The sequence below is a fragment of the Salinisphaera sp. PC39 genome, from assembly GCF_040361335.1.
Lineage (GTDB): Bacteria > Pseudomonadota > Gammaproteobacteria > Nevskiales > Salinisphaeraceae > APNM01.
Genome location: NZ_APNM01000001.1, coordinates 56023 through 113135, shown reverse-complemented (window position 1 = coordinate 113135; position 57113 = coordinate 56023). Strand labels below are relative to the sequence as shown.

Annotated in this window: 51 protein-coding genes (2 of these 51 only partly in view); 18 read left to right on the top strand and 33 right to left on the bottom strand. The window is 70.2% G+C overall.

All coding sequences use genetic code 11. The annotated features are described in order from the left end of the window. Window positions 1–93, bottom strand: partial view of a dodecin family protein gene (locus PC39_RS00525; RefSeq protein WP_353251402.1) — the 5' end (the start) only. The gene continues 117 nt to the left of window position 1, outside the view; only the first 93 of its 210 coding nucleotides appear in the window; the start codon lies at window positions 91–93; its stop codon lies beyond the left edge, outside the window. A 129-nt stretch (window positions 94–222) separates the two neighbouring features. Here PC39_RS00525 and PC39_RS00520 point away from each other — a divergent pair, with 129 nt between their 5' ends. Together PC39_RS00520 and PC39_RS00515 are read left to right on the top strand one after the other, a co-directional pair. Then, window positions 223–1173: a fumarylacetoacetate hydrolase family protein gene (locus PC39_RS00520; protein ID WP_353251401.1), complete on the top strand. Its 951-nt coding sequence runs from the start codon at window positions 223–225 to the stop codon at window positions 1171–1173. Then, a complete protein-coding gene (locus PC39_RS00515; protein ID WP_353251400.1) occupies window positions 1170–2003 on the top strand; it encodes an SDR family oxidoreductase in 834 nt (277 codons plus the stop codon). The genes PC39_RS00520 and PC39_RS00515 overlap by 4 nt, the downstream gene beginning before the upstream one ends. Before the next feature lie 3 nt (window positions 2004–2006). Here the strand turns inward: PC39_RS00515 and PC39_RS00510 are convergent, their stop codons facing one another. Further along, window positions 2007–3206 (bottom strand): phosphoglycerate kinase, encoded by a 1200-nt coding sequence (locus PC39_RS00510; protein ID WP_353251399.1) that lies wholly within the window; start codon window positions 3204–3206, stop codon window positions 2007–2009. A 152-nt stretch (window positions 3207–3358) separates the two neighbouring features. Here PC39_RS00510 and ligD point away from each other — a divergent pair, with 152 nt between their 5' ends. After that, a complete protein-coding gene (ligD, locus tag PC39_RS00505) occupies window positions 3359–4255 on the top strand; it encodes a non-homologous end-joining DNA ligase (RefSeq protein ID WP_353251398.1) in 897 nt (298 codons plus the stop codon). A gap of 40 nt (window positions 4256–4295) precedes the next feature. Here the strand turns inward: ligD and PC39_RS00500 are convergent, their stop codons facing one another. Genes PC39_RS00500 through PC39_RS00475 form a run of 6 tightly spaced genes read right to left on the bottom strand, consistent with a single transcriptional unit; the run spans window position 4296 to window position 9335 of the window. Next, on the bottom strand, window positions 4296–5528 hold the full coding sequence (locus PC39_RS00500) for a tetratricopeptide repeat protein (protein ID WP_353251397.1): 1233 nt from the start codon (window positions 5526–5528) through the stop codon (window positions 4296–4298). A gap of 44 nt (window positions 5529–5572) precedes the next feature. Beyond that, window positions 5573–6211 (bottom strand): energy transducer TonB, encoded by a 639-nt coding sequence (locus PC39_RS00495; RefSeq protein ID WP_353251396.1) that lies wholly within the window; start codon window positions 6209–6211, stop codon window positions 5573–5575. A 7-nt stretch (window positions 6212–6218) separates the two neighbouring features. Further along, window positions 6219–6629, bottom strand: coding sequence for an ExbD/TolR family protein (locus PC39_RS00490; RefSeq protein ID WP_353251395.1), 411 nt, complete (start codon window positions 6627–6629; stop codon window positions 6219–6221). 3 nt (window positions 6630–6632) lie between these two features. After that, window positions 6633–7136 carry a MotA/TolQ/ExbB proton channel family protein gene (locus PC39_RS00485; RefSeq protein ID WP_353251756.1) on the bottom strand — a complete coding sequence of 168 codons (504 nt, stop codon included), beginning with the start codon at window positions 7134–7136 and terminating at the stop codon, window positions 6633–6635. Window positions 7137–7149: 13 nt separating this feature from the next. Continuing rightward, window positions 7150–8547 (bottom strand): MotA/TolQ/ExbB proton channel family protein, encoded by a 1398-nt coding sequence (locus PC39_RS00480; RefSeq protein WP_353251394.1) that lies wholly within the window; start codon window positions 8545–8547, stop codon window positions 7150–7152. Continuing rightward, on the bottom strand, window positions 8547–9335 hold the full coding sequence (locus PC39_RS00475; protein WP_353251393.1) for a DUF3450 domain-containing protein: 789 nt from the start codon (window positions 9333–9335) through the stop codon (window positions 8547–8549). The genes PC39_RS00480 and PC39_RS00475 overlap by 1 nt, the downstream gene beginning before the upstream one ends. A gap of 442 nt (window positions 9336–9777) precedes the next feature. Between PC39_RS00475 and PC39_RS00470 the strand changes: the two genes are divergently transcribed. Next, the gene (locus tag PC39_RS00470; protein WP_353251392.1) at window positions 9778–12783 is read left to right on the top strand and encodes a TonB-dependent receptor; all 3006 of its coding nucleotides are present in this window, start codon (window positions 9778–9780) and stop codon (window positions 12781–12783) included. 85 nt (window positions 12784–12868) lie between these two features. Then, window positions 12869–14653: a beta-helix domain-containing protein gene (locus PC39_RS00465; RefSeq protein ID WP_353251391.1), complete on the top strand. Its 1785-nt coding sequence runs from the start codon at window positions 12869–12871 to the stop codon at window positions 14651–14653. A 77-nt stretch (window positions 14654–14730) separates the two neighbouring features. Here PC39_RS00465 and PC39_RS00460 read toward each other — a convergent pair whose 3' ends face one another. The 3 genes from PC39_RS00460 to PC39_RS00450 form a co-directional block, all read right to left on the bottom strand. Beyond that, a complete protein-coding gene (locus PC39_RS00460) occupies window positions 14731–15504 on the bottom strand; it encodes a metallophosphoesterase (protein WP_353251390.1) in 774 nt (257 codons plus the stop codon). A gap of 13 nt (window positions 15505–15517) precedes the next feature. Further along, a complete protein-coding gene (locus PC39_RS00455) occupies window positions 15518–16087 on the bottom strand; it encodes a DNA-3-methyladenine glycosylase I (RefSeq protein ID WP_353251389.1) in 570 nt (189 codons plus the stop codon). Between the two features lie 310 nt (window positions 16088–16397). Next, window positions 16398–18575: a malate synthase G gene (locus tag PC39_RS00450; protein ID WP_353251388.1), complete on the bottom strand. Its 2178-nt coding sequence runs from the start codon at window positions 18573–18575 to the stop codon at window positions 16398–16400. A 239-nt stretch (window positions 18576–18814) separates the two neighbouring features. On the opposite strand from PC39_RS00450, the gene PC39_RS00445 reads away from it, so the two are divergent. From PC39_RS00445 to PC39_RS00420, 6 genes are read left to right on the top strand one after another with little or no spacing between them, the layout of a single operon-like run. Beyond that, a complete protein-coding gene (locus PC39_RS00445) occupies window positions 18815–19228 on the top strand; it encodes a type IV pilin protein (protein ID WP_353251387.1) in 414 nt (137 codons plus the stop codon). Then, window positions 19225–19719, top strand: coding sequence for a GspH/FimT family pseudopilin (locus PC39_RS00440; RefSeq protein WP_353251386.1), 495 nt, complete (start codon window positions 19225–19227; stop codon window positions 19717–19719). The genes PC39_RS00445 and PC39_RS00440 overlap by 4 nt, the downstream gene beginning before the upstream one ends. After that, complete coding sequence (gene pilV / locus PC39_RS00435; protein WP_353251385.1) at window positions 19716–20297, top strand: type IV pilus modification protein PilV; 582 nt, start codon at window positions 19716–19718, stop codon at window positions 20295–20297. Before PC39_RS00440 ends, pilV begins: the two co-directional genes overlap by 4 nt. A 1-nt stretch (window position 20298) precedes the next feature. After that, complete coding sequence (locus PC39_RS00430) at window positions 20299–21348, top strand: PilW family protein (RefSeq protein ID WP_353251384.1); 1050 nt, start codon at window positions 20299–20301, stop codon at window positions 21346–21348. Beyond that, the gene (locus PC39_RS00425; RefSeq protein WP_353251383.1) at window positions 21345–21779 is read left to right on the top strand and encodes a pilus assembly PilX family protein; all 435 of its coding nucleotides are present in this window, start codon (window positions 21345–21347) and stop codon (window positions 21777–21779) included. Before PC39_RS00430 ends, PC39_RS00425 begins: the two co-directional genes overlap by 4 nt. Window positions 21780–21798: 19 nt before the next feature. Continuing rightward, complete coding sequence (locus tag PC39_RS00420; protein WP_353251382.1) at window positions 21799–24912, top strand: pilus assembly protein; 3114 nt, start codon at window positions 21799–21801, stop codon at window positions 24910–24912. Between the two features lie 115 nt (window positions 24913–25027). On the opposite strand, the gene PC39_RS00415 is transcribed toward PC39_RS00420, so the two are convergent. Together PC39_RS00415 and PC39_RS00410 are read right to left on the bottom strand one after the other, a co-directional pair. Further along, complete coding sequence (locus PC39_RS00415) at window positions 25028–26488, bottom strand: RimK family ATP-grasp domain-containing protein (protein WP_353251381.1); 1461 nt, start codon at window positions 26486–26488, stop codon at window positions 25028–25030. Between the two features lie 2 nt (window positions 26489–26490). Further along, window positions 26491–26934 (bottom strand): GNAT family N-acetyltransferase, encoded by a 444-nt coding sequence (locus tag PC39_RS00410; RefSeq protein ID WP_353251380.1) that lies wholly within the window; start codon window positions 26932–26934, stop codon window positions 26491–26493. 131 nt (window positions 26935–27065) lie between these two features. Between PC39_RS00410 and PC39_RS00405 the strand changes: the two genes are divergently transcribed. Next, complete coding sequence (locus PC39_RS00405; RefSeq protein WP_353251379.1) at window positions 27066–27905, top strand: uroporphyrinogen-III synthase; 840 nt, start codon at window positions 27066–27068, stop codon at window positions 27903–27905. Here the strand turns inward: PC39_RS00405 and nhaA are convergent. Next, window positions 27902–29080, bottom strand: coding sequence for a Na+/H+ antiporter NhaA (nhaA, locus tag PC39_RS00400; RefSeq protein WP_353251378.1), 1179 nt, complete (start codon window positions 29078–29080; stop codon window positions 27902–27904). The two genes, PC39_RS00405 and nhaA, sit on opposite strands and share 4 nt — an antisense overlap. A gap of 167 nt (window positions 29081–29247) precedes the next feature. Between nhaA and nhaR the strand changes: the two genes are divergently transcribed. After that, on the top strand, window positions 29248–30132 hold the full coding sequence (gene nhaR, locus PC39_RS00395; protein ID WP_353251377.1) for a transcriptional activator NhaR: 885 nt from the start codon (window positions 29248–29250) through the stop codon (window positions 30130–30132). 7 nt (window positions 30133–30139) lie between these two features. Here the strand turns inward: nhaR and lipP1 are convergent, their stop codons facing one another. The 10 genes from lipP1 to PC39_RS00345 all read right to left on the bottom strand — a co-directional run bounded on the left by lipP1 (window position 30140) and on the right by PC39_RS00345 (window position 45490). Continuing rightward, window positions 30140–31069, bottom strand: coding sequence for a LipP1 family hormone-sensitive lipase (gene lipP1 / locus PC39_RS00390; protein WP_353251376.1), 930 nt, complete (start codon window positions 31067–31069; stop codon window positions 30140–30142). A gap of 91 nt (window positions 31070–31160) precedes the next feature. Then, window positions 31161–33947: a molybdopterin-dependent oxidoreductase gene (locus PC39_RS00385; protein WP_353251375.1), complete on the bottom strand. Its 2787-nt coding sequence runs from the start codon at window positions 33945–33947 to the stop codon at window positions 31161–31163. A gap of 131 nt (window positions 33948–34078) precedes the next feature. Continuing rightward, window positions 34079–34420 carry a nitrite reductase small subunit NirD gene (gene nirD / locus PC39_RS00380; protein ID WP_353251374.1) on the bottom strand — a complete coding sequence of 114 codons (342 nt, stop codon included), beginning with the start codon at window positions 34418–34420 and terminating at the stop codon, window positions 34079–34081. A gap of 210 nt (window positions 34421–34630) precedes the next feature. Beyond that, window positions 34631–37093, bottom strand: coding sequence for a nitrite reductase large subunit NirB (gene nirB / locus PC39_RS00375; RefSeq protein ID WP_353251373.1), 2463 nt, complete (start codon window positions 37091–37093; stop codon window positions 34631–34633). Between the two features lie 197 nt (window positions 37094–37290). After that, a complete protein-coding gene (locus PC39_RS00370) occupies window positions 37291–38661 on the bottom strand; it encodes an MFS transporter (RefSeq protein WP_353251372.1) in 1371 nt (456 codons plus the stop codon). Between the two features lie 18 nt (window positions 38662–38679). Then, on the bottom strand, window positions 38680–40104 hold the full coding sequence (locus PC39_RS00365) for a CmpA/NrtA family ABC transporter substrate-binding protein (RefSeq protein WP_353251371.1): 1425 nt from the start codon (window positions 40102–40104) through the stop codon (window positions 38680–38682). Window positions 40105–40131: 27 nt separating this feature from the next. Further along, window positions 40132–41355, bottom strand: coding sequence for an alginate export family protein (locus PC39_RS00360; protein ID WP_353251370.1), 1224 nt, complete (start codon window positions 41353–41355; stop codon window positions 40132–40134). 291 nt (window positions 41356–41646) lie between these two features. Beyond that, the gene (locus PC39_RS00355; protein ID WP_353251369.1) at window positions 41647–42219 is read right to left on the bottom strand and encodes an ANTAR domain-containing response regulator; all 573 of its coding nucleotides are present in this window, start codon (window positions 42217–42219) and stop codon (window positions 41647–41649) included. 79 nt (window positions 42220–42298) lie between these two features. Beyond that, window positions 42299–44572 carry an efflux RND transporter permease subunit gene (locus PC39_RS00350; protein ID WP_353251368.1) on the bottom strand — a complete coding sequence of 758 codons (2274 nt, stop codon included), beginning with the start codon at window positions 44570–44572 and terminating at the stop codon, window positions 42299–42301. Between the two features lie 135 nt (window positions 44573–44707). Beyond that, the gene (locus tag PC39_RS00345) at window positions 44708–45490 is read right to left on the bottom strand and encodes an outer membrane lipoprotein-sorting protein (RefSeq protein ID WP_353251367.1); all 783 of its coding nucleotides are present in this window, start codon (window positions 45488–45490) and stop codon (window positions 44708–44710) included. A gap of 52 nt (window positions 45491–45542) precedes the next feature. Between PC39_RS00345 and PC39_RS00340 the strand changes: the two genes are divergently transcribed. Further along, complete coding sequence (locus PC39_RS00340) at window positions 45543–45971, top strand: hypothetical protein (protein WP_353251366.1); 429 nt, start codon at window positions 45543–45545, stop codon at window positions 45969–45971. Window positions 45972–45980: 9 nt separating this feature from the next. Here PC39_RS00340 and PC39_RS00335 read toward each other — a convergent pair whose 3' ends face one another. Next, window positions 45981–46283: an MTH1187 family thiamine-binding protein gene (locus PC39_RS00335; RefSeq protein ID WP_353251365.1), complete on the bottom strand. Its 303-nt coding sequence runs from the start codon at window positions 46281–46283 to the stop codon at window positions 45981–45983. A gap of 153 nt (window positions 46284–46436) precedes the next feature. Between PC39_RS00335 and PC39_RS00330 the strand changes: the two genes are divergently transcribed. After that, the gene (locus PC39_RS00330; protein WP_353251364.1) at window positions 46437–47135 is read left to right on the top strand and encodes a nucleotide-binding protein; all 699 of its coding nucleotides are present in this window, start codon (window positions 46437–46439) and stop codon (window positions 47133–47135) included. Between the two features lie 90 nt (window positions 47136–47225). Then, complete coding sequence (locus PC39_RS00325; protein ID WP_353251363.1) at window positions 47226–47855, top strand: DUF4412 domain-containing protein; 630 nt, start codon at window positions 47226–47228, stop codon at window positions 47853–47855. Between the two features lie 7 nt (window positions 47856–47862). Here PC39_RS00325 and PC39_RS00320 read toward each other — a convergent pair whose 3' ends face one another. Genes PC39_RS00320 through PC39_RS00290 form a run of 7 tightly spaced genes read right to left on the bottom strand, consistent with a single transcriptional unit; the run spans window position 47863 to window position 54566 of the window. Further along, window positions 47863–48717, bottom strand: coding sequence for an NAD-dependent epimerase/dehydratase family protein (locus PC39_RS00320; protein WP_353251362.1), 855 nt, complete (start codon window positions 48715–48717; stop codon window positions 47863–47865). A 7-nt stretch (window positions 48718–48724) separates the two neighbouring features. Further along, complete coding sequence (locus tag PC39_RS00315) at window positions 48725–49921, bottom strand: heme biosynthesis HemY N-terminal domain-containing protein (RefSeq protein ID WP_353251361.1); 1197 nt, start codon at window positions 49919–49921, stop codon at window positions 48725–48727. Next, window positions 49922–51079 (bottom strand): uroporphyrinogen-III C-methyltransferase, encoded by a 1158-nt coding sequence (locus tag PC39_RS00310; RefSeq protein WP_353251360.1) that lies wholly within the window; start codon window positions 51077–51079, stop codon window positions 49922–49924. 7 nt (window positions 51080–51086) lie between these two features. Beyond that, entirely contained in the window at window positions 51087–51866 is a 780-nt protein-coding gene (locus PC39_RS00305; RefSeq protein WP_353251359.1) for a uroporphyrinogen-III synthase, read from the bottom strand. Next, window positions 51863–52786: a hydroxymethylbilane synthase gene (gene hemC, locus PC39_RS00300; RefSeq protein ID WP_353251358.1), complete on the bottom strand. Its 924-nt coding sequence runs from the start codon at window positions 52784–52786 to the stop codon at window positions 51863–51865. The genes PC39_RS00305 and hemC overlap by 4 nt, the downstream gene beginning before the upstream one ends. Continuing rightward, window positions 52783–53523, bottom strand: a complete 741-nt coding sequence (locus PC39_RS00295; RefSeq protein ID WP_353251357.1) for a LytR/AlgR family response regulator transcription factor — start codon at window positions 53521–53523, stop codon at window positions 52783–52785. The genes hemC and PC39_RS00295 overlap by 4 nt, the downstream gene beginning before the upstream one ends. Then, entirely contained in the window at window positions 53520–54566 is a 1047-nt protein-coding gene (locus PC39_RS00290) for a sensor histidine kinase (RefSeq protein ID WP_353251356.1), read from the bottom strand. The genes PC39_RS00295 and PC39_RS00290 overlap by 4 nt, the downstream gene beginning before the upstream one ends. Before the next feature lie 117 nt (window positions 54567–54683). Between PC39_RS00290 and argH the strand changes: the two genes are divergently transcribed. After that, window positions 54684–56093, top strand: coding sequence for an argininosuccinate lyase (gene argH / locus PC39_RS00285; RefSeq protein ID WP_353251355.1), 1410 nt, complete (start codon window positions 54684–54686; stop codon window positions 56091–56093). A 96-nt stretch (window positions 56094–56189) separates the two neighbouring features. Then, a complete protein-coding gene (locus PC39_RS00280; RefSeq protein ID WP_353251354.1) occupies window positions 56190–56702 on the top strand; it encodes a DUF1269 domain-containing protein in 513 nt (170 codons plus the stop codon). A 97-nt stretch (window positions 56703–56799) separates the two neighbouring features. Here the strand turns inward: PC39_RS00280 and PC39_RS00275 are convergent, their stop codons facing one another. After that, window positions 56800–57113, bottom strand: the 3' end of a protein-coding gene (locus PC39_RS00275; protein WP_353251353.1) for an NAD(P)-dependent oxidoreductase. 553 nt of this gene lie beyond the right edge of the window; the window shows 314 of its 867 coding nt (coding positions 554–867); its start codon lies beyond the right edge, outside the window — the gene reads right to left on this strand; the stop codon is at window positions 56800–56802.

Sequence of the window (57113 nt, the reverse complement as noted above, 5' to 3'; positions counted from 1 at the left end):
GCCGGCCTTCTCCACGGCGGCCTTGGCGGCCTTCTCCCAGGAATCCGGGCTGGTGCCCACGAGTTCGATGACCTTGTAGACGCTCTCGCTCATCGTTGTCTCCTCGTTGTCACCCACGCCTCCCCACGGTCGGATACCTGGGCTGTTCGGTCAAACGGCGCGCGGCACTCGGTCGCGGGATTGCGTAAGCTGTGGCGCGACAGCCGCCGAGCAGGAACCGACATGCCCGTGAACCTTGTCCGCTTCGAGCACCGGGGAACGACCCGCTGGGGCAGGCACACCGACGACGGCATCGTGCCGCTGTCCGGGACCTTCGCCGGCACGCGCGAGCTGGTGACCGCGGTCCCGCCGGACGCGATCGAGGCCGGATCGGACGGCATCGTGCCCCTCGCCGAGGCCCGCCTGCTGTCGCCGGTGACCCGCGACCGGCAGGTGATCTGCCAGGGCAAGAACTACGCCGCGCACGCCCTGGAATCCGGCATGCGCCCGGAGGACAAGGGCTACAACATGATCTTCCGCAAGGCCTCCAGCGCGATCGTGGCGGCCGACAGCGACCTGGTGCGGCCGGCGCACGTGCGCCTGCTGGACTACGAGATTGAGCTGGGCCTGGTGCTCAAGCGCGATATCGACGGCCCGGTACGCGTGGACGAGACCAACCTGCACGAGTTCGTGGCGGGCGTGACCATCGTCAACGACTATTCGGCGCGCGACGTGCAGTTACCGCAGATGCAGTTCTACAAGGGCAAGAGCTTCCGGACCTTCGCCCCGGTCGGCCCCTACCTGTGCCTGCTCGCCCCGCACGAGATGCACTACCTGCGCAACCTGGAACTCACGCTGGCGGTCAACGGCGAAGTACGCCAGCGCGGCCGCACGGACCAGATGATCCACACACCCGCCGCCACCCTGACCGAGCTGTCCGGGGTCCAGGACCTGCGCGCCGGCGACCTGATCGCCACCGGCACGCCCGCGGGCTGCGCCATGCGCCTGCCCACCGGTTGGCGCCAGAAGCTGGCCCTGCTGCTGCCGGAAGCCAAACGCTGGGAGTTGTTCCGGCGCAGCCAGGCCGACCGGCCCTACCTGCGGCCGGGGGACGTGGTAACGTCGCGGATCGCCAGCCGCGACGGCGTCGTGGACCTGGGCGAGCAACGCAACCGAGTCGTGGAGGGGACATGAGCATCGTCGTCATCACCGGCTGTTCCACCGGCATCGGCCACGCTTTGGCGGCCGCCTTCGCCGCGCACGGCGACACCGTCGTGGCCACGGCCCGCAACCCGGACACCCTGGCGGACCTCGCCGAGGCGGGCTGCGACACCCTGGCCCTGGACGTCACCGACGAGGTCGCCGTGGAACAGTGCCTGCGCGAGATCGGGGCGCACCACGGACGCATCGACATCCTCGTGAACAACGCCGGCCTGGCCACCATGGGCCCGGTCGCGGAGATCCCCGCCGAGCAGGTGCGCCGCCAGTTCGAGACCAACGTGGTCGCGCCGCTGACCGTGACGCAGAAGGCCCTGCCGCTGCTGCGGCGTGCCGGACACCCGATGGTGGTGAACATGGGCAGCGTCTCCGGCATCCTGACCACGCCCTTCGCCGGCCCCTACTGCGCCAGCAAGGCCGCGCTCCACAAGCTCTCCGACGCCCTGCGTCTGGAGCTGGCCCCGTTCGGCGTGCGGGTGGTCACGGTCCAGCCCGGCGGCGTCAGTTCCAAGCTCGGGGACAACGCCGCCGCCCAGATCGACGGCTGGCTGACCGAGGACTCGGCCTACGCGCCGCTGCGCAAGGCCATCTACGGCCGCGCCCGGGCCCAGCAGAAGGGTGCGATGCCGGCGGCGGACTTCGCCCGCGAACTGGTCGCGGCGCTGCACCGCCCGCGTCCGAGAAACGTCATCCGCCTGGGCACCGGCAGCCGCCTGCTGCCGTTCCTGCAACGCTGGGTGCCGATCCCGCGGCGCGACCGCATGCTCAAGCGCCGCTTCGGGCTGCTGGACTGGAAGCCGGACTGAACCTCAGGCCGCGGGCGGGGACCGCAGCAACGGCTGCAGGCCCGGCAGGCGCTCGCCGCCCAGCCACTTGAGGAAGGCGCCGCCGCCCAACGACAGATAGCCGAAGCCGTCGGCCAAGCCGGCCGCGCGCAACGCCGCCATGGTCTCGCCGCCGCCGGCCACGCTGCGCAGCCCCGATTCGCGGCCGAGCCGGACGATCTCCCGCGCCACCGCCTCGGTGGCCTCCGGGAAACCCTTGTCCGCGGCGCCCAGCGGCCCGGCCCAGGCGACCACGGTGGCCTTGGCCAGCTCCTCGACGATACGCGCGACGCTGCGCGGCCCCAGATCCACGATACGGTCGCCCGGCCCCACCTCCGCGACCGGCACGGTGCGGCCAGCCGCGCCCGGCGCGACCTCGTCGGCCACCACGACATCCTCCGGCAGGATCAATTCGCAGCCCTGGTCCCGGGCGTGGTCGCGGATCTCCTGGGCCGTGGCCAGCAGGTCCGGCGCTACCAGCGACCCGCCCACCTCGCGACCGTCCGCCCGCAGGAAGGTGTTGGCGACCCCGCCGGCCACGGCCACGGCGTCGAAGCGCTGGCTGAAATGGGCGATCGCCTTGAGCTTGTCGTCGACCTTGGCGCCGCCCACCAGGGCCAGCGCCGGCCGCGCGGGCTGGGCGAAGGCCGCCTCCAGGGACTCGACCTCGTGCTGCAGCAGGCGCCCGGCCACGGCCGGCAGCCGCTCCGGCACCCCGACCACCGAGGCATGCGCGCGGTGGGCGGAGGAGAACGCATCGTTGACGTAGCAGTCGCCGGACAGCGCCAGCTCCACGGCGAAGTTGGGATCGTTGCCCTCCTCGCCCGGATGGAAACGCAGGTTCTCCAGCAACACCACGCCGTCACGCCCGGCCTCCACCGCCTCGCGGGCGGCGTCGCCGACACAGTCGCGCGCGAAGGTCACCGGCACGTCGCCCAGGATGCGCGACAGGTCCGGCACCACGATCTTCAGCGATAGGTCCGGCCGCGGCTGGCCCTTGGGCCGGCCGAGATGGCTCATCACCACCGGCCGGCCGCCGGCCGCCAGGACTTCGCGGATGGTCGCGGCGGCCTCGCGGATGCGGGTGTCGTCGGCCACCCGCCCGTCGGCCAGCGGCACGTTGAAATCGGTGCGGATCAGGACCCGCTTACCGGCGAGATCGATGTCGTCCAGGGATTTGAGCACCGTCAACTCCTGTCGGGCGGCGGGCCACGACCGCCATGTCCGGAGGCTACAATCTGGCACGGGCGGCCGGATTGACCCAAATCAACCGCGCCGGCGCATCCGCGCCGGCATGATGGCACGGCCACGGCTTCGACCCGCAGGGAGGTGGCACGATGACGGCCCCGGCCTTCCGCGCCAGCCGGCGCGACAAGATCCTGTTCCCCGGCGACGGGCTGACCAAGGGCGACCTGATCGACTATTACGCCCGCATCACCCCGCGCATGCTGCCGCACCTGCGCGACCGCCCGCTCACCCTGCGCCGCTTCCCGGACGGCATCGGCGAGGCAGGCTTCTTCCAGAAGGCCGCGGGCGAGCACTATCCCGACTGGATCCCGCGCGCCACCGTCGCCAAGGAGGGCGGCACCGTCACCCACCCGCTGTGCGCCGACCGCCAATGCCTGCGCTACCTGGCGGACCAGGCCGCCGTCGAGCTGCATGTCTGGCTGGCACGGATTGACCGGCCGCATCATCCCGACCGGCTGATCTTCGACCTGGACCCGCCGGGCGACGATTTCGCGCCGGTGGTGCATGCCGCCCGGACCCTGCGCTCGCACCTCGACGACCTCGGTCTCGCCGCCTTCGTGATGACCACCGGCTCGCGCGGCCTGCACGTCACGCTGCCGCTGGACCGGGGCGCGGATTTCGATACCGTGCGGGCGTTCGCCCACGGGCTGGCGGCGCGCCTGGCGGACGAGTCCCCCGAGGCCTTCACCGTGGCGCAGCGCAAGGCCAAACGCGGCGACCGCGTCTATCTCGACGTGATGCGCAACGCCTACGCCCAGACCGGGGTCGCGCCCTACTCGGTGCGCGCCAAACCCGGCGCCCCCGTGGCCACGCCGCTGGACTGGCACGAGCTGGACGATCCGCGGCTGCACCCGCGCCGCTACCACCTGCGCAACATCTTCCGCCGCCTGGGCCAGCGCGACTGCCCCTGGCGGGACATCGACCGCCACGCGCAGTCGCTGGACGCGGCGATCCGGCGGCTGGGGGCCGCCGGGGAACCAAGATAGGCCCTCGACCCTCGCCCTGCCCCGTGCCGATCCCGGGGGGTCAGCTTTCGCGCGAGGCGCTCCGGCGGCGCTCGGCGTAGCGCGCCCACTTGCCGGCCTCGCTCGCCGTGTCGTCGTGGCGTTGCGCGCGTCCGAAGGCCTGCAGGGCTTCCTCGTAACGCTCCTGGCGCACCCGGGCCATGCCCAGCAACAGATCCGCCTGACCGGGCGACTCCAGGCCGCCACGCTCCAGCGCGGCCTGGGCCGTCTCCGCGGCCGCCGCCCAGTCGCCCTCGCGCATATGGAGCCGGGCCTGGCGCAACTGGTAGCGGCCGTCGTCGGCGTATTCCGCCGCCTTGCCGTAGGCCCGGATCGCCGCGTCGGTCTCGCGGGCCCGGCTCCAGGCCTGGGCCAGCAACGCCCAGTTCTCGCGGTTGGACTCGATGCGCCCGCTTTCCAGTTCGGCGTCCAGCACGCGCGCGGCCTGGTCGGGCACGCCGGCCAGCATGCCCACCCGCACCAGGTTCAGCAGCTCGGACTCGCTCGCCAGCAGATCCTTGCGATAGGCCAGCTTGAGCGTGGCGTGGGCCTTGGTGTGCGCGTCGAGGTTGATGTAGACGTTGGCGAGCTGCGTCCAGTAACGCTTCTCGTCCGGCCAGCGCCGGACCAGGGTCTCCAGCACGTCGGCCGCCTCGGCGTAGCGCCCGCTCTCGAAGCACATCGCGACCAGGAGCTGGTAATGCGACTGCGGCGGTGTGCCCTGCAGCCGGATCGCCTTGCGGATCGCGTCGATGCCCTTGGCATATGCTTCGAGTTGCGAATAGACGCTGGCCAACGCCGCGTAGTCGGCGGCGTCGGCCCGGTCGTTGCCGGCGATCCAGGCCTCCAGCATGTCGCGGGCCTTGGCGTGCTGATCGGTCGCGGCGTACAGGCGGCCCAGCGCGCGCCGCATCTGGCCGGTGGGCGCCGGCGGCATGCTGTCCAGGGCGATCGCCCGTTCGAAGGCGTCGATGGCGGCCGGGTAATCGTTCTCGTCGACGTGCGCATAGGCCATGGTCTGCAGGATCACGGCGCGGTCGTAATCGCGCTCGGTGTCCTGCAGCAGCGCGCGCATGTCGCGCAGGGCCCGGTCGTAGCGGCCCTGTTCCATCAGCTTGTGGGCGGCCTCGACCTTGTTGTAGGTCGAGCGTTGCAGCGTGGGGCCATCCGCGGCCTGCACCACCGACGCCGCCAACAGGCCGGCGACAAGCGATACGCGGCGGACCAGCGTCCGGATGGCTTGCGATCCCGTCATGACTCTGCGACCTCGGCGTTGTCTGCGGTGGGCGATCATGCAACTCAATCCAGCGTGAAACGGATGGTCTGGCGCGCGTTGCGGGCGACACGTTCGCCGTCCCGTTCGCGCGGCCGAAACTTCCAGCGCGACAGGGCCTCCTTGGCGGCGCGATTGAACATGCGCGGCGGCTGGGCATCCACCACGCGGATATCGGACACAGAGCCGTCCGGCCGGACGGTGAATTCCATGGTGACGTGGCCCTCGATCTTGGCGCGCTTGGCGGTGGCCGGGTACTTCGGAGGCACCTGTACCACCGGCACCACCTCGGTATCGATGCCGGCGGCCCGGCCGGCCGAGCCGGCCCCCGCGACATCGCCGAGATAGGGGCCGCCCTCGAAGTCCACGGACGTCTCAATGTCCGGCACGTCCAGTTCGGGCGGCGGCGCCTCCGGCCGGGGCACGTTCTCGGCCACCGAGGGCGCCGGCGGGGGCGGCTCCTCGGGCGGCGGCTCGTCCGGCGGCTGGCGGCGGTCCTTGGTACGCGTCCGGCTCTCGTCGCGGTCGAACCGGATGAAGTTCACCGCCTTCAGGTCCCGCCCCTCGCTGAGACCGGTATCGCTGTTGGAGACCATGAACATCATCAGAAGGAACAGCCCGAGCGCGATGCCGCAGGCGATCAGCAGGGAGCCGAGCAAGCGCATTCGCGGGCTACCTCTGCCGGTCCTCGGCGGCGATCGAGACGTTGTCGGCGCCGGCGGCGCGCGCCTGGTCCATGGCCTTGACCAGGATGCCGGTCTTGGCGTCCTTGTCGGCGAGCACGATCACGTTGCCCTCGGGGTTTTCCGCCAGCAGGCGCTCGACGTTGGCGCGGATCGCGTCCGGCTCCACCCGCTGCTTGTCGATCCAGACCTCGCCGTTGTCGCGGATGCCGATCAGGATGTTGGCGTTCTCCTTGCGCTCGGCGGTCTCCGCCGTCGGCCGCATCACGTCGATGCCCGTCTCCTTGACGAAGGACGTGGTGACGATGAAGAAGATCAACATGATGAACACGATGTCGAGCATCGGGGTCATGTCGATGCCGGACTCCTCGGGATTCTGCTGGGTGTAGCGACTGCGCATGGCCTACTCTTCATCCAGAAACGAAATGCGGTCGGCCGCGATCCGCGCCTGGGCCTGGGCCCGGCGCTCGATGCGGGCGGCGAAGTACAGCCCGGACAGGGCCGCGACCATGCCCGCCATGGTCGGGTAGGTGGCCGCGGACACGCCGCTGGCCATGGCCCGGGGGTTGCCCGTGCCGGTCACCGCGAGCACGTCGAACACCTGGATCATCCCGGTGACCGTGCCCAGCAGCCCCACCAGCGGCAGCACCGCGACCACGGTCTTGAGCAGGCCGACGAAGCGGTTGAGCTGCAGTTCCAGCTCCGCCAGCCAGGCCTCCCGGATGGCGTGCGCGTACCAGGAGTTCTTGTCGCGGCGCTCGTTCCACGCGGCGAGGGTGGCGGCCAGGCGCTGCGGATGCCGGCGCAACTGGTACCAGTAGCGCTCGCAGATCAGGGTCCAGAGCAGGATCGTGAGGGCGAGGATCAGCCACAGGACCTCCCCGCCCTCGTTCATGAAATCCTGCATCCGGGCATAGAGTTCAAGCACGGCCGGCGGCCTCCGCGTGCTCGGCCACGATGCCGCTGCTCTGACGCTCCAGCATCTGGATCAGCTTGCGGCTGCGTCCGCTGAGCACGCTGTGCGCCAGGATCAGCGGCACCGCCACCACCAGACCCAGCACGGTCGTAACCAGGGCCTGGGAGATGCCGCCCGCCATCAGCTTGGGATCGCCGGTGCCGAACAGGGTGATCGCCTGGAAGGTCGCGATCATGCCCACCACCGTGCCCAGCAGCCCCAGCAGCGGCGCCACCGAGGCGAGGATCTTGACCGTGGACAGGCCGCGTTCCAGCGCCGGCGCGTCCTGCATGATCGCCTCGTCCAGCTTCAGCTGCAGGGTCTCGACATCGGCCTCCCTGTTCGCGTGGTAGGCCTTGAGCACGCGTCCCAGCGGGTTGTCGTCACGCGGCTCGTCCGGGCTCTTGCGCTGACGCCGCATACGCCCCTCCGTGCGGGTAAGCACCACGAAGCGCTCGAGCGCGATCAGCAGGCCGATCAGGCCGATGGCCAGCACGATATAGCCCACGACCTTGCCCTGCTGGACGCGCTCCAGCAGGTTCGGCTTCTGGATCAGCAGACCGAGGATGGCGCCGCGCGAGGGATCGATCGGCGCCGCCACGGCCCCGCTGCCGGGCCCGGCCTGCGCCAGGTTCTCCGCCAGCGACTGCCAGCGGCCGCCCGGCTGGCGCGGCAGCACCGAGAGGCGCCCCGTTTCCGGGGTGTATTGCAGGAAACGTTCGCCCGCGCTGGCGTTGAAGGCGCCCACGCGCACCACCTCGGCCGGCTCGCTGTCGCCGTCCGGGAGCACGATCTCGGTGTCGAAGCGGGTGATCTTGCCGGAGGCCACCATCTCGCCGAGCATCGTGGTCCACAGCCGCTCGACCTCGCCGATCGAGGGCAGCTTCTTGCTCTCCGCGAGGGTGTCGAGGAACTCGGCACGGCCGTCGTGCTGAGCGCTGGTCAGGGAGGCACGCACGGTCGAGCGGGCGTCGCCCGCGACCTGGCGCACCACGCCGAAGACCTCGCCGAAGTCGCCGGCGCGTTGCCGCAGCTCGGTGTTCAGCTCGGTCAGGCGCGCCTCGTTGGCGTCGAACCGTGCCTGCAGGTTCTCGCGGCGGGCCTCGGCCTGTGCCAGGCGTTCGCGGGCCTCGTTCAGCATGGCCTCGCGCTCCTCGACCTTGTCGACGAAGCGGGCCTCGCGCCGGCGGTTGCGCTCGGCCTCCGCCTGCTTGGCGGCGCGCACGCTCTCCAGTAACTGGTCGACGCTCTTGGTCTGGGCCTGCGCGGTGCCCGCGGCCATGCCGAGGGCGAGGGCGAGCCCGGCGGCGACCGCCGGGGCCAGCGCGGCGGCCAGCATGCGATGGGGTCGGTTCAGGGGCATCACTTGTCCTCCGGCGCGGTCACGGGCAAACGCAGCAGATCGGGGGGCGCCTGCTCGGAGGCGATGCTCAACCCCTTCTCCACCGCGCTGCGGTAGTCGTCCACGCGCTGCCACTGGCCGGCCTCGGGGCTCCAGCGGCCGGTGGCCCGGCCGTCCAGGGTCTGGTAGAGCAACGCGACGCGGCCGACACGGAGCAGGCGCACGGTGCGCGCCTCGCCGTCGATCTCGAGTTCGTCCCGGTAGGTTTCGATGGTGCGGCCGTACTCCATCTCGGTCTGGTAGGCCGCCATCACCTTGCGGAATTTCTCGGCGGTAGTGACGTCGGCGCGATCCATCATCGCCTTGAGGTCTTGGACCCGCTGCCGGCGTTCCTCGGGCAGGAAGGGCGTGTCGCGTTTCACGAACTCGTCCAGCGTGGCCACCATCTCCTGCATCAGCGGGACGAATTCCTGCTGCGTCGTGTCGATGTTGGCGAGCTGCTCGCCCAGGGAGGCGATCTCCTCGTCCTGCGACGCGACCATCGCCGCGAGCTGCTCGTTGTACCGCTCCAGGCCGGCGGCCCGATCCCTGGCGCTGCGATATTCGGCCAGCATTTGCCTGGCCTCCTCGGAGAGCTCGTCGATACGTTCCTGGGACAGGCGCCCGGCCCGATCGATGTCGCTTTGCGTCTGCCTCGCCTCCGACAGCGAATCCCCCTGCGCCCACGCCGTTCCTGCCGTGCAGAAAAGTAAAAAAAGCGCGGGCAGCGGGCGCAGCGACTTGAAGGGTGTCTTGCGCGGCACTTGCATGCTCCCGTCTCGGATTTGATTGCTCGAGCGCCCCCGGCGCGGGCGGCGGGACCGCTCATGAACCGTCCCGCGCCGACGCCGTGAATGTCTCGATCCACGAACTTTTCGTGTTCCGGCGAGGATGCGGCAGAAAAATGACAGAACGATTACGCCCGCCTTAACCGAATCGACTTATTTCTGACACGGAATTGAAAGAGTCCGGGCCCAGGGTAGGCCGGGTATCCGCATCGTTTGTTGATGCGAGCGAGGCTCGGACGCGCCTGCTCGGGGCGCGCCGTCGGGACCCAGGGAGATGCAAGGAGACGAAATGGCGCGTTCTCGACAATACCACCCTTATAAGTCACTTTTTCTTACAACCGCAATCGCCCTCATCGCCTGCCTGACGGCACTGGCATTCGCCCCGGCGAACGCGCAGACGGGCGGGAACGCCGGCACCGGCGAGGTGATCTTTTTCGTCTTCGACGGCGATATGCCGGTGAAGGGCGCGGCCCTGCGGGTGGACGGCACGGTCGTCAGCCGCACCGGGGACGACGGCGGCCTGGTGACAAACCTCACGGCCGGGCGCCACGACGTGGTCCTGGTCCGGGACGGCAAGGAGATCCTCGATCTCGACCTGCTCACCGCCGAGGGCGAGCGCGTGCAGGTCGTGGTCGGCCTGCGCGAGGGCGACGAGCCCGAGATCAGCATCGAGAGTTCCGGCACCCAGCCCGTCCTGGCGCAGAGCGAGGGCGAGGCCAGCCGTGATCCGGGCCTGCTCGAGGGCACGATCACGGCCGCCGACGGCAAGCCGGTCGCCGACGCCCGGGTCTCGGTGCCGGCGCGCGGGCGCGCCGTGCGCACCGACGAGAACGGCCTGTTCCAGATCGAGCTGCCCCCCGGCAACTACGCGATCGAAGTCAGCCACCCGCGCTATGCCACCCAGACCGTCGAGAACCTGCGGGTGATCCCGGGCAAGAGCGTGGCCGCGAACCTCTCGCTCGGCGCCGGCGGCGTGGAACTGGCCGACTACGTGGTCACCGCCGACTACGTCGAGGGCAGCATCGCCTCCGAGATCAGCCTGCAGCAGGACAGCCCGCAGGTGGTCAGCGTGATCGGCGCCGAGCAGATTTCGCGCACCGGCGACAGCGACGCCGCCGAGGCCCTGCAGCGCGTCTCCGGCCTGGTGATCGAGGATGATAAGTATGTGGTCGTGCGCGGCCAGCCGTTCCGCTACACCCTGACCCAGTTCAACGGCCTGCCGCTGCCCAGCCCGGACCCCATCATCCAGGCGGTGCCGCTGGACCTGTTCCCGGCCGGCCTGCTGGCCAACATCCAGGTCCAGAAAAGCTACGCGGCCGATCAGCCGGGCAACTTCGGCGCCGGTCTGGTGAGTCTCAACACCCGCAGCGTGCCGGACGAGCCGTTCCTGGAATTGCAGGTCAGCACCGGCGGCAACGACTTCAGCACCTTCAAGGACGGCCTGACCTACGACGGCAGCGACGAGGACTACCTCGGCCAGGACAGCGGCGACCGCGAGCTGCCCGGCGAAGTGCCGCCCTCCCGGGATGCCCTGAACAGGCTGTCCCAGGACGAACAGGACGACGTGGGCCGCAGCTTCAACGACCTGTTCATGGTCGAGGAAGAGGAAGACCTGCCGCCGGACATCGGCTTCGAGGCCATCGGCGGCCGCTCCTTCGCCACCGACTTCGGCACCTACGGATTCGTGCTCTCGGGCGCCTACGACCACGAATGGCGGCGCGAGCGCGAGAGGGACATCACCTACGCCACCACCGATCTGCAACCGCGCGCCGAGTTCGTGGAGAACCGCACCGACCGCAACGTGCAGATCAGCAGCCTGCTGGGCCTGAGCGGCACCTGGGACAACCACTCGCTTCAGAGCAACACCTTCTTCATCCGCGACAGCCAGGACCGCACCCAAATCTCCCAGGGCTACGACCTGACCAGCGACGGCCGCGACGAGCGCCGCTACCTGCTGGAATTCCAGCGCCGCGAGATGCTGCTGACGCAGCTCATCGGCGAGCACGACTTCGGCATCGCGCAGTTCGACTGGCGCGCCCAGACCGCCGACGCCGAGCGCGACCGTCCGGACCGGCGGGACTGGAGCTACGAACGGGCCTTCGGCACGGACAACCCGTTCATCTTCTACGCCGACGACGCCCTGGAGCGCCAGTTCAACGAGACCGACGAGGACGCCGACAGCCTGGCGATGGACCTGACGGTGCCCTTCCTGCCGGGCGCCGAGCGTTTCACCACCGAACTCAAGGCCGGCCTCGACTACGACGACCGTGAGCGCGAGTCGGAGACCCGCCGGTTCCAGTTCCAGCCGCTGGGCGGCGCCGACCTGAGCGAACCGATGATCGAGCGGATCATCAACGACCAGACCATCGGCGACACCGTCGACTTCTCGGAGACCACGCTGGGCACCGACGGTTACCGGGGCGAGGCCACCACCGACGGTCTCTACCTGAGCGCGGACGTGCGCTACCGCGAGCTGCTCCAGGTGGTCGCCGGCCTGCGGCGCACCAATGCCGACTACGAGGTCGAAACGGACAACGGCTCGGTGGGCGGCTTCGACGAGACGTTCACCCTGCCGTCGCTCGCGGTCACCGCCTTCGTGACCCCGGACATGCAGGTCCGCGCCGCCTTCGGCGAGACCGTGTCCTACCCGCGCCTGGTGGAGCTGTCGGACACGACCTTCTTCAACCCGGACACGGGCGAGGCCTTCAGCGGCAACCCGGCCCTGGCGCCGACCGAGATCAAGAGCTACGACCTGCGCTGGGAATGGTACCCGTCCTCGATGGAGGCGCTGACCTTCGGCGTCTTCTACAAGGACCTCACCAACACCATCGAGGAGCAGTTCCGGCCCGTCGGCGGCGGTCGTTCGCAGACCACCTTCGTCAACGGCGAGAGCGCCGAGATCGAAGGCATCGAGCTGGGCGGCCGGATGGGCCTGGACCGGCTGTCGGAGCTGGGACTCGCGCCGTCGGGCTGGACCTGGCTGGCGCAGATGTACCTGCAGGGCAACATCGCCTTCACCGATTCGGAGGTCGACATCGGCGGTAACGGCGGCGCGGCCACCAACCAGGTGCGTCCGCTCACCGGCCAGGCCGACGACGTGATCAATCTGCAGCTCGGCTACGACGGCCCCATCCACGACGTCACGCTGGTGGTCAACCGCATCGGCAAGCGCCTGGACCGGGCCGGCACCGAGGGCCTGCCGGACATCTTCCAGGAGCCGTCCACGCTGCTCGACCTGACCTACGCGTGGACCATCCGCGGGGACCTCCCCTTCATCGGCAAGCTGCCGTACGTCGGCGACGGCCAGATCAAGCTCAAGGCCCGCAACCTCCTGGACGAGGAGGAGGAATACCGCCAGGGCGGCCAGCTCCAGCGGCGGATCACCTACGGCCGCAGCTTCAGCGGCTCGCTGAAATGGAACTTCTTCTGATCACCGACCCATGACTCACCTTGCTCACAACCTTTCGCGGCTCGTGAAACCCGGCCGCATCTGGACCTACCGGAGGGAGACCACCATGACTATGCAACGTACGGGGCTACTGGCCCTGATCGCATCGGCACTGTTGATCGTCGCGGGCTGCGGCGGCGACGACGTCGATATCGTCCAGGGCGACACCAACGTGATCGTCGAAGGCGGCACCGGTGGCGACACCGGCGGCGATGGAGGCGACGGCGGCGACGGCGGTAACGGCGGCGATCCGACCCCCGCCACGGGCGACTTCTTCGACCTGGGCGGCTTCCTCCTGAACGAGGACATCCACCCGCTGCTGGACAACATCGACCCCACCGGCGGCGGCTCCCCGGACATCACGCCGGAGACCCCGCTGGCCGATCAGACGACCTGCCCCGCCGGAACGATCGACCCGGACTCGGCCACCATCAACTCGGTGGTACTGTTCGACGACGGCGACTTCTTCGAGGGCGGCGACGCCAATCCGGAGTTCCCGGTCTGCGTGATCGATAGCGACTTCCGGGAAGACGGCGGTCCAACCACGTACACCCTGACCAACGACCACGTCTACCTGCTGCTGAACGCGGCACTGGTGGGCAACGGCGGTGCACTCGACCAGACCGAAGCTGACGCCGAAGATGTGACCCTGAATATCGAGGCCGGCACCCAGATCTACGCCCAGGCCGGCGAGCGCGCCTCGATTCGCGTCACCCGCGGTTCGACCATCAACATCAACGGCACCTCGGACCAGCCGGTGATCATGGCCGCCGTAGACGCGACCAACACCAACATCACCGGCGACCCCACCGACCTGACCGGTCGCGGCGACTGGGGCGGCCTGGTGGTCGATGGCTTCGCCCCCACCAACGGCACCGACGCCGGCAACGGCGGCGACGGCAGCAACGACGTGCCCAACGAGCAGCTCAGCGAGGCGGCCCCCACCGGTCAGACCAACGTCTACTTCGGTGGCGGCAACCCGAACGACAGCAGCGGCTCCATCACTTACATCCTGATCGGCGAGTCCGGCGTCAGCTTCCGGCCCGACGCCGAGCTGCAGGGCCTGACCTTGGAGGGCGTGGGCGACGGCACCACCATCGAGAACGTGCAGATCTTCGGCTCGGACGACGACGGCATCGAGTGGTTCGGCGGCACGGTCGACGTCAGCAACGTCATCATCAACGCCGCCTCGGACGACGGCCTGGATATCGACCTGGGCTACCAGGGCGTCATCAAGAACGCCATCGTCCGCCAGGGCAGCCAGGTCGGCGACCGCACCAGCGAGGCCGACGGCAACGGCGACGGCTTCGACCGCACGCCGGTGACCCGGCCGGTCCTGGCCAACGTGCTGATGCTGGGCGACGGCGACAACGAGTCCATCGGCCTGATGATGCGCGAGGGCTACGGCGCCGACTTCGAGCACGTGGTCGTCGCCGACGGCGGCGTCGTGACCACGGTCGCCGACACCGTCGCCTACGGCCTGGGCTGCTTCCTCAACCGTGACGAGGTGGACGAAGACCTGAACGCCCTCGGTCTGGCCTTCTTCTGCACCAACGACGCCGCGGGCGGCGATCCCGGCGAGGCCGACGCCAGCGACAACCTCTTCCCGGTCTGGGCCGCGGGCGGCTATGACGAGAACGGTGACGGTTCCGCGGACGGCGCCGTGACCTTCGACGCCACCGAGGACAGCGGCCTGAGCGTCGACGGCAGCACCTACGAGGTGACCACCAGCGCTGCCCTGAACGGCTCCGTGACCGAGGCCGACGCCTACTATGGCGCGGTCGACCCGGCCGACGCGGCGGCCGGCACCGAGTTCTGGCGCGGCTGGACGGTGCACATCAGCAACCGCTGACAAAAACCCGACAAGTCCACTCCAACTTGGGGCGCCACCTACCGGTGGCGCCCTTTTTTATGGTCTGTGAACAGGCGCTATAGCTCGTTCCAGCCGCCCTCCCGGATGCCCGCGACACCCGGCGCCGCCTGCCACAGCCGCTCGTCGTCCAGCGCCGTCAGCGTGAGCGGCCGGCCGTGGCCGGCGCCGGTATCCAGCCAGCGGGTGTTGCCGGCCGCCGCCGGACAGGGCATGGGCGTATGCCCCAGCAGCACCCGGTCGATACCGGCGACCGCGGGCGGCGGGGTTTCGCCGCCGGTGCGCAGGAAACGCAACGCCGTGTAGGCACTGCGGCGGCCCCAGACCGCGGCGTCCGCGCAGCGGTCGCGCCGTCGCGGGTCGGCGTGGTCCGTCAGGCGGTCGACCAGGTCGTCCCAGCCGTCGTCGCCGGGATCGCCGTGCACCAGGCCGATCCGCTCGCCGCCGCATTCGATCTCCAGCGCCACCGGCAGACGGGCGATGCGTTGATGGAGATGGGTGCGGAAATCCACCGGGAGGTCGAAGAACCACTCGCCGCCGTTCATGCGCCAGAGGGCCACGGCGTCATTGTGGCCGGCGGCGGCGTCGAGCAGCATCTGCTCGTGATTGCCGCGCAGGGCGTGGAACCACTCGCGGTCGAGGAATTCGGCCGCGCGCGGCGAGTCCGGGCCGCGGTCGACCAGGTCGCCGACCGAGAACAGCCGGTCGCGGCCGGGATCGAAGCCGACGCCGTCCAGCAAACGGTCCAGCAGCTCGAAGTGGCCGTGGATATCGCCCACCGCGAAGTCGCGGCCGGCGCGGTTCGCGGGGATGCGGCGGAACAGCGCGGTCACGGCCGCGACCCGGTCAGTGCCCCGCGAGCTGGGGGTAGCGGAAGCAATCGACGGTGTGGTCCATCACCACGCCGGCCGACTGCAGGTAGGCATAGCAGATGGTGCTGCCGGCGAACTTGAACCCGCGCCGGCGCAGGTCCGCCGACAGGCGGTCCGACAACGGCGTGGTCGCGGGTATCTCGCCGATGTGGCGTCGCCGGTTGATCACGGGCCGGCCGTCGACCCAGGACCACAGATAATCGGCGAAGCTGCCGTATTCCGCCTGCACGTCCAGGAACAGCCGTGCGTTGTGGCGTGCCGCGGCGATCTTCCGCCGGTTGCGGATGATACCGGGGTCCTGGCGCAGCGCTTCCAGGCGGTCGTCGTCGAAGGCGGCCACGGCCGCCGGATCGCAGCCGTCGAAGGCCCGGCGGTAGGCCTCGCGCTTGCGCAGCACGGTCAGCCAGCTCAGACCCGCCTGGGCCGCCTCCAGCACCAGCAGCTCGAACAGCATGCGGTCGTCGTGGAGCGGCACACCCCACTCGGTGTCGTGGTAATGGATGTAGTCCGGATCGTCAGGACACCAACCGCAACGTGTCGGCATGAGTCATCGGCTCCGTTCAACGGGCCATTATCGTCTCAAAAACCAACCACAGAGACACAGAGCACACAAAGTGAGGACACAGTAACAAGAAGGACGCCAAGGTGAAGAAAAGTGCTTCGTGCCCTGCGCGGCCCCAGTGAAGACGCCACCGGTCAAGGCCGGTAGTTTCCCTCAACCAAACCTTCTCCCCAAGGGGAGAAGGCTTTGCCGATTTTCCGCCTAGGCGAGGGCTTGCGAATTCCCCAATTGACGACTCTAAAAATTAGCGCTCTTTACTCTGTGCCCTCTGTGTCTCTGTGGTTACTCACCATCAAACCCCGAGCTTGGCCTTGAGCTCCAGCCGCCGGGCGTGCAGCACCGGCTCGGTGTAGCCGCTGGGCTGCTCGCGGCCCTTGAAGATCAGGTCCGCGGCGGCGCGGAAGGCGATACTGTTCTCGAAGTCCGCGCTCATCGGCTGATAGGACGGATCGCCCTCGTTCTGGCGGTCGACGACCTTGGCCATGCGCTTGAGGGTCTCGATCACCTGCTGCTCGTCGGTGACGCCGTGGTACAGCCAATTGGCGACGTGCTGGGACGAGATGCGGCAAGTGGCGCGGTCCTCCATCAGGCCGACATCGTTGATGTCCGGCACCTTGGAGCAGCCGACGCCCTGGTCGATCCACCGGACCACGTAGCCGAGGATGCCCTGGCAGTTGTTGTCCAGCTCCGCCTGGATCTCGTCCGCGGACCAGTCCGTGCTCGGCGCGAGCGGGATCTTGAGCAGGTCGTCGAGGCTGGCGCGGCGACCGCCCGCGGCGATCTCGGCCTGGCGCTCGAGCACGTCGCGGCGGTGGTAATGGATGGCGTGCAGGGTCGCCGCGGTGGGCGACGGCACCCAGGCGCAGTTGGCGCCGGCGTCCGGATGGCCCTGCTTGGAGTCCATCATCTCCTGCATCTTGTCCGGCTTGGGCCACATGCCCTTGCCGATCTGGGCGCGACCGCGCAGGCCGCACTCCAGGCCGATGTCGACGTTCCAGTCCTCGTAGGCCTTGATCCAGGGCTGTGCCTTCATGTCGCCCTTGCGCACCATGGCGCCGGCCTCCATGGAGGTGTGGATCTCGTCGCCGGTGCGGTCGAGGAAGCCGGTGTTGATGAAGATCACCCGCTCGGCGGCCTCGCGGATGCAGGCCTTGAGGTTGAGCGTGGTACGCCGCTCCTCGTCCATGATGCCCATCTTGAGGGTGTTGCGGTCCAGCCCGAGCGCGTCCTCGACGCGCGCGAACAGTTCCACCGTCAGCGCGACCTCTTCGGGACCGTGCATCTTGGGCTTGACGATGTAGACGCTGCCGGCGCGGCTGTTGGTGTGCGGGCCGTTGCCCTTGAGGTCGTGCATCGCCGCCAGGGACGTGACCATGGCGTCGAGCATGCCCTCGGGAATCTCGTTGCCCTCGGCGTCCAGCACCGCCGGCGTGGTCATCAGGTGGCCGACATTGCGCACCAGCATCAGCGAGCGCCCCGGCAGGGTCAGTTCGCCGCCGTCCGGCGCGGTGTAGGTCCGGTCCGGATTGAGCTTGCGCGTGAAGGACTTGCCGCCCTTGTCGATCTGCTCGGCCAGGTCGCCCTTCATCAGACCCAGCCAGTTGCGGTAGACGCCGGCCTTGTCCACCGAATCCACGGCCGCGACCGAATCCTCACAGTCCTGGATGGTGGTGACCGCCGACTCCATGAGCACGTCCTTGACGCCGGCCGCGTGGTCGCGGCCGATCGGATGCTCGGGGTCGATCTGGATCTCGGCGTGCAGACCGTTGTTGACCAGCAGCACGGCGTCCGGGGCATTGGCGTCGCCGCGATGACCCGCGAACTGACCCGCCTGCTTGAGCGAGGTCTCGCCGCCGGCCGTGGTCACCGCCAGGGCGCCGTCGACCACGGCATAGCGCGTGGCGTCGGCGTGCGAGCCCTTGGCCAGCGGGAAGACCTCGTCCAGCAGCTTCGCCGCCTCGGCCACCACCAGCTTGCCGCGCTCGGGGTTGTAGCTGGCGGTCTTCTCGGTACCCTCGCCCTCGGGGATCAGGTCGGTCCCGTAGAGCGCGTCGTAGAGGCTGCCCCAGCGGGCGTTGCCGGCGTTGAGGGCGAAACGGGCGTTGGAGACCGGCACCACGAGCTGCGGACCGGGCACCGTCGCGATCTCGGGATCGACGTTGCCGGTGGAGACCTGGACGTCATCGCCCTCGGGCAACAGATACCCGATCTCCTCGAGGAAAGCCTTGTAGGCCGCGGCATCGTGCGGCTGGCCCGCGCGCTCGCGGTGCCAGGCGTCGATCTTCTCCTGCAGCTCGCGCCGCTTGTCCAGCAGGGCCCGGTTGCGGGGCGCGAGATCGGCCACGATGTCGGCCAGCGCCCGCCAGAACGCCTCCGGCTCCACGCCGGTGCCGGGCGCGATCGCGTCGCGCACCAGGTCGTGCAACTCACGGCCGATCTGCAGGCCAGCCACCTCCACACGCTGGGTCATAGGATTCGCCTCTTGACTCGAAGATGTCCCTGAATTCGGGCGCCACCGCCGGCGCCGCAACCGGAAAAAGGCCCGACATGATAGCAAAGCGCCCCGCGCGGGTCCGCCCCGGCACCGTTCGTCGGGGTCACGGCGCCGCTCGTCGGAGGGTGGCCCATGAGCTCTGGACGGGCACACCCCTCGGTCGATAAACCGACACACAGGAATTCGCGAGTTCAGACATGGCACGAGGGAAATCGATGGCGGGGGACAACGGCCGGCGCGGAGGATTCAGCCTCATCGAGCTGCTGGTGGTGCTGGTGGTGGTCGCCATCCTGGCGGCGATGGCCTATCCGGCCTACCAGCAGTTCGTGCGCGGCGCCCGGCAGTCGGACGCCCAGCGCTTCATGCTGGACGTCGCCGCCCGCGCGCAGCAGTACCGCATGGACCTGCGCGCCTATCCCACCGGCCTGGGGACCGGCGCCGGCGAGCTGGACATGGACATCCCGGCCGAGGTCGGCGAGTACTACAGCGTCACCCTGACGCGGCAGGCCGGGCCGCCGCCCACGTTCACCGTCACGGCGACCCCCAAGAGCGGCACCATGCAGGCCAGCGAACCGACCCTCACCCTCACCAGCGCCGGCAAGAAGACCCCGGCGGAGGCGTGGCAATGAAACGCATGACCGGTTTCACGCTGTTCGAGTTGCTGTTCGTGCTGGTGATCGTGGCGGTGCTCACCGCCGTGGCGGTGCCGGGGCTGCGCGGCTTCAGCGGCGGTCAGGATCTCAAGCACATCGCCCAGACCCTGTATTCGGACCTGGTCTATGCCCGCAGCGAGGCGGTCAAGCGCAACGCCGACGTGACCCTGACCGCCAACGACGGCACCTGGGGCGACGGCTGGCTGGTGACCGACGGCGCCGCCACCGCGATCGACTGCGACAAGGCCGCCCTGGAGGCGGACGTGCTGCGCGCCGGCTGCGACGCCGCCGACAGCGGCGTGCGTTTCGAGACCGTGCCGGCCGGCGCGATCACCTTCGCCGGCAACGGCCGCGCCGGCGGCAACGCCCGCTTCGTGCTCTGCGACGCCGACCGGCTGCATGCCCGCGAAGTGCGGGTGGGCGTGGACGGCCTCCCGGAAATCCGCCGCCTGGATGCCTGCCCATGACGATGCAGGGCTACACCTTGCTGGAAGTCCTGGTGGCGCTGGTCCTGGTAAGCATCGCCCTGCTCGGCCTCGCCGGCCTGCAGATCCGCGCCCAACAGGCCGAGGTGGAGGCCTACCAGCGGGCGCAGGCCCTGCTCATGGTCGCCGACATGATCGACCGCATCAGCCTCAACCGCGGCGCGCGCCGCTGTTACGTGACCCAGGACGCCCAGGGCAACAGCTATACCCTGGGCACCGGCACCCAGAACATCCCGGCCTGCACCGGCTGGGGCAACAACGCCACCCGCAGCCGCGCGGACACGGACATGGCGGCCTGGAACGACATGCTCCAGGGCGCGACCGAGCGTCTCGCCGCGGACGACCTGGTCGGCGGCCTGGTCGGGGCACGCGGCTGCATCACCTATCAACCCGAGCAGGTCGGCCCGCCCGCGGTACCCGAATCGATCACCGTGACCGTGGCCTGGCAGGGCGAGACCGAGACCGGCACCCCGGCCGACAACTGCGCCGCCGGCCTGTACGGCGACGAGGACCTGCGACGCACCGTCAGCGACACCGTTCGCTTCGCGGAGCTGGACTGACATGGCCGCCCGGAGCCGCAACCGCCAGCGCGGCGTCACCCTGGTCGAGGTGATGGTGGCGATGGTCGTGGGCCTGATCCTGCTGGCCGGTATCACCACCCTGGTGGTGGGCGCCTCGCGTAGCAACCGCGATATCGACGCGGCGGCACGCCAGCTCGAAAACGGCCGCTACGCCGCCCTCACCCTGGCCGACCATCTGCGGCACGCCGGCTTCTGGGGCAACCTCTACCCGGATGCGGCGCCCGCCATGCCGGCCACGCCGGCGGCCCTGCCCGATCCCTGCCCGACCACCGTCGATGCCACCACCCTGCTCGACGCCATGCCCTTGCACATCCAGGGCGAGAACAACCCCGGCACGCCCGCCGCCGGCTGCCTGGGCGACGCCGACCACGTCGACAACACGGATATCGTGGTGGTGCGCCGCGCCTCCACCGCCGACGCCGGCCTGGCCCTGGCCGGGGGCACGTTCTACATCCAGAGCGCGGCCACCGCCTTCGCCCTGGACAGCGGCGCCAACACCAATACCGATCCGGACGCCGCCCCGCAGGACCAGGCGTTCGGCATCACCCTTCAGGACGCCGCCGGCAACCTCGTGCGCGCGCCCGTGCGCGCCTACCGCATAGAGATCTTCTACATCAGCCCGAGCACGGTCCCCTCCTCGCCCTGCGACGACAACGCCGGCACCGGCGAGGACGTACCCACCCTGATGCGCATGCGCCTGGACGGTGGCAGCTTCTGCGCCGAACCGATCGCGGTCGGCATCGAGGACCTGCAGATCGAGTACGGCATCGACAACAACGGCGACGGCACGCCCGAGGGCGCCTATACCGACGATCCGGGCACGCCCGCCGCCTGGGCGGACGTGATGGGCGTGCGCGTCTATCTCCTGGCCCGCAGCACCACCGACGTGGGCGCGCAGGGCGGCAAGACCTACCGTCTCGGCGAGGACGCCCCGGTGCTGGTCAACGATCCGGGCGACGGCTTCTCCAGGCACGTATTCACGAGCACGGCCCGACTGGTCAATCCCAGCGGCCGGCGGGAGACCCCATGAGCATGCGAGGACCGCAACGACAGAAGGGCGTGGTGCTGGTGGTCAGCCTGCTGATGATCGCGGTGCTGGCCCTGCTGGCCACCGCCTCGATCAACCTCGGCGGCACCAGCATGCAAGTGCTGAGCAATCAGCAGGCCCGGCAGGACACGGCGGCCGCCGCCGAGACCGAGATCGAGGCCACCATCAGCGAGCTGGACAACTTCACCAACGGCGTCGCCTGGCAGGGCCAGCGTGCCGGCATCAACGTCGAGCGCAGCGCCCCGGTATGCGTGGGCGACGCCATCATGCCCGGCTTCTCGCTGACCAACCAGCTCGCGCTCCAGCACAACTACTACCAGTTCCGGGTGATCGCCACCGACGCCGACAGCGGCGCCGCCACGGCCGCGCGCGCGGGCGTGCGCGTGCTCCAGAACGCGGGAACCTGCGGCTGACGGCCGGGAGGGAAAAACCATGTTTCAGCGACTGCCACGATCGATACGCCATTTCCCGATCGCCGCCCTGGCGGCGGCGGCCGCGCTGCACGCCGCCACGACGCGGGCCGAGGACATCGACCTGTTCCGGATCAACAAGGGCAGCGCGAGCACGCCGCCCAACGTCCTGTTCCTGGTCGACAACACCGCCAACTGGAACGCGACGCTGGGCAGCTATACCAAGCGCAGCCTGGAGCACCGGGCCCTGTCGCTGCTGTTCGACGAACGCGCCGCGGACGATCCGCACAACTTCGTGGACCGGCTGAACGTCGGCTTCATGGTCTTCAGCGAGGAGCAACCCGAGGGCGGCAAGATCACCCAGGCGGTCGAGCTGCTGGACGATACCTACCGCGAGGAGCTGGAGGATTTCTTCCGCGCCGGCATCGACGACACCGGCCAGGGACTGCAGCAATCCAACAACGCCTCCTACGCCCTGTCCATGTACGAGGCCTACCAGTACTTCGGCGGCCGCGAGCCGCGTGCCGGCGGCCTCGACCAGAAGGACAACAAGATCGTCCAGGACCCGGACGCGTTCGACGGCGACGGCGACTACCTCAGCCCCGCCGGCGACGCCTGCTACAACTACCTGGTGGTCATCGGCAACGGCCAGCCCGATACCGGCGAGAACCGGCGGGGCACGCCCGAGACCCTGCTGCGCGGGATCGGCGGCCGCACCGACACCATCCCCCTGGACCCGGACGATTTCGAGGCGATCGTCGCCGACGAGTACTCGCGCTTCTTCAACGCCGCCGACATCGTTCCCGACAGCATCCAGGCCGGCAAGCAGAACCTGCGTACCTACGTGATCGACGTCTACGACCCGGATGCCAAGCAGAACAAGAAGGACCGCGCCGGGCACGCCCTGCTGCGCTCGGTCGCCACCCAGACCGGCCAGGGCGCCTACTACACGGTCACCAATCCCGAGGACCTGCTGCCGGCGATCCAGGACGTGCTGGACGAGATCCTGTCGGTGAACAGCGTGTTCGCCGCCACCGCCCTGCCGGTATCGGTGAATGTGCGCGGCACCAACCTCAACCAGGTCTACATCGGCGTGTTCCGGCCGGACGCCCAGGACAAGACCCGCTGGTTCGGCAACCTCAAGCTCTATCAGCTCAACGCCGACCCGGGCACCGGCAACGTGTTCCTCGCGGACAGCGACGGCGACGCCGCGCAAAGCCCCGAGACCGGTTTCATCCGCAACGGCGCCACCAGCTTCTGGACCCACGGCTCCACGTTCTGGGACTTCTCGCCGCGGGGCGAGCCGGCCAGCGGCTCCGACGCGCCGGACGGGGCGGTCGTGGAGAAGGGCGGCGTGGCCCAGCAACTGCGCGAGATCGACGACAGCAGCGTGCCGCCCGACGGCAACGCCGACGACGGCGGCGCCTATCGCGGCAAGCGCACCGTATTCACCTGCACCGGAGACTGCACCGACGGCTCGCGCCTGGCCGACACGCCGTTCAGCGCCGCCAACGCCGACATCCCGCTGACCGACGACCTGATCGCCTGGATCCGCGGCGAGGATCTCAGCGACGAGGACACCGACGGCCTCACCGACGACGCCCGCGCCTCCATCCACGGCGACGTGCTGCATTCGCAGCCGGCGATCGTCAATTACGGCGGCACCGACGCCGACGGCAACACCACCGAGAACGTGGTCGCCTTCTATGGCGCCAACGACGGCATGATCCGCGCCATCCAGGGCGGCAAGGACAGCGGCGGCGACGAGTTGTGGGCCTTCGTGCCGCCGGAATTCTTCCCGCGCCTGCCGGACCTGCGCGACAACACCGACGGCAAGACCTACTTCGCCGACGGCAGTCTCACCGCCTATGTCGCGGATGCCGACGGCGACGGCGTGGTCGAGACCGGCGACAAGGTCTATCTGTACGCGACCATGCGCCGGGGCGGCCGCTTCATCTACGCATTCGATGTCACCGATCCGGCCGACCCCGCCCTGCTCTGGCGCATCGACAGCGACACCGCCGGTTTCGACGAGCTGGGCCAGACCTGGTCCGACGTGCGCGTGGGCCGGATCCGTGGCTACGACGACCCGGTGGCCTTCTTCGGCGCCGGCTACGACCCGGCCGCCGAGGACCCGGACCCCGACACCGGCAGCGACGCATCCGGCACCGCCAGCGAGGGCCGCGGCCTGTTCGCGGTCAACGGCCGCACCGGCGACCTGATCTGGCAGGCGGGCCCGAGCCCGGACGGCAGCGGCGGCGGCGCCACCCTCACCGTCGGCGACATGGATTACAGCACGCCGGCGGCCCCGACGCCGATCGACCGCGACCGCGACGGTTACCTCGACCGCGTCTACATCCCGGACACCGGCGGCCAGGTCTGGCGGGTCAACCTGACCGAGAGCGACGGCAGCAGCAGCCCCAGCCTGTGGGAAATCTACAAGCTGGCCAGCGTCGGCAGCGATCAGGAGTTCCAGTACCCGGTGGACGTGGTCGACGGCAGCGGCGGCGACACCACCCTCTCCGGCCAGTACGACGCCGTCCTGGTGGGGGCCGGCGACCGCGAGAACCCGTTCGACACCGCGGTGACCAACCGCTTCTACATGTTCAAGGACGCGCAGACCCAGACCGCGCCCACGGACGTCCCCTACACGCTGTCGGACCTGTTCGACGCCACCGACAACACCATCCAGGTGGGCACCGAGGCCGAGCAGGGGGCCGCGATCAGCGATCTCAAGAACGCCGACGGCTGGTACATGACCCTCGGCAACACCGGCGAAAAGGTGGTCGGCGGCGCCACCACCCTGGCCGGCACCACCTTCTTCAACACCAACCAGCCACCGATCGAGGGCGTCCCCTGCAGCGCCAACCTGGGCGTGGCCCGGAACTACGCGGTGAGTTTCCGCGACGCCAGCGCCACCATCGAGCAGGACGGCAGCGAGGGACTGACCACCCCCGACCGCTCGAAGGAGACGCCCGGCGGCGGCTTCCCGCCCTCGCCGGTGCCGGTGGTGGTGAACATCGACGGCGAGCAATACCTGGCGGTGATCTCGGGCACCACCGTCACGGGCGTGCCCAATATCCCGCTGGGCGTGCGCCAGCGGGTGTTCTGGCACCGGGAGAACCTGGACCAGTAGCGACCCACGCCCACCCTTTATGGGAGACCGGGGGGATTCCCCTTTTGTCCACCGAACACGAGTCAGAGCCTCGTGCTATTGGGTCCCCCCGGTCGCCCGCCCTGACTTTCCGGGCTCAGCGTCCCCGCGCTTCCAGCCGCCGCAGGAACTCGCCCATCACGGCGTCGTAGAGCAGGTCGCCCAATACGGCATCCTCGACCCCGGCATCGATGCTGGGATTGTCGTTGATCTCGATGACCTTGAGACCGCGGCTGGTGGTCTTGAGGTCGACCCCGTAGAGGCCGTCGCCGATCAGGTTGGCCGCGCGCACCGCGGTGCGCACCACCTCGGACGGCGCCCGCGACACCGGCAGGGTGCTGGCGTCGCCCTCCTGGAAACGGCCGTCGGCGCCATGCTTGACGATCTGCCAGTGCTTGCGGGCCATGCGGTACTGGCAGACATACAGGGCCTGGCGGTTGAGCACCCCCACCCGCCAGTCGAACTCGGTGGGCACGAACTCCTGGGCCAGCGCCAGCTCGGACTCTCTGAGCAGCTCGGCGGCCCGCCCGCGCAGATCGTCGACATCCTCGACCTTGAACACGCCCTTGGAGAAGGCCCCCTCCGGCGCCTTCAGCACCATGGGGAAACCCAGCATCTCCGGCAGCCGGTCGACCTCGTCCTCGCCGAAGATGCGGGTCTCGGGGGCGGGTATGCGATTGGCGGCGAGCAGCTCCGCCAGGTACACCTTGTTGGTACAGCGCAGGATCGAGGCGGGATCGTCCATCACCACCAGCCCTTCGCGCTCGGCCCGGCGCGCGAAGCGATAGGTGTGGTGCGCCAGGCGCGTGGTCTCGCGGATGAACAGGGCGTCGAACTCGGCCAGGCGGCCGAAATCCCGCGCCCGGATGAATTCCACGTCCAGCCCCTGGCACTTGCCGGCGCGGGCGAAACGGCGCAGGGCGGCGGCGTCGGAGGGCGGCTGCGACTCCGCCGGATCGGCCAGGATCGCCAGGTCGTAGCGGTAGCGCCGCCGGCGGCGGCTGCGCCGGCGGCCGCGGGCCACGTGCTCGGCCAGCGCGGCGTCCAGCTCGCCGGCGACGCCCGCCGGCAGCCCGCGCGGCCCCAGGGCCTTGAGGCCGGTGACCGTGGGCATGCCGTTCTGCGAGCGCAGTTCCACCTCCAGCAGGGGCGCGGGGAAGGCCTCGAACACCAGTCGCGCCAGGGTCTCGAAGCCGGCCGCGTCCGGCCGCCCGAAAGCGATGCGCAGGCGCGTGGGCGCCTGCGCGCGGGCGTCCGCCGGCAGTCGCTGCAGGACCTCGTCCATGGCCGCGATATCGAAGCCGTAGAGGGTCTTGCGCGAGAGATCCTGGAGCGTGGCCACGGACGGGATCACGCGGTGGCCGCGCGCCTCCGCCAGCAGCGAGCAGTAATAGCCCAGGCTCTGGTAACGGTAGCTGCGGCAGAAATTGATCACGTGGTAGCCGCGGGCCGCGAATGCCGGGTCCGCCAGGTAATCGTCGGCGAGCACCCGCCGCACGGCGGGTTCCTGCGCGGGCCAATCGCCCGCCGACTCCACCACCAGGATCGGCTCGGCCATCGCTACAGTTCCTTTTCCAGACGGATGCCGGCCTCGCCGCCAGGATAATAGCCGGGCAGACACGCCCGCTCACGATAGCCCGCCGCCGCGAACAGGGCGCGCGAGGCGGTATTGCCCAGCCGTGCTTCGGCGCGCAGGCGCCGGCAGCCGCGGGCCGCCGCCAGCCGCTCGGCATCCGCCAGCAGGCGGCGCGCGAGCCCCCCGCCCCGCGCCTCGGGCACCACCGCCACCGAATACAGGCGGGCGCTGCGGGTTCCCCGCCGGAACAGCAGGACCGCGCCGGCGAGAAGGCCATCGTCACCGTCCACCACCCGGACCGTGGCGTTGGCGCGTGTCAGCAGATGGCGGAGGCTGCGGCGGGACTGCGCGTCGAGATCGAAACAGCGGGTCTCCAATCGCCGCAAGGCGTCGAGATCGTCGCCGTCGGCGGTCCGTATATCGCGCATGCGCGCAGTCTAAGCCAGGCGCGCGGTAAGCGGAATACGGCCTGCCTGGCATATGCCTTGCTACAGGCAGGGCAGACCGATGGCGTTATCCTGTCGGGACCGGACACGGCCACAAACGAGCCGAGAGAACCATGAGCGACAACGACGAACCACTCGCCGGGCGCCGGATCGCGGTACCGGAATCGCGCCAGCTCGACCTGTTCGCGGAGATGCTGGAATCGCGCGGCGCCGAGGTGCTGCGCTGCCCCCTGGTGGACATCCACGACGCGCCCGACCCCGGACCGATCGAGGCCTGGCTGCGGGCCTTCGCGGACGGCACCTGCGACGACGTGGTGCTGCTCACCGGCGAAGGCCTGCGGCGCCTGCTGGGCTTCGCCGAGCGCGCCGGCGGCGATCTGCGCGAGCGCTTCGTCGCCGCGCTCGGCGACACGCGCAAGATCACGCGCGGTCCCAAGCCGGCCCGCGCCCTGCGCGACCTGGGCCTGCGCCCGGACCTGACCGCCGCCGCCCCGACCACCGAAGGCGTGATCGAGACCCTGCTCAAGCAAGACCTGGGCGGACGCACCGTCGGGGTGCAACTCTACGGCACGGAACCCAACCGCAAGCTCATGGACTTCCTGGCGGGCGCCGGTGCCGAGGCGATGCCGGTGGCGCCCTACGTCTACGCGGACCAGAGCGAGGACACCCAGGTGGCGGGGCTGATCGAGGCCCTGGCCGGCGGCCGGGTCGACGCCATCGCCTTCACCAGCTCGCCGCAGGTGCGCCGGCTGTTCGCGGTGGCCCGCAAGCACGAGCTGGAGGAGTCGCTACAGGCCACCCTCGACCGCATCGTGGTGGCGGCGGTCGGCCCGATCGTGGCCGACGCCCTGGCCCAACGCGAGGTCACGGTGGACCTGATGCCGGAATCCAGCTACTTCATGAAACCCCTGGTTCGTGCCCTGGCGGCGCGCTTCGGCGGCGGCGACGGCTAATCGACCCGCGCCGGCAGAGCCCGTCGCAGCCAGACATACCCGAGCAGCGCCGAGCTGAGAGACCCCATCAGGATGCCGAGGCGGTCGGCCACGATCACCGCCTCCCCGGTACCGCCGGACTCGAAGGCCAGCGCGCTGATGAAAAGGCTCATCGTAAAACCGATGCCGCAGAGCATCGACGTTCCCAGCAACTGGTTCCAGGTCACGCCACGCGGCTTCGGCAGGCCCAGCAGCCGCACCGACAGGAAAACCAGACCGAAGATGCCGACCGGATTGCCTAGCAGCAGCCCCAACGCGATACCGGCCGGGATCGGCGCCACGAGATCCGTGACGCCGACGCCGGCCAGCGACACGCCGGCATTGGCGAACGCGAACACCGGCAGAATCAGGAAACTGACCCACGGCGACAAGCCGTGTTCCATGCGCACCAGCGGCGGGTGCGCCTCGTCGGCGCGCTTGTCCGCCGGGATCAGCAGGGCCAGGGCCACACCCGCCAGGGTGGCGTGCACGCCGGATTCCAGCACGCACAGCCACAGCACCGCCCCCACCAGCATGTAAGGCGCGAACGCCCGCACCCCGGCCCGGTTGAGCAGGGCCAACGCCGCCAGCGCCACACCCCCGGCCATCAGTGCCTCGGTGGCGAGGTTGTCGGTGTAGAAGAAGGCAATGATCAGGATGGCGCCGATATCGTCGAAGATCGCCACCGTGAGCAGGAACAGCTTGAGGGGCGGCGGCACGCGCGGGCCCAGCAACGCCAGTACGCCGAGCGCGAAGGCGATGTCGGTGGCCGCGGGGATGGCCCAACCCGACATCGCCACCGGGTCGCCCCGATTGAAGAAGGTATAGATCAACGCCGGCATGGCCATCCCGCCGACCGCCGCGATGGCCGGCAGGACCACTTGGCGCCGGTCCGACAGATGCCCGTAAAGCATCTCCCGCTTCAGTTCCAGACCCACGAACAGAAAGAACAGGGCCATCAGGCCATCGTTGATCCAGAGCAGTACCGGCTTGGCCAGCCCCCACGCCCCCAGACGCACCTCGAACGGCACTTGCAGCAGGCTGCCGTAGGCGGCCGCCATAGGGGAATTGGCCGCCACCATCGCCAGGAAGGCGGCGCCCAGCATCAACGTGCCGGGCGCCGCCTGGTGACGCAGCATCTCGCGCAGTGATCTCATCCGTTTCCTCCGTGCCCGGTGCGATCCGGCGGTCCGCGTCGCGCGGTCCACGGCGATCACGACGTAGGCGTCGGCATGGACCGTCCAGGAGACTCTAGCGCTGCGGAAATAAAAGTTAAATTCTTTTTATTTTTGCTTTTACGTAAATTTTTTCTGATTATCGCGACATGTCGAAACTGAACTACAAACACCTGCACTATTTCTGGACGGTCGCGAACGAAGGCTCGATCGCCGCGGCCGGTGCCCGGCTGCACGTGACCCCGCAGAGCATCAGCACTCAATTGAAATCATTGGAACGGCACTGGGGCGCCCCCCTGTTCCGGCGCGAGGGCCGGCGGTTGGTCCCGACCGAACTGGGCGAGACGGTGCGCGGCTACGCCGAGGAGATCTTCTCGCTCGGTCAGGAGCTGGACGGCGTGGTCCGCTCGCGCGCCACCGCCGCGCCACGGCGCCTGCGCGTGGCGGTCGTCGACGCGGTGCCCAAGCTGATCGCCTACCGCCTGCTGCGTCCCACCCTGGGCGACGGCGACAACACGCCCCACCTGATCTGCCGGGAGGGCCGCCTGGAGGAATTGCTCGACGAGCTGGTCCGGCACCGCCTGGACCTGGTGATTGCGGACCGGCCCGCGATCTCCGACGCCAACGTCAGGCTCTACAGCCACAAGCTCATCGAGTGCGGCATCAGTTTCATGGCGGCGCCCGGTCTGGCCCGCGGCCTCGCGGACGGCTTCCCGGACTGCCTGGACACGGTCCCGATGCTGCTGCCCGCCGGCGGCGTGCCGCTGCGGCACGCGCTCGACCAGTGGTTCGCGGATGCCGGGGTGAGCCCCCGGGTCGTGGGCGAATTCGACGATAGCGCCCTGATGAAGGCCTTCGGCCATGCCGGCATCGGGGTCTTCCCCTGCGCCGATCTGATCGAGTCGGAAGTGGCCGGTCAGTACGCCGCCGTGTGCGTGGGGCGCACCGACCGGGTCGGCGAGAGTTATTACGCGCTGTCCGCACACCGCCGGCTCGCCCACCCGGGGGTGAGCGCGATCGCCGGCGGCGCCTGAGACGGGATCAGTCCGCCATCGCACCGCGCACCGCGGCGGCGACCTGGGCCACCGCCTGGCGGCCGGCATCGAACACCGCGGACATGCTGAAGAACCCGTGGATCATCCCGCCGTACTCGCTGAGCACGGTGGGCACGCCCGCCGCCATCAGCTTGTGCGCGTAGTCCACGCCCTCGTCGTGCAGGGGGTCGTAGCCGGCCACCAGCACCGAGGTCGGCGGCAGGCCGGACAGGTCCGCGTCCACCGGCGCGGCGCGGTAGTCCGACAGGTCCGGGGCGTAGTGCTGGCCGAAGTAACCCATGGTGCGGGTGGTGAGGAAATAGCCCTCGGCGTTCGTGCGGTAGGACTCGTAGCCCTCGGTGCGCAGGGCCACCGCCGGATAGATCAGGGCCTGGTAGCGCAGCGCGGGGCCGTTGCGGTCGCGCGCCAACAGCGCCATCACCGTGGCCATGTTGCCGCCGGCGCTGTCGCCGGCGACCGCGATGCGGGACGCGTCGCCGCCGATCTCCCCGGCGTTGTCGGCCAGCCACAGCAGCGTCGCGTAGCAGTCCTCGGGGGCGGCCGGGAACGGGTGCTCCGGCGCCAGGCGGTAGTCGACGGCCACCACCAGGCAGCCGCTCTGGTCGGCGAGATTGCCGCAGACGCCGTCGTACTCGTCCAGGCCGCCGATCACCCAACCGCCGCCGTGGATGTAGAACAGGACCGGCAGCTCGCCGTCAACGCCCCCGGGCCGGTAACTGCGGATGGTCAGCTCGTTGCCGTCCGGGCCGGGGATGCCGCGGTCGGCGGTGGTCACGCCGGCCGGCACGGGGGCGTCCACGGTCTTCAGGAACTCGCGGAAGAAGGCACGGCATTCCGTCGGCGGCAGGTCGGCGAAGTCGGGCGCGCCCTGGGCCGCCGCCTGTTCCAGCAGCGCACGGGCCTGCAGATCGAGCATCTCGGTCTCCTCTCGTGATCGTTATGGGATGCCCGGCGAGCATGCCCCGCCACCGGGCGCGACGCAAGATCGTCCGACAATCCTGGGCCGGTTACGCACCTTCGGTGACGGCGGACGGGCGGGCCTCGCGCAGCAGCGTGCGGATCTCCGGCAGGCAGGAGCCGCAATTGGTCCCGGCCCCCAGCGCCTCGCCCACCGCCTCGGGCGTGGCCAGACCGCGCTCGCGGATCGCGTCCGCCAACGCCTTGCGGCCGACCCCGAAGCAACTGCACACGGCCGGGCCGGCATCCGCCTCGGGATCGGCCGGCCGGCCCGTGAGCAGGGCGATACGATCGTCGGCGTCCAGTTCCCCCTTGGCGAACAGGCCGGCCAGCCACGACCGGTCCGGCAGGGCCGGCGGCCGCGGTGCCGCGAACAGGCAGGCGACGAGCGCCCCGTCCCGCAACCAGGCGGCCCGGTAATGACCGGCGCGCGGGTCGCTGTATTCGATCCAGTCGGCGTCCGGGTCGTCGACCCCGAACAGGGCCCGCGCGGCCAGGGGCCAGTGCGCCGGCGGCGCCGCGCCGGCCAGTTCGTAGCGCTCGAAGGCCTCGCCGTGGACCCGGATCCAGTAGTCGGCCTCGGCGGGCGGCGTCAACGGCGCGCGGGCCAGCACGAAGCCGTGCCAGGCCGCCGCCCAGGGCGCGACCGCGACCGGCGTGTGCTTGAACTCGGGCTCGCCGGACACCGGGTCGACCACCGGGTTGACCAGGGCGCCGACGCGGCCGGCGGCGGCGTACTCGGCGTTCCAATGGATGGGCGCGAACAGGCTGCCGCGGCGCTGGCCCTCGTCGACCGCCACGCGCGCCAGCATGCGACCCCAGTGAGAGCGTAGCTCGGCCAGGTGGCCGTCGGTCAGCCCGGCGACCTGGGCGTCGCGCGGATGCACCGACACGCAGGGCTCGGGGATGTGACCCGATAGCCGCGGCGACTTGGCGGTACGGGTCATGGTGTGCCAGTGGTCACGCAGGCGGCCGGTATTCAGGGTCAGCGGGTAGTTCTCGTCCGGCGCATGCGCGGGCGGCTGCTGGGTCACGGCCACGAAGCGGGCGCGACCGTCGTCCGTGGGGAAGCGGCCGTCCAGGAACAGGCGCTTCGGTACGGAAGACGGAAAACGGGAAACGGGAAACGTGTCGTCGCCAGCGCGAGCATTGTCTTCCCCGTCTTCCGTCTTCCGTTTCCCGTTTTCCGTTTCCCGTCTTACATTTCCCGTCCCCCCCGTCCTGGACACCGGCCACTGCACCGGCGTCAGGGCGTCGTAGTCCGCCCGCGTCAGCCCCGCCAGGCCGCCGATGTCGAACAGGCGGCGGCCGTCGTTGGCGTGCGCCGACAGGGCCGCGTGCTCGGTGAATATCTCGTGCGGGTGCTCGTAGGGAAAGGCCGCGGCGTGGCCCAGGCGGCGGGCCACCTGCGTGACGATCCACCAGTCCGGGCGGGCCTCCCCCGGCAGCGGCAGGAAGGGTCGCTGGCGCGAGATGGTGCGCTCGGAGTTGGTCACGGTGCCGTCCTTCTCGCCCCAGGTGGCCGCCGGCAGGCGGATATCGGCCAGGCGCGCGGTATCGGTGGCGGCCATGCAATCCGAGACCACGACCAGGTCGCAGCCGGCCAGGGCCCGGCGGACCGCGTCGGCGTCCGGCATCGACACGGCCGGGTTGGTGGCCATGATCCAGACCGCCTTGACGTGGCCGTCGCCGATCGCCTCGAACAGGTCCACCGCCTTCAGCCCCGGTTGCCGGGCGATGTTCGGCGCATGCCAGAAATCCGCGATCGTGTCGGCCTCGTCGAAGCCGCGGTGTGCGGCCAGGGTCGAGGCCAGGCCACCCACCTCGCGGCCACCCATCGCGTTGGGCTGACCGGTGATCGAGAACGGGCCGGCACCGGGCTTGCCGATGCGCCCGGTGAGCAGGTGGCAATTGATGATGGCGTTGACCTTGTCGCTGCCGGCGACCGACTGGTTCACGCCCTGCGAGAATACGGTGACCGTGTTCGGCGTGTCCGCGAACCAGTCCAGGAAGGTCCGCAGATCGGCCTCCGGCACGCCCGTGGCCCGGGCCAGGGCCGCGGGATCGGCGTCGCCCGCGCGCGCCGCGGCCAGGGCCTCGGCCGCGCCCGTGGTGCGGGCCTCGACGAAGCCGGCATCGACCCGGCCCGCGCGTTCCAGGTGCGCCAGCAGGCCGTTGAACAGCGCCACGTCCCAGCCCGGCGCCACCGGCAGGTGCAGGTCCGCCTCCTCGGCGGTGGCGGTGCGGCGGGGGTCGATCACCACCAGCCGCGTGTCCGGGCGCTCGGCGCGGGCGGCCTCGATGCGGCGGTAGACGATGGGGTGGCACCAGGCGGTGTTGGCGCCCACCAGCACGATCAGGTCGGCCCCTTCCAGGTCGGCGTAGCAGCCGGGCACCACGTCCTCGCCGAAGGCGCGGCCGTGGCCGGCCACGGCCGACGACATGCACAACCGCGAGTTGGTGTCGATGTTGGCGCCGCCGATGAAGCCCTTCATCAGCTTGTTGGCGACATAGTAGTCCTCGGTCAGCAACTGGCCGGAGACGTAGAAGGCCACGGCCTCCGGGCCGTGCTCGGCGACCACCCGCGAGAAGCCGTCGGCGACCGCGTCCAGGGCGGTGTCCCAGTCCGTGCGCCGGCCGCCGATCTCGGGATGCAGCAGCCGGTCCGCCAGGTCCAGGGTCTCGCCCAGGGCCGTGCCCTTGGAACACAGCCGCCCGGTATTGGCCGGATGCGACTCATCGCCGGCGATCGCGACCCCGCCGCCGGCCTCCACCGACGCCCGCACACCGCAGCCGACGCCGCAGTAGGGACAGGTCGTTTTGATGGTCTCAGACATAAAAGACTAACCACAGAGACACAGAGGTCACAGAGAAAATGCCGGAAAAAATGAACCCGAAAGAACCGAAGAGCGCGACATCAAGGCACACATACGTAATGCCTCTGTGTTCTCTGTGCCTCTGTGATTCATCACTCTTCAGGCACCAAGAGCAGAAACACGGCACCGTCGCGGACTTCGACCGGGTAGCGCGTCGTGGCGCCCTCGTCCGGCGGCAGGGCCCGGCCGTCGGCCAGGCCGATGCACCAGTTGTGCAGCGGGCAGGTGACCTCGCGGCCGTGGACGATGCCCTGGGACAGCGGACCGCCGCGGTGGGGGCAGGCGTCGCGTAGGGCGAACACCTCGTCCAGCCGGTTGCGGAAGACGGCGATGTCGCCCTCCGGCGTCTCCACCACCCGCGATCCCAGCCGCGGGATATCGTCGATGTCGCCGATCTCGATCCATGCCTGCCTTTCGGCGATGGCTGTTGTCATATCGACCTCCTTTGTTAACCACAGAGACACAGAGGGCACAGAGAGAAAGACACGAATTTTCGAAGATGCCTTCAACGAATCACCCGGCCACAGCGACAGACTGCAGGCGGTTGGCGTGTGCCCCCGGAAAGTGCGGAGACTTGGGCGGTGACCGTGAATGTCCGCTGCTTTCTCTTCTCTGTGTCCTCTGTGCCTCTGTGGTTAGCCTTTTCAACCAACTTGCTTCAGCGGGATGTAGTGTTCGCGGTTGACGCCTTGCGCCGAGCGCTCTTCCCACGGGTCGGTCTGGGCGTGGGTCTGGGATGCCAGGAACCGCTTGGCCAGGGCCTCGCGGTCCTCGGCGTCCTCGACCACGCGGGCATGGACATAGTCCAGGCCGACGCGCTCGATGAAGGGCGCGGTGCGCTCAAAGTAATGGCCCTCCTCGCGGTAGAGCTGGATGAAGGCCAGGCAGTGCTCCTTGACCTCCTCCGGGGTCGTCACGCGGGTGAGCACGTCGGCCCCGCGCAGCTTGGTGCCGCCGTTGCCGCCGACCTGCAGCTCGAAGCCGGACTCCAGGCAGACCACGCCGAAGTCCTTGATCGAGGCCTCGGCGCAGTTCCGCGGGCAGCCGGAGACCGCCATCTTGAACTTGTGCGGCATCCAGGAGCCCCAGGTCAGGTGTTCCAGGTCGATACCGAGCTGGGTCGAATCCTGGACGCCGAAGCGGCACCACTCCTGGCCCACGCAGGTCTTCACCGTGCGCAGGGCCTTGGCGTAGGCGTGCCCGGAGATCAGGCCGCCCTGCTCGCGCAGGTCGCGCCAGATGTCGGGCAAATCCTGTTTCTTCGCGCCCAGCATGTCGATGCGCTGGCCGCCGGTGACCTTGACCGTGGGGATGTCGTACTTCTCGGCCACGTCGGCGATCGCCCGCAGCTCACGGGGGCTGGTCACGCCCCCGAACATCCGCGGCACCACCGAATAGGTGCCGTCCTTCTGGATGTTGGCGTGGGCGCGCTCGTTGATGAAGCGCGAGGCATCCTCGTGCTCGGCCTCGCCGGGCCAGGTCGCGATGCAGTAGTAGTTCAGGGCGGGACGGCACTTGTGGCAGCCGTCCGGTTCCTGCCAGTCGAGCGCCTCGCGCACCGCCGCGGTGGTGACCAGGTGGCGCTCGCGGATCGCGGCCCGCACCTCGTCGTGACTGTACTCGGTGCATTCGCACATCGGCGTCTTGGCCGGGCCCGTCTCCAGCTCGTCGCCCAGGGTGGCTTCGACCAGTTGCGCCACCAGGTCCTGGCAGGAACCGCAGGAGGTCCCGGCCTTGGTCTGCTTGCCCACGGCGGCCACGCTCTTGAGGTCGTGCTCGCCGATGGCGGCGACGATGTCGCCCTTGCAGACGCCGTTGCAGTCGCAGACCTGGGCGTCGTCCGGCAGGTCGGCCACGCTCGATGCCGCGGCCGGATCCGCGCCCTCGGCGTAGGCCCGGCCGAAGACCAGGCGGTCGCGGATGTCGGAGACGTCGCGGCCCTCCTTCATGAGCTGGAAGTACCAGCCGCCGTCGGCCGTGTCGCCGTACAGCACGGCGCCCGCGACCTTGTCGTCGCGCAGCACCAGGCGCTTGTAGACACCGCGCCGCGGGTCCTGGAAGACGATGTCCTCGGTGTTCTCGTCGCCCACGAAATCGCCGGCGGAGAACAGGTCGATGCCGGTGACCTTGAGCTTGGTCGAGGTCACCGAGCCCTCGTAGCGGCCGGTGCCCACTTCGGCCAGGTGGGTCGCGCAGACCCTGGCCTGGTCCCAGAGCGGCGCCACCAGGCCGTAGGTGGACTCGCGGTGCTGCACGCACTCGCCCACGGCGTAGATGCGGGGATCGAAGGTCTGCATGGTGTCGTTGACCACGACGCCCCGCTCGCAATGCAGGCCGGCCGACTGGGCGAGTTCGATGTTGGGCTTGATGCCCACGGCCATGACCACGAGGTCGGCGGCGATCTCGTCGCCGCCCTTGAAGCGCACGCCTTCCACCCGCTTCTTGCCGAGGATGGCCTCGGTCTGGGCCTGCATGCGGAACTTGAGGCCGCGCTCCTCCAGCGACCCCTGCAGCAACCGCGCCGCGGGCGCGTCGAGCTGACGCTCCATCAGCGAATCCATCAGGTGCACCACGGTCACGTCCATGCCCTGCTTCATCAGGCCGTTGGCGGCCTCCAGGCCGAGCAGGCCGCCGCCGATGACCACCGCCTTCAGGTGGCGGCGCGAGGCGTCGAGCATGGCGTTGACGTCGTCGACGTCACGGAAGGTGATCACCCCGTCGAGGTCGTTGCCGGGCACCGGGATCACGAAGGGATTGGAGCCGGTGGCCAGCAGCAGGCGGTCGTAGGGCACTTCCTTGCCGCCGGCGGAATGCACCATGCGCCGGCGCCGGTCGATGGCCGCGACCGGATCGCCCGCGTGCAGGGTGATGCCGTTGTCGTCGTACCACTCGCGGGAGTTGATCATGATCTCGTCGAGATCCTTCTCCCCCGCCAGCAGCGGCGACAGCATGATCCGGTTGTAGTTGCCGTACGGCTCCGCCCCGAACACGGTGATGTTGAAGGCGTCGTCCGTGATCTTGAGAAGCTCCTCGACGGTGCGCATGCCGGCCATGCCGTTGCCGATCACCACGAGGTCCTGTTTCTGTTGGGGCAGTTTCTCTGCCATGGCTACCACTCTCCGCTTGACTATGCGATTCGATGCCCTCTCCCCGGCTAGCGGGGGAGAGCCAGACAACTCGACTCCCTCTCCCCCGCTCGCGGGGGAGAGGGTCGGGGTGAGGGGGATCCGGCCCTACCCCTCACTCGGTCTCTCCCCGCAAGCGGGGAGAGAGGATCCCGTGCGGCTCGCGCCGCTGTTCATGATCAAGCCGGGCTCGGCCGGGGTTCCCCGCTCGCCGTCTCGTCCGCGGACCGGGCGTCCAGGGCATCCCGGAGCAACCCGTCCTCCTCGGCGATCACCTCGGGCGAGAAGCGCACGGCGAAGGCGAAGAAGGAACAGACCACGACGGCGCAGCCCAGGAAGAACAGGCCCTGGCCGTAACTCAGGCTCTCGGCCTTGAACAGGAAGCCGGCGGCCACCGCGCCGGCGTTGCCGCCGGCGCCGACGATCCCGGCCACGGCGCCCAGGGCCTTCTTGTTCATGAACGGCACCAGGCCGTAGGTGGCGCCCTCCGACATCTGGGTGAACAGGGAGAAGAAGATCATCGTGCCCACGGCCAGCGCGAGCACCGTCATCTGCGAGAACACGATCAACGCCAGGCCTTCGACCAGCAGAGCCAGGAACAGGAACTGCACCCGCCCCCGCAGCCCGCGGTGACGGGCGAACAGGTCCGAGAAGAATCCGCCCAGGGTGCGGGCGAAGATGTTCATCAGGCCGAACAGACCGGCGATCAGACCTGCGGTCTTGAGGTCCAGCGAGAATTCGTCGAAGAAATAGATCGCGGCGACATTGTTGATGGTCAGCTCGACGCCGAAGCAGGCGGCGTAGACCACGAACAGGGCCCACACCCGGTAGTCCCGGGCGGCCACCTTGAAGCTGCCCCAGCCACTGCGCTCGTCCTTGGCCGGCGGGATCAGCCCCTTCTCGCGCAGTTCGCGGTAGTCGCCGTCCGGGGCGTCCTGGGTCAGGAACCAGTAGGCGACGCCCATGGCGAACAGCACCATGCCGGGCACGACCATGGCCAGACGCCAGCCGGCGAACTCGGACACGCCCAGGCTGACGATGCCGGCGAACACCAGCGGCATCACGATCTGGGTGGTGCCGCCGCCGAGGTTGCCCCAGCCGGCGGTGGTGGCGTTGGCGGTGCCGACCACGTTGGGCGCGAACATCACCGAGGTGTGGTACTGGGTGATCACGAAGGACGCACCGATCGCGCCGATCGCCAGCCGCGCCATCAGGAAGGTCTCGAAGCTGTCGGCGAAGCCGATGCACATCACGGGTATCGAACCCAGCGTCAGCAGCCAGGTATAGGTCCGGCGCGGCCCGAACTTGTCGCACAGCGGGCCGATCAGGAAACGCACCAGCACGGTGATCGCCACCGAGGCGATGATGGTGGACCCGACCATGGACTTGTCCAGGTTCAGGTCCTCGCGCACCACCGCCATCAGCGGCGCGATGCCGAACCACCCGAAGAAGCACAGGTGGAAGGCCAGCCAGGTGAGATGGAAGGTGCGCATCTGCACCGACTTGAAGTCGAAGAGCCGGATGCGGGTCGCCTTGTTCGCGAGTTCCATGGGTTCCTCCTCGGGGATTCAGGCTTGTTGCGGGACGTTCAGGGCGCGCAACTCGTCCAGCGGCGCCGCGCGCGCGTGCATGGGAAATTCGGCCAGGTAGTCCACCGGGTGCGCCGGATCGAAGACGCGGCCGTCGACGAGGCGATCCGGCCCCATCGCCAGCGCCCCGTCGGGGGTCGCCAACGTCCAGGACTCGGCGTGCGCGCCCTCGACCTTGCTGTCCTCGGCCGGCGCCGGGATATCCAGGCCGGCGGCGACCTCGCGGTAGATCTCCGGCCGATAGACCTCGATCGCGGCGCGGCGCAGGTCCACGGCGTGCGGGATCTGGCCCCAGCGCAGCATCTGCGCCACGAACCAGGCCGCGTGCGAGCGCCACGGGAAATTGGCGGCGTAGCGGTGGAAGACGTTGAAGTCGGGCAACGCCTCCGGCTGCGAGCCGGGGTGGTACTGGAAACCGCCGGCCAGCGCCCGCCGCAGCAGCGCGGGATCGGCGTCCACGTACTCGGCGCGCGCGATCAGCTCGGCGGCCTGGGCGCGGTTGCCGGGCACGTCGAGCCAGGCGCAGGCGCGGATCAGGGCGCGCAGCACCGCGCGGTGGGTCGCGGGATGGGCCTCGGCCCACTCGCGGGTCACGCCGAAGACCTTCTCCGGGGCGTTGTTCCAGATTTCGTAGCCGGTGATCACGGCGTGGCCGATGCCGCGTGCCACCGCCACCTGGTTCCAGGGCTCGCCCACGCAATAGCCGGCGATGCGGTTGGCGGCGAGGTTGTCCACCATCTTGGCCGGGGGAATGACGATCAGCCGCACGTCGCGGTCGGGATCGATCCCGCCGGCGGCCAGCCAGTAGCGAAGCTGGTAATTGTGCGAGGACACCGGGTACACGCTGGCGAAGGTCAGCGGCGCGAGGCCGGCGGCCTGGTCGGCCTCGATCACCCGTTTGAGGGCGCGTGCCGAGACGGGACGGCGGGCCATCGCCTCGGGGTCGGCGGCCGCCATGCGCGCGTGCAGCTCGCCGGAGACCGTGACGGCGTTGCCGTTCAGGTTGAGCGACAGCGCGGTGACCATCGGATGGTGGAAACCGCCGACGCCCAGGCTGGCCGCGATCGGCATCCCCGCGAGCATGTGCGCGCCGTCGAGCACGCCCATCGCCACCTTGTCCCGGATCGCCGCCCAGGAAGGCTCGCGCGAGAGCGCGACCTCCAGCCCCTCCTCGGCGAAGAAGCCGCGTGCCGCGGCCACCGCCAGCGGCGCGCAGTCGGTGAGCGGGATGAAGCCCAGCGTCAGCCGGCGCTTCTCCGGCTCGCCGTCGCTGCCGGTCCCGGACAAGGGGCCCGCGCCGGCGGTCGGGCCGGCGGGGAGCCAGGCACCGGCCGCGCCCAGGGCCGCAGCCGCTCCCTGGGACAGGAACCGCCGGCGGGACAATCGATGATCTGGATCGGACATGCCGTTATCCCTCTGTATGAACCGGGCTCAGAAGCGGTATTCCGCCTGGAGCCAATAGCGCCGGGTGTCGACGGCGAAGGTCTCGGCGTCGTAGTCGGCGAACTTGGCCAGCAGGGTCAGCCGCGGCGTCACCGGCCGGGCGGCCAGCAGGTCCCATTCGCTGCCGTAGTCCGCGCCGCCGGTGTCCGCCGAGAAGTCGTGATAGACCGCCTTGAGCGTGGTGCCCGCCCACTTGCCGCCGACGCCGGCGTAGGCGTCGCGCAGGCCGGCGGCGGGCGTGGCCAGGAACAGGTCGGCCCAGCCCTGGAACTTGTGGTTGGTCGCCAGGGGGAACTGGAAGGCATAGCTGCCGTCGCCGCCGAGCGATTCGTAGCCGGCGTCCAGGCGCAGCGGCCCCAGCGGCGCGCCCAGGGTCGCCGCCCAGTACTCGGCGTCCACGCTGTCGGGCGCGTCCGCGTGGTCCGACTGGTCGGCGTATTCCAGGCTGTAGTCGACGGGGCCCAGCGAGCCGCTCGCCCGCAGCCCCAGGTCGCGGTGATCGGGCGCGCCGGGAGCGCGCGGGCCGGCATCGTCGTCGAAGTCGATGAAATAGGCGTAGGCGACCAGGGTGAGTCGCGGATAGACCGCCCAGCGCGCGTTGAGCAGATGGCCGTCGAGGCGGTTGTCGTTGAAGAAGATGAAGTTCTGCCGCCGCAGCCAGGCATAGGTCAGGGTCACGCCGGGCAGCGACTCGTTCACCAGGGCGACCGCGTCGAAGGTCTGCTCGTTGTCGCGCCAGCCGACATTGCCCACGAAGCGGGCGTTGTCCAGGATCAGGCGCTGGCGCCCGACCTTGGCCTCGGTGCCGGGCAGGCCGCGGTAGCGCAACCAGGCACGGTTGAGTTCGTCGCCCGCGGGGTCCGCGATGGTGCTGTAGCCGGTGCGGCCGTTGGTCTCCGCCAGGAAGGCGGGGCCGCTGTTGTAGCCGTCGTCGCCGCCCAGGGCATACACGCCCTCGTACTCGGCGAAGGCGTCGAAGCCCGCCCACTCGCCGGTGGCATAGCCGAGACGCAGCCGGAAGGTGGTCGCGTCGGCATCCGCCACGGCATTGTCCTGCTCGGCGCGCTCGTGGCGCAGGCGCGCGTCCACGGTCGCCTCGCCGCCGGCGATCGCCGCGCCGAGTCCATCCGCCGACGCGGGCGCCAAGGACGGCACCGCGAGCAACACGGCCAGCACGGCGCGGCGGATACGGGGGGCGGGTCTGTCGGTCATGGCCTGTTCCCAATAAAAAAGGCGCCCCGACCGGCCCCGCGCAATGCGCGGAGGGGAAGGGACGCCGTTGTCCGTTAGCGGATTGTCCGTCGGGTGCGTGGTGCCGACCGCGGTGTCGCGGGGTCGCCGTTGACCGGGCACCGCACCCGCAGAGGATTCACGCAGGGTCCGTGCCAGACCGGCGGGGAATGTCGTTAAGCGGCTGTTTCAGAAGCGTGTAGGCCTTCCGGACGCGGCCCGCGGCTTGGCCGGCGGCTACGGGTTATTGCACCGCAGCAGGGCACCATCGGGTCACAACGCACCGCGCTCGAGCACGGCGCGGGCCATTTCCACGAGCGGCCGGCCCCGATCCATGGCCGCCTTGCGCAGGCGGCCGTAGGCATCGCGTTCGGAGAGGCCGTGGCGCTCCATGAGCAGGGTCTTGGCGCGGTCGATCACCTTGCGCGAGGCCAGGGTCTCGCGGGCCTCGTCCAGCTCGCGCCGCAGCGTCTGCACGCTTTCGAACTGGCGCACCGCCACCTCGACCAGCGACCGCACCAGCGGCGGCGACACGCCCTCCAGGACATAGGCGCTGACGCCGGCGTCGGCGGCGCCGGCCAGCATGCGGCGGTCGTCGCGCGGCGACAGCATCAGCAGCGGCCGCGGGTAGCGCTCGCCCAGGACCGCGAGGTGCTCCAGGGTGTCGCGGGAGGGCGAGTCGGCATCCACCAGCACGGCATCCGGGGCCAGGCGCTCCACGGCCTCGTACAACCCCTCGCCGTCGGCGACCACGCCGACGACCCCGAAGCCGGCCTCCTCCAGCGCCGCCCGCAATGTGGCGGCGCGCGAGGAGCCGACATCCACCAGTAGTACCTCGATGGTCACGGCCGCGTTTCCGGATTGCCTGCGGGAATGTCCTGTGCGGTTCATGCAAGAACCGTGCGTGATATCCCCCGCGCGGACGCTATCGGCGATCCAGCAACAGCAACAGCGGCGGCAGGAACAGGAAGTCCACCACCAGCGCCAGGACGATGATCATCGCCGTGAGGGCGCCCATGTGCTGGGTCATGGAGAAGCTGGACAGGGTCATCAACACGAAGCCGACGACCAGCACCAGCGAGGTCAGGCACAGGGCGGTGCCGACATTGGCGAAGGCATCGCGCAGGGCATCGTGCGGCGCCAGGCCCCGTTCCCGGCGCGCCCGCCGGTACTTGGACAGCAGGTGCACCGTGTCGTCGACCACGATGCCCAGGGTGAGGCTGGCGACCACCGAGGTCGCCACGCCGGTCTGGCCCACCAGAAGCCCCCAGGCGCCGAAGCCCATCGCCAGCGGCGCCAGGTTCGGGAACAGGCTGAGCAGCCCCAGGCGCAGGCTGCGGAAGGCCAGCACCATGGCCACGGCGATGAAGGCGAAGGCCATGAGCGTGCCCAGCAGCATGCTCCGGAAGTTCCGCTCCGCGATGTAGGCGAACATGATCGAGATGCTGGACCCGGGCGCCGCCGTGTCCGGCGAGAGGTGCTCCGCCATCCAGTCCTGGGCGCGCTCGTCCAAGTCCCGCATGCGCTGGTCCAGGATCGGGTCCAGGACCACGGCCACGCGCGCGGCGGATTTGTCCAGGTTGACCAGATTGGTGATGTCCATGCCCTGCGGCAGCGACATCTCGTAGAAGAACAGGAGCTGTGCCGCGAGCTCGCGCGATTCCGGGATGCGGTGATAGGCGGGATCGCCGCCGTGGAAGGTCTGGTTAAGCCGCTTGATCAGCTCGGTGACGGCGACCACCCGGCGCACCTCCGGCTGCTCGCGGAACCAGTCCACGAGCCGGTCGACCCGGCGCAGGAACTCGGGGTCGTGCACATCGCCCGACGCCCCGGCCTCCAGCGGGTACTCGATGAGTTGCATGCCGGTGAGTTCGCGGTTGATGAACTCGGTGTCGCGCCGGAACTCCAGGCTGTGGTCGAAGAACTCGACGTAGTTGTCGCCGAAACGGTTGAGTCCGATCGCGGCGGACAGGCCCGCCAGGGCGACCGCGCCCGCGACCAGCAGGGCGCGCCGACGGCGGATCACGAACTCCGCCAGGGCGGCCAGCAGACCGCGCCCCCGACCGGTGGCCACCTCGGAGGGCAGCACGGTCAGCGCCGCCGGCAGGAATACCAGCGAATAGACGAACGCCGCGGCGACCCCGAGTGCGACGATGTTGCCCAGGTCCCGGAACGGCGGCGAATCCGAAAAGTTCATGCCCAGGAAACCGAGAGCGGTGGTCAGGCTGGTCAGGAACACCGGCTGGGCGTTGACGCGCAGCGACTCCAGCAGCGCCGGCCGCCGCTCGTTACCGGCGACACGCGCGTTGGCGTAGCCGACCAGGATATGCACGGAGTCCGCCACCGCCAGGGTCAGGATGATGATCGCCGACGATACCGAGGCGGTGTTCAGCGTGATCCCCGCCCAGCCCGCGGCGCCGAAGGCCGTGCCCACCGCCATCAGCAGGATCGCCAGCGTCGCCAGGGTCGCGCCCAGGCTGCGGAAGAACAGCGCCAGTACCGCGAACATGATCAGGAAGAACGGCGGATACAGGTAGGTCAGGTCCCAGCGGATCGAGTCGATCATCGCCTGGTTGAGCATCACCGCACCGGTGAGATAGACCTCCAGGTCCGGCCGCTCCGCCTCCACGCGGTCGGCGAGATCGCGGACGGCGCCGGCGATCCGCCGAACCGCGGACTCGCGCTCGGTTTGCGGCAACTCGAAGGAGACCACCACGCCGGTGACCTCGCCGTCGTCCGCCAGCAGGCTCCCCGCCACGCGCGGGTTGTCCACGGCCCGCTCGCGCACCGTCGCCAACGCCCCGTCGTCGAGTTCGCCGGTCGGCACCAGCGGCTCCACCGCCAGCTCGTCGCCGCGCGCGTAGGCATCATGGAAATTGGCCAGCGACGAGACGCTCTTGGCGTAGGGCAGCTCCCAGGCGGCGTCCGTCAGCTCCCGCACCGTGGCGAGCGTTTCGCGGGTGAACACGTCGCCGGCGGCCGGTGCCAGCGCGAACAGGACGTTGTCGGTACGCTCGAAGGCCTTCTCGATGGACTTGTACGCCCGCCATTCCGGGTTCTGCGGCGAAAAGTAGGCGTCGTAGGCGGTGGTGAAGCCCAGTCCCGGCGCCCCGGCCACGGCGAGCAGCGTGACCGCGACGCAGATCGCCATCGCCCGCCACGGTCGATCGAGAACGCGGTCGAAGAAGGCGTTCAGCACGAGGCGATCCCGATCGCCGCGGCGGCGGATTGCTCAGACCGCCGTGTTTCCAGTTTCGAAAAAGACATGACCGGCCCCGAGGCTATCCCGCGGCCCCATTCGACACTTGCGACTCGAAACCGCGTACTGGCGCGCTCATCGGGCGCGCTTCAGCGCGTCGACCGAGAAGTCACGCTCCGTGAACCCGTTGCCGAACTCGATGCCGGACCATTCCAACACGCTGGTGCCGCCGCCGAGATGGTTGGTCATGGTGAGCTTGCCGGGGCGCCACTGGCCGTTGTCGTACGCCTTGAAATCGGTGGCGCGCAGGGTCTTCTGATGCTGTCCGGCGCGGTTGTAGTACTCGACCTTGAGCGTGCGGTAGTGGGCCCGGTCGAGCCAGGCGACATGGCGCGCATAGGCCGAGTTCTCCGCCTTCTTGGGCGTGCGCTCCAGGACATAGCAGGGTTGGCCGTCCAGTTCCGCCTCGCGCAGGAACCGGAAGTCGAACTTGGCCACCGGCTGGGCGGTGAAATCCTCGTAGGTGAACTCGCTGCCCATGAACGCGCCCGAGCGGTTGCCCGCCGCGATGCGCTTGACCCGGTTCAAGGCCGGCAGCAACAGCCACTGCTCGTCCGGCCGCTCGTCGTAGGAGTGGGTCAGCAGCGCGGTGCCGGCGACGTCCTTGGGCGCATCCACGACCGTAAGGTTGCGGCTGCCGTCGTCGGTGTTGAGACTGCGGGCATGCATGCGGCGCACCGCCTCGTCGCCGTCGGCGGTGCGGATGGTGAGCACGGCCTCGCCGCGCTGGTCGGCGTAGTCGTCGTAGCGGCGCTCGGACTCGCGGGCGATCTCGAGACCCCGACCGCCGTCATCCGACGCGGCCACGGGCAACGGCACGGCGCACACCGCGAGCAAGAGGAGGATCGTTCGTGTCATGAGCCTCTCAATCCGGAAAGAATCGTATTCACTTATATTACGGCCCCTGGCCGTGCTGACGCTAGTGTGCCTCACCGCATGCGCGAGCGGCATCGACGAGAGCACGGCGGCGCCGGAAGCGACGATCGCGGTCGCGGACACGCGCCTGGGCCTGGCCGGCCGGCTCAATACGAGATTGGAACGACTGGGCTGGAACCTGACCGCCTACCAGACGGGCCGCGAGGCCGGCCTGGAAACGCCACCGCCGCCGGACCTCGCGACCCGTGCCCGCTACCGGCTGGTCCTGCGGGCCGCCGAGATCGGCACCTGCGCCGGCAACCTGGACACGGCCTACGTCTACGACATCCGGCTGATCGACAACCGCGACGGCCGGGTCCTCGTCGACCGCAGCGGCCGCGGCTGCGAGACCGACATCGCGGACCGCTTCCAGGCACGCCTGCGCCAGATCGGCCTGCTGCCGCCGGGCGCCGACGGCGAATAGGCTGTCGGCTCAGTCCTTGAGCTTGCGCCGGACCTTTGCCACCGGTGTGTCCAGGTCCACCGCGACATCGGTGCGGGTGGCGAGCTTGAGATGGGTCAGAACGCGCGGCGCGCCCATCTCGTGCACCGTCTCCTGGCAGCGCTTGACGGCCGTCATCACGGCATCCCAGTCGCCGGCCACCTCGGTGCCCAGGGCATGCAGGCGCGGCTGGAACCCCGCCTCGCGGAGCACTTGCTCGCAGGCGGCGACATAGTCGGACAGGGGCTCGTCGGTGGCCAGCGGCACCACCGCGATCTCGGCTGCGACTTGCATGGCGCTCTCCTCGGGCGGCTGTCGCCCTCTGGTGCATTGCACCCCCACAAGCCTAGTGACCACATCCGGGCTCGCCAAGCCGGCCTTGTTGCCGGTCACGCATGCCCCGCCCATAATCGCCGAAGGGACACCGCCGGCACGGCCGCAGGGGACATGCGCCGAATCATCGTGATCAACGCCAAGGGTGGGTGCGGCAAGACCACGATCGCCGTGAACCTGGCCACCCGCTATGCCGCGCGCGGTTACCTGACGGCCCTGTTCGACTACGACCCCCTGGGCGCGGGCCAGCAATGGCTGCAAAGACGCGACTCCGAGGCCCCGGCGGTCGTCACCGTGGGCGCCGCCGATCGCGCCGCCACCGCCACCCGGGCCTGGCAACTGCGGGTGCCGCCGGAGACCCAGCGCATCGTGGTCGACACCCCGGCGAGCGTGCAGATCCACGAGATCCTGGATCAGTTGCGCACCGCCGACGCGGTGCTGGTGCCGGTGCTGCCCTCGCCCGTGGATATCCGCGCCACCGCGGACTTCATCCGCGACCTGCTGCTGATCGGCAAGGTGCGCCACCATCGCACCCGGATCGGCATCGTCGCCAACCGTTTACGGCGCAACACGCGCGCGCTGGGGGACCTGGAACGCTTCCTGGACGCGCTCGACATCCCGGTGGTCACACGCCTGCGGGACAGCCAGCGCTACCTGCACGCGGCCGAACGCGGCCTGGGCGTACACGAGATGACGGGCCGCGGCGCCTACGGCGACCGCCTCGCGTGGGACGCGGTGATCGATTGGCTGGAACAGCGCGAGACCGACAGCCTGGCCAGGGCTTTCACGGACCGCCTGCGCGCGCCGTCCTGAACGGCGGCGCACCCCGCGATGCTGCTAAACTCGATGCACGAAGCGCTGACTCGAATCGCGGGATTCGATCCACGGGGATCCAGGTCGACTATGAATCGATTCAGGCAAGGATGCGCGGTTGCCCTGCTGCTCTGCGGCATGACCGGTGCCGCCTGGGCGGATATCCGTGTCGAGGTGCGGGAGTCCGTCAACGACGCGGAGCCGGTCCCGGTGGTCCACTGGTTCGGGGCGTCGCGCACCCTCCGCGACGACGGCAACCGCTTCATCATCACGCGCGTCGACCAGGGCAAGACCTATATCGTCGACCGCGAGAAGCGCCAATACCGCGTGGTGCCCCTCAACCTCGACGAGGACGGCGATGTCCCGGACGTATCCATCGAGCGCACCGAGGATACCCGCGAGATCGGCGAGTGGTCCGCCCATCGCTATCGCATCGCCGGTCCCGCGACCCGCGACCTGACGATCGATATCTGGATCGCCGACGACGTGGATGTCGACGTCTCCGCCTTCCGCCGCCTGATGGTACGGCTGGGCGACCGCCCCGGCTCGGAATGGCTCAAGGCCTATGCCGAGATCGACGGCTTCCCCGTGCTGCAGCAGGTGGAACTGGAGCGCCCCGGTATCCGTCTGCGCTCGGAGAGCCGGGTGGTGGAGATCGAGGAGACCGAGCCGCCGCCCGGCACCTACAGCCCGCCGGACGATTACGAGCGGACGCGCTGAGCCGCGCTCAGGCGGCCGCCAGGCTCGCCCGCAGGCCCTCCCGATAATCCGGATAGCGCAGGCGCAGGCCCAGTTCCCGCGTCAGCCGGGTGTTGTCCAGGCGCCGCGACTCGCGCAGGAAGGACAACCGCATGGCGGACCATTCGCGCTCGGCCCGGGCCCACTCGATCTCGGGCGGCGCGGCCACACCCAGCAGCGCGGCCAGCTCCCGGTAATAGGGCCCCATGCGGGTCGGATGGCCGTCGGCGGCATTGAACACGCCGGTGGGTGCGTCCGGGGCCGCGGCCGCCACCGCGGCCGCCGCCAGGTCCTCGACATGGATACGGTTGGTCCAGGGGCTGTCCGCGTCCCGCAGGATCGGCGCCCCCGAGCGCACCCGCTCGACCGGCAGACGGCCGGGGCCATAGATGCCCGGCGCGCGCAGGATCGCGACCGCTCCCGGCCAGGCCGCCAGCAGGCGCTCGGCGGCGAGGCGTCGGCGGGCGCGTGCGGTGATCGGCGCGGGCGGGCGGTCCTCGGTCACCCAGTCGCCGCCGCAATCGCCATAGACGCCGCTGGTGCCGATGTACACCAGCCGCCGCGGGGGGTGCGGGGAGAGTGCCGCCAGCACGCGCGCCAAGCGCGGATCGTCGTCGCCCTCCCGCGGCGGAGGCGCGCAGTGGAACACCACGTCCGCGGCCGGCAGGTCGTCCAGGGGTTGGTCGAGGTCCCGGCGCAGGGCCGGGATGCCGGCCGCCTCCAGGGCCGCGGCACTGTCCGCGCCGCGTACCAGGCCGAGAACACCGTCGCCCGCGGCCCGGCGGGCGGCGGCGATCCGGCGGCCGGTGTCGCCGCAGCCAACGATCAGGACGTTGTCGCCCATGGGCCGGTCAGTCGGCCTCGGGACGCGTCTCGAGCATCTGTTCCAGACCCTGGCGATAGGCCCGCCGCGCTTCCTCGTCCAGGTCGATCTCCTCGAACAGCCGCCCCAGCTCCAGCAGGGCCTCCGGACGGCTGGCGCCGCGCAGGCTGCTCTCGAAGTAGCTGCGGGCGCGGCCCCAGAGGCGATTGCGCAAGCACAACCGACCCGCGACCAGAAGCAGCTCCGGCTGGTCGCCGTAGCGCTTGAGCCAATCCTCGACGGTGGCGAGCTGGGCCGTACGGTCCTCGCACACGAGTTCGCCGAACGCCAGCGCCAACTCCGGGTCCCAGTCGCGCTTGAGGACCTCGCGCACCTGATCGGCCGCCCGGTCCTGCGCGCCCGCGGCCGCGAGCCGGCGCACGTAGGCCAGCAACACCCGCCGGTCCCGGCGGATGGGCTTGGGCACCTGGCGCCAGAGCGCGGTCGCGGCGTCGGCATCCCCGGCGTCGCCGGCCAGGGCGTCGATCCAGGCGGCCCGGGCCAGTTCGCGCCAACGCTCCTCGGCCATCACCCCCGCCCGGCGCAGGGGTTCCAGGATCTCGCGCAACTGGGCCCAGTCGCCGAGCCGTTCGCACAGTTCGGCCAACAAGGCCAGGACATGGCCGTGCTCGGCGTCGATCTCGCGCAGACGGGTCAGGCTCGCCAGGGCCTCGGCATCCTGATGCCGGCCCATCTGCAGCTCGGCCTGGGTCAGCAGCACCGCCAGCTCGGAGGCACCGCGCCGGGCCGCCGCCTTCTCCAGGTAACGGTCACGCCGGTCCGGCGCCCGTTGCCGATCGGCGGCCCGGGCCGCGGCCAGGTAGTTCAGGGACGGCGCCTCGTGCTGCTCGGCCAGCCGCACGAGCTCGGCCTCGGCCTCGGCCCAGCGGCCCTCGTACAACCGCTGCAGGCCGCGATAGAGCGACTGCCGCGCCTTGCGCGCGCGCCGCCGGGCGCGCCAGTCGCGCAGCGTCACCGGCAACAGCACACCGGCCACCAGCAGGCGCCAGAGCACCACGCCGAGCACCAGGGCCGCGGCGAACGCGGCCAGGGCGAAGGCCAGCGAGGTCTCCAGGCGCCAGTCCCCGAAGGCGACCAGCAGATAGCCGTTGTGCTCGCGGAAGACCAGGGCCAGGCCGACGCCCAGCAGCAGTGCGATCGCGATCAGCAGGAGAAAGCGGCGCATCTAGCTCTCGCCGTCGGTCGCGTCCGTCGTGTCCGGGGCGCCGTCGCCGCCGGCGGACGGCGAAACATCGCGACGCCGCATGAGATCCCGCAAGGCCGTGAGGCTGTCGCTGATGTCGGGCGCCTCCCAGGCCAGCTCGACCTTGCGCATGCCGTTGAGGCTCTCCAGGGCGGACGCCACCCGCGGCGAATCGGTATCGAAGTAGGTCCGCAGCCACTCGCGGGCCGTGCCCACGGCATTCCGGAAGCTGGGAGTGTCCCGGCGCAGCAGCGCCAGCCGCGCGCTCTCCAGCTTGAGGAGCAGGTTCTGGTACAGGAAGTATTCCTGCTCGGGCGGCATCAGGGGCTGGTGCGCCTCCTCCGTGCGGCGGATGGTCAGCATGCCCCGCAGGGCACCGGAGACCGTGTCCAGGAAATGCCGCCAGGGCCGCTCGCGGAAGCCGGACGCGCCGTCATCCGCGCCGCCGTTGCCGGCGTAATCGCCCGGCACGTCCGAGGCCAGCGGCAGGTCGGGCACCCGTTCGATCAGTTCCGCCAGGTTCAGGGCCAGGCCCTCGATGTCGGCGTCCGGCAACGCTTCCAGCGCGGCGATCTCGTCCACCACCCGTTCGCGCACCTCGAACAGGCGCGGATCGTCGAGCGCGCCCAGGCGCCGATTGGCCAGGAGCAGCGCCTCGCGCGCGCCGCGCGGATCGCGGTATAGCTGCAGCCGCTCGTTGGCGGCCAACAACAGGCTCTCGATCTCCAGGAGCCGCCAGTGGCGGCGGCCGCCCTCGACCAGCTCGGACAGCTTGCTGATCTGCAGTCGGGTGTCGTCGACGCGCCCGCGCAGTCCGGCCAGGGCCTCGGCCCGGGCGCCGCCGCGCGCGTCGAGCTGCGCGACCTGTTCCTCCATGGCCTTCAGCCGCGGCAGCACCAAGTCTTGCAGGCCGGCCTCCAGGCTGCGCTCCACCGTGGCCAGGCGCTCGCCCTGGGCCGCCAGCCGGCGTTCGCCCTGATACCACAGCCAACCGGCGGCGACCGCGGCCGCCGCGGCGAGCAGCAGTGCCAGCACGGCGAGCGCAAGCGCGCCGCGGCCCGCGCCGGCGGTCCGCCGGCCGGATGCGTCGCCGGCCGCGTCGTCGCCGGGGGCAGCTTCTTGTCTTTCGGAATCGGTCATCGCCGGCTCATTCTGATGCGATCTCCCCCGGGCCCGCCCGATCGTCTTGCGCGAGCGCGGCCACCACGGCATCGGCGCGCATGGCGGCGGTGCGCGGTCGCGGGTGCGCAAAGCCCAGATCGTGCGCTTGTTTTAACACACGCGCGCTCGGCACCACCAGTTGCCGGCCGAACAGCCGCGGCCGCAGGGCGGCGGGCGTGATCGCCGCCAGGTGGGTCAGGGCCTCGCCGCTGGTGACCACGATGGCGTCGGCCTCGTGCAGCAGGGCCGCGAGCCGGTCGCGGGGGATGGCCACGCGCTCGCGGCGGTAGACGGCGGCGCGGACCACCTCGGCGCCGCGTTCGGCCAGGACGGCGTCCAGCCGGCGGCGGCCGCCCTCGCCGGCCACGATCGCCACCCGCCTGCCGGCGACGTCGGTGAGCGCGTCGAGCGCGAGCAGTCCCTCGCTGCTGTAGTCGCTCTCGGGCGCCAGCACGCGCCCGCCGAGGCGTTCGCGCAGGGCGGCGGCGGTGCCGGCGCCGACCGCCGCCGCCGAGCCGCGCGGGCGCCAGCCGGGGGACAACTCCCAGGTCCCGGTCACGGCGTTGGCGCTGGTGAAGACGACCACGTCGGCATCCGCGGCGGCCGCCAGCCCGCGGCGCGCCGCCGCCGCATCGGCCGGCGGCACGATCGCGAGCAGGGGCTGGCGCAGGGCATGGCCGCCGGCGGCCTCGATCGCGCCGGCCAGGCCCTCGGCCTGGTGGGCCGGGCGGGTCACCCAGACGCGCAGTCCGGCGAGCCGTGTCACAGCGCGGCGAGTATCCGGTCGGCGCCGGCCGCCAGCAGACGCTCGGCGAGCTCGATGCCCATCCGCTCGCCCTCCGCGGCCGGCCCGCGCATCTCGTCCGCGACCAGACGGCTGCCGTCGGGGGCGCCCACGCAGGCCCGCAGGCGCAGTCCGTCGCCGTCCTCCAGCTCGGCGAACGCGGCGATCGGCAGATGACAACTGCCCGCGAGGCGGGCGTTGACCGCACGCTCGGCGGCCACCCGCCGGTGCGTCGCCGGATCGTCCAGCGCCGCGATCAGCGAGGCGGTGGCGTGATCGTCGCTCAGGATCTCGATGCCCAGCACGCCCTGCCCGATCGCCGGCAGGCACTGTTCGGCCGGGATCTCCCGGCGGATGCGGTCGGCGAGCCCCAGGCGCTCCAGGCCGGCGCAGGCGAGCACGATGGCGTCGTAGTCGCCGGCGTCGAGCTTGCCCAGGCGGGTGCCGACATTGCCCCGCAGGCTGAGCACCGACAAATCCGGCCGCAGGTGCTTGAGCTGCGCGGCGCGGCGCAGGCTGGAGGTGCCCAGGCGGGCACCCTTCGGCAGATCGTCCACCGAGTCCCAGCGGTTACTGACGAAGGCGTCGTAGGGACTGGCGGGGGCCAGCACGGCGGGCAGGCTCATGCCGTCGGGCAACTCCGCGGGCACGTCCTTCATGGAGTGCACGGCCAGCTCGGCCTCGCCGCGCTGCATCGCGGCCTCCAGCTCCTTGAGGAACAGCCCCTTGCCGCCGATCGCGGCCAGCGGCCGATCGGTGATCCGGTCGCCCTTGGTGGACACCGGCAGCAGGGACACCTCCAGGCCGGGATGCAGGGCCTGCAGACGGGCCTGGACATAGCGGGCCTGCCAGAGAGCGAGCTCGCTGCCGCGGGTGGCGATGCGCAGGCGCCGCACGCTCATGCCCCGTCCCCCGCCAGCAGCCGCCGGACCTCGCCCATGCGGCGCCGGCTCACCGGCACGCGGGCCTCGGCGTGACGCAGGGTCAATCGCCCGCCGCCGGCGCCGGTGCGCTCCAGGCCGCGCACGAACCGCTTGGCGACGAGCGCCTTGCGGTGGACCCGCAGGAAATCGTCGCCCAGCTCCGCCTCCAGCGTGCGCAGGGAATCCTCGATCAGGACCTCGCCCCGCACGTGGTGCACCGTCGTGTACTTGTCCTCGGCCTGGAAAAAGACCACCTCGTCCAAGGGAATACGCACCTCGCCCTCCCGTGTGTGCGCGTGAATGTAGCGGGCGCCGTCCGCCTCGCCGGCGCGCTCGGCCATGGCCCGGAGCTGCGCCCGGCTGGGCCGCCCCGCGCGCGCCAGCGCCGTCGCCAGCGCCCGCCGGCCCACCGGCTTCAGCAGATAGCCCACCGCGGCCGCCTCGAAAGCCGACAGCGCGTGCTCGTTGTAGGCGGTGACGAAGATCACCGCCGGCGGCACCGGGGTCTCCGCCAGCCGCCGGGCGACCTCGAGCCCGTCCATGCCCGGCATGTGGATATCCAGCAGCACGGTGTCCGGCCGCGTTTCCCCCGCCCGGGCGAGGGCGGTTTCGCCGTCGCCGGCCTCCGCGGCGACCTCGCAGTCCTCGCACTCCGAGACCAGCCGCCGCAGGCGCTCGCGCGCCAGCGGTTCGTCGTCCACGATCAGCACCTTCATCGGTTCCCCTCCGAAGGCCGGGGCAGCCGCATCGACACCTCGAAGCGGCCGGGGGCCGCCTGCCGCCATAGCCGCGCCGCCGCCCCATAGCGTAACGCCAACCGCTGTTGGATGTTGTCCAGGGCCAACCGCCGGCCGCTCTCGCCGGACGGCTCGGCGGGCATGGGATTGACCACCGTCAGAGTCAGGCACCCGTCGGCGACCGCGGCCTGGACATAGACCCGGCCGCCTTCCGGCAACCGCGCCACGCCGTGGGCGATGGCGTTCTCCACCAACGGCTGCAGGCACAGCGGCGGCACCGGCCAGGAACCGGCTTCCGGCGCGATATCCCACTCGATGCGCAGCCGGTCGCCCAGGCGCAGCGCCTCGATGTCGGTGTAGGCGCGGGTCAGCTCCAGCTCCTCCGAGAGCGGCACCAGGCGCGCGTCGCCGTCGGCCAGCGCCGCGCGCAGCAGCGCCGACAGGTCCTCCAGCGCCTGCTCGGCGACCTGCGGTCGGGTGGCCACCAGCTCGACGATGCCGTTGAGGGCGTTGAACAGGAAATGCGGGCGGATGCGGGCCTGCAGGGCCTGGTAGCGGGCCGAGAGCTCGGCCGCGGCCTGGCGCCGCCACTGGTCGCGCAGCCAGAAATAGCGCAGCCCCAGGGCCGCCACGATCGCGCCGACCCCCAGGTTGCGCGCCAGGAAACCGGCATGATCCACGTCCGCCACCAGCGGGGCGATGCCGGTATAGCGGCCCGCGCTGTAGGTCACCTCGGCGAGTGCGGTCACCACCAGCAGCAGGGCGGCGTAGCTCACGGCCGCGATCCGCCAGGTCGCCGCGGCGCCGAGATGACGCCGGATGGCGCACAGCACACCCGCGCTGCAGATGCCCACCCATTGGATGTAGATCGACAACAGGAACAGGTCGCGCCAGAAGCTCTCGGCCCCGCCGAGACCGGCCAGGGCCAGGATCACCGCGACCAGCTCGGCGATCACCAGTAGCGGCAGCAGCCCCTCGGCGCTGCAGCAGTCGGGCAGGAAGGTGTCTCGATCGGATGTCATGCCATGCCTCCGGTCCGTATCAGAGCCCGACAGCCGCCGTCGGCGCAAGGCGGGACGCGCCCGGCGGCCGGCCGCGTTGCTATACTTGCCGCCCAATTTTCCGGGCGATCCGAGTCGATGAGCAGCGATCAGGGCGGCAACCAGACCTGGGGCGGACGCTTTTCCGAGGCCCCGGACGCGCTCGTGCAGGCGTTCACCGCCTCGGTCGCGTTCGACCGGCGGCTGTTCCTGCACGATATCCGGGGCTCCATCGCGCACGCGCGCATGCTCGCACGCGTGGGCGTTCTGACCGAGCGCGAGCGCGACAAGATCGTGGAGGGCCTGGAGCAGATCCTGGTCGAGATCGAGCGCGGCGAGTTCGCGTGGCTGGACGAGCTCGAAGACGTCCACATGAACATCGAGGCCCGGCTCACCGACCGCATCGGCGATGTCGGCAAGAAGCTGCACACGGGCCGCTCCCGCAACGACCAGGTGGCCACCGACCTGCGGCTGCTGCTGCGCGACGAGATCGACGGCCTACTGGGCGAGCTCGCGCGGCTGCGCGCCGGCCTGATCGAAGTCGCCGAGCGCGAGGCCGACACCATCATGCCGGGCTTCACCCACATGCAGGTGGCGCAGCCGGTGACCGTGGGCCACCACCTGCTGGCCTGGCAGGCCATGCTGGAACGCGATGCCGGCCGCCTGGCCGACTGCCGCAAGCGGGTGAACGTGCTGCCGCTGGGCGCCGCCGCCCTGGCCGGCACCACCTTCCCCATCGACCGCGAGTCGGTCGCCGCGGAGCTCGGTTTCGACGGCGTCGCCGAGAATTCGCTGGACGCGGTCTCGGACCGGGACTTCGTGATCGAATTCCTGTCGGCCGCCGCGCTGATCATGACCCACCTGTCGCGGGTGTCGGAGGAACTGATCCTCTGGCTGTCCCCGGCCTTCGGCTTCGTCGACCTGCCGGACCGCTACTGCACCGGCTCCTCGATCATGCCGCAGAAGAAGAACCCGGACGTGCCCGAACTGGTGCGCGGCAAGACCGCGCGCGTCACCGGCCATCTGATGAGCCTGCTGACGCTGATGAAGGGTCAACCCCTGGCCTACAACCGCGACAACCAGGAGGACAAGGAGCCGCTGTTCGACACCCTGGACACCGTGCGCCACTGTCTCGGCCTGTACGCCGACATGGTGCCGCACCTGGGCTTCGACGCCGCGGCCTGCCGGCGTGCCGCGCGGCGCGGCTTCGCCACCGCCACCGACCTGGCCGACTACCTGGTGCGCAACGGCGTCGCCTTCCGTGACGCCCACGAGATCGTGGGCAAGGCCGTGCGCCACGCCATCGACGCCGGCTGCGACCTTGCCGAGCTGTCGCTGGAGGATTTGCAGCGCTTCTCCAAGGCGATCGGCCCCGACGTCTTCGACGTGCTCACGCTGGAGGGCTCCGTGGCCGCGCGCAACCACATCGGCGGTACCGCGCCCGAGCAGGTCCGCATCGCGGCGAAGCGGGCGCGGCAGCGGCTGGAGGCCGACGCCCCGGCGACCTGATACCGCGGATACCGGCCCGGCGACGGCGCGCGGCCCCCTTTTCTATCCGTGACAGCGGCGTAATATTGCTCCCGTGGCCTCGCAACAGGAGCCGTCATGCGACGTCGGATCTATTTCCTGGTACCCGAGCTGGCAACCGCCAAGGCCATCGTCGACGAGTTGTTGCTCGCGCGCATCGAAGCCCGTCACATGCACCTGGTGGCCCGCGAAGGCACGCCCATGGCGGACCTGCCCGAGGCGGACCTGCGCCAGAAGACCGACCTGATCGAGTCCGCCGAACGCGGTCTGGCGGTGGGCGGCGCCACCGGCGTCGTCGCCGGCCTGGTGGCGGTCACCTTCCCGCCGGCCGGCGTGGTCCTGGGCGGCGGCCTGGTGGCCGCGACCACCCTCGCCGGGGCGGGCTTCGGCGCCTGGGCGTCGAGCATGATCGGCATCCGTCTGCCCAACCGCGAGATCCGCCAGTACGAGCAGGCGATCGCCGACGGCCAGATCCTGATGATGATCGACGTGCCCAAGGATCGCGTCGAGGAGATCGAGGCGCTGATCAAGGACCACCACCCGGAGGTCGAGATCGGCGGCACCGAACCACACAAGCCGGCTTTCCCTTGATTTAAATCCAACCACAGAGGCACAGAGTCACAGAGCTGAAAAACCGGCAAGAAAGGACACTTTACTTTCGTTTCTCTGTGCCTCTGTGTCTCTGTGGTTAATCGAACAACATGCGCTTGAGGCGGTAGAGGGCGGAGATGTCTTCGTCGCCGTGGCCCTCGGCCATGAGGCGTTCGTAGTCGGCGCGGGTGCGGTCGGCCAGGGGCAGGCTGCCGCCGTTGTTGTCGGCCATGTGCCGGCAGATCTCCAGGTCCTTGTGGTGCAGGGCGAGCTTGAAGCCGAAGCCGGTGTACTCGCCGCGCACCATGGTCGGACCGCGGTGGTTCACGAACCAGTTGCCGGCGGCGCCCGAGCCGACCACCTCGATCACCCGCTCCAGCGGCAGCTCCAGGGCCTCGGCGAAGGCCAGGG

Bases quoted from the DNA above. Each gene is read 5' to 3' on its own strand.
- PC39_RS00520 (WP_353251401.1), top strand. From the start codon at position 223: ATGCCCGTGAACCTTGTCCGCTTCGAGCACCGGGGAACGACCCGCTGG.
- PC39_RS00515 (WP_353251400.1), top strand. From the start codon at position 1,170: ATGAGCATCGTCGTCATCACCGGCTGTTCCACCGGCATCGGCCACGCT.
- ligD (WP_353251398.1), top strand. From the start codon at position 3,359: ATGACGGCCCCGGCCTTCCGCGCCAGCCGGCGCGACAAGATCCTGTTC.
- PC39_RS00500 (WP_353251397.1), bottom strand. From the start codon at position 5,528: ATGACGGGATCGCAAGCCATCCGGACGCTGGTCCGCCGCGTATCGCTT.
- PC39_RS00495 (WP_353251396.1), bottom strand. From the start codon at position 6,211: ATGCGCTTGCTCGGCTCCCTGCTGATCGCCTGCGGCATCGCGCTCGGG.
- PC39_RS00490 (WP_353251395.1), bottom strand. From the start codon at position 6,629: ATGCGCAGTCGCTACACCCAGCAGAATCCCGAGGAGTCCGGCATCGAC.
- PC39_RS00485 (WP_353251756.1), bottom strand. From the start codon at position 7,136: ATGCAGGATTTCATGAACGAGGGCGGGGAGGTCCTGTGGCTGATCCTC.
- PC39_RS00480 (WP_353251394.1), bottom strand. From the start codon at position 8,547: ATGCCCCTGAACCGACCCCATCGCATGCTGGCCGCCGCGCTGGCCCCG.
- PC39_RS00475 (WP_353251393.1), bottom strand. From the start codon at position 9,335: ATGCAAGTGCCGCGCAAGACACCCTTCAAGTCGCTGCGCCCGCTGCCC.
- PC39_RS00465 (WP_353251391.1), top strand. From the start codon at position 12,869: ATGACTATGCAACGTACGGGGCTACTGGCCCTGATCGCATCGGCACTG.
- PC39_RS00455 (WP_353251389.1), bottom strand. From the start codon at position 16,087: ATGCCGACACGTTGCGGTTGGTGTCCTGACGATCCGGACTACATCCAT.
- PC39_RS00450 (WP_353251388.1), bottom strand. From the start codon at position 18,575: ATGACCCAGCGTGTGGAGGTGGCTGGCCTGCAGATCGGCCGTGAGTTG.
- PC39_RS00445 (WP_353251387.1), top strand. From the start codon at position 18,815: ATGGCGGGGGACAACGGCCGGCGCGGAGGATTCAGCCTCATCGAGCTG.
- PC39_RS00440 (WP_353251386.1), top strand. From the start codon at position 19,225: ATGAAACGCATGACCGGTTTCACGCTGTTCGAGTTGCTGTTCGTGCTG.
- pilV (WP_353251385.1), top strand. From the start codon at position 19,716: ATGACGATGCAGGGCTACACCTTGCTGGAAGTCCTGGTGGCGCTGGTC.
- PC39_RS00430 (WP_353251384.1), top strand. From the start codon at position 20,299: ATGGCCGCCCGGAGCCGCAACCGCCAGCGCGGCGTCACCCTGGTCGAG.
- PC39_RS00425 (WP_353251383.1), top strand. From the start codon at position 21,345: ATGAGCATGCGAGGACCGCAACGACAGAAGGGCGTGGTGCTGGTGGTC.
- PC39_RS00420 (WP_353251382.1), top strand. From the start codon at position 21,799: ATGTTTCAGCGACTGCCACGATCGATACGCCATTTCCCGATCGCCGCC.
- PC39_RS00415 (WP_353251381.1), bottom strand. From the start codon at position 26,488: ATGGCCGAGCCGATCCTGGTGGTGGAGTCGGCGGGCGATTGGCCCGCG.
- PC39_RS00410 (WP_353251380.1), bottom strand. From the start codon at position 26,934: ATGCGCGATATACGGACCGCCGACGGCGACGATCTCGACGCCTTGCGG.
- PC39_RS00405 (WP_353251379.1), top strand. From the start codon at position 27,066: ATGAGCGACAACGACGAACCACTCGCCGGGCGCCGGATCGCGGTACCG.
- nhaA (WP_353251378.1), bottom strand. From the start codon at position 29,080: ATGAGATCACTGCGCGAGATGCTGCGTCACCAGGCGGCGCCCGGCACG.
- nhaR (WP_353251377.1), top strand. From the start codon at position 29,248: ATGTCGAAACTGAACTACAAACACCTGCACTATTTCTGGACGGTCGCG.
- lipP1 (WP_353251376.1), bottom strand. From the start codon at position 31,069: ATGCTCGATCTGCAGGCCCGTGCGCTGCTGGAACAGGCGGCGGCCCAG.
- PC39_RS00385 (WP_353251375.1), bottom strand. From the start codon at position 33,947: ATGTCTGAGACCATCAAAACGACCTGTCCCTACTGCGGCGTCGGCTGC.
- nirD (WP_353251374.1), bottom strand. From the start codon at position 34,420: ATGACAACAGCCATCGCCGAAAGGCAGGCATGGATCGAGATCGGCGAC.
- nirB (WP_353251373.1), bottom strand. From the start codon at position 37,093: ATGGCAGAGAAACTGCCCCAACAGAAACAGGACCTCGTGGTGATCGGC.
- PC39_RS00370 (WP_353251372.1), bottom strand. From the start codon at position 38,661: ATGGAACTCGCGAACAAGGCGACCCGCATCCGGCTCTTCGACTTCAAG.
- PC39_RS00365 (WP_353251371.1), bottom strand. From the start codon at position 40,104: ATGTCCGATCCAGATCATCGATTGTCCCGCCGGCGGTTCCTGTCCCAG.
- PC39_RS00360 (WP_353251370.1), bottom strand. From the start codon at position 41,355: ATGACCGACAGACCCGCCCCCCGTATCCGCCGCGCCGTGCTGGCCGTG.
- PC39_RS00345 (WP_353251367.1), bottom strand. From the start codon at position 45,490: ATGACACGAACGATCCTCCTCTTGCTCGCGGTGTGCGCCGTGCCGTTG.
- PC39_RS00335 (WP_353251365.1), bottom strand. From the start codon at position 46,283: ATGCAAGTCGCAGCCGAGATCGCGGTGGTGCCGCTGGCCACCGACGAG.
- PC39_RS00330 (WP_353251364.1), top strand. From the start codon at position 46,437: ATGCGCCGAATCATCGTGATCAACGCCAAGGGTGGGTGCGGCAAGACC.
- PC39_RS00325 (WP_353251363.1), top strand. From the start codon at position 47,226: ATGAATCGATTCAGGCAAGGATGCGCGGTTGCCCTGCTGCTCTGCGGC.
- PC39_RS00320 (WP_353251362.1), bottom strand. From the start codon at position 48,717: ATGGGCGACAACGTCCTGATCGTTGGCTGCGGCGACACCGGCCGCCGG.
- PC39_RS00315 (WP_353251361.1), bottom strand. From the start codon at position 49,921: ATGCGCCGCTTTCTCCTGCTGATCGCGATCGCACTGCTGCTGGGCGTC.
- PC39_RS00310 (WP_353251360.1), bottom strand. From the start codon at position 51,079: ATGACCGATTCCGAAAGACAAGAAGCTGCCCCCGGCGACGACGCGGCC.
- hemC (WP_353251358.1), bottom strand. From the start codon at position 52,786: ATGAGCGTGCGGCGCCTGCGCATCGCCACCCGCGGCAGCGAGCTCGCT.
- PC39_RS00295 (WP_353251357.1), bottom strand. From the start codon at position 53,523: ATGAAGGTGCTGATCGTGGACGACGAACCGCTGGCGCGCGAGCGCCTG.
- PC39_RS00290 (WP_353251356.1), bottom strand. From the start codon at position 54,566: ATGACATCCGATCGAGACACCTTCCTGCCCGACTGCTGCAGCGCCGAG.
- argH (WP_353251355.1), top strand. From the start codon at position 54,684: ATGAGCAGCGATCAGGGCGGCAACCAGACCTGGGGCGGACGCTTTTCC.
- PC39_RS00280 (WP_353251354.1), top strand. From the start codon at position 56,190: ATGCGACGTCGGATCTATTTCCTGGTACCCGAGCTGGCAACCGCCAAG.